The 42466-nt window shown below is 56.0% G+C and carries 44 protein-coding genes and 1 tRNA gene (1 of these 45 only partly in view); 22 read left to right on the top strand and 23 right to left on the bottom strand.

The window, feature by feature from the left end; genetic code table 11:
• Positions 1 to 293: 293 nt before the first annotated feature.
• Together msrQ and msrP are read right to left on the bottom strand one after the other, a co-directional pair.
• Positions 294 to 908: a protein-methionine-sulfoxide reductase heme-binding subunit MsrQ gene (gene msrQ / locus ACR0JB_RS15355; protein ID WP_170399980.1), complete on the bottom strand. Its 615-nt coding sequence runs from the start codon at positions 906 to 908 to the stop codon at positions 294 to 296.
• Positions 909 to 912: 4 nt separating this feature from the next.
• Positions 913 to 1815: a protein-methionine-sulfoxide reductase catalytic subunit MsrP gene (gene msrP, locus ACR0JB_RS15350; RefSeq protein ID WP_170399978.1), complete on the bottom strand. Its 903-nt coding sequence runs from the start codon at positions 1813 to 1815 to the stop codon at positions 913 to 915.
• 306 nt (positions 1816 to 2121) lie between these two features.
• On the opposite strand from msrP, the gene ACR0JB_RS15345 reads away from it, so the two are divergent.
• Positions 2122 to 3027: an alpha/beta hydrolase gene (locus ACR0JB_RS15345; RefSeq protein WP_170399976.1), complete on the top strand. Its 906-nt coding sequence runs from the start codon at positions 2122 to 2124 to the stop codon at positions 3025 to 3027.
• A 50-nt stretch (positions 3028 to 3077) separates the two neighbouring features.
• Here ACR0JB_RS15345 and clpB read toward each other — a convergent pair whose 3' ends face one another.
• Both clpB and ACR0JB_RS15335 read right to left on the bottom strand, forming a co-directional pair.
• Positions 3078 to 5696 (bottom strand): ATP-dependent chaperone ClpB, encoded by a 2619-nt coding sequence (clpB, locus tag ACR0JB_RS15340; RefSeq protein WP_170399974.1) that lies wholly within the window; start codon positions 5694 to 5696, stop codon positions 3078 to 3080.
• Positions 5697 to 5825: 129 nt separating this feature from the next.
• A complete protein-coding gene (locus tag ACR0JB_RS15335) occupies positions 5826 to 6146 on the bottom strand; it encodes a hypothetical protein (protein WP_170352007.1) in 321 nt (106 codons plus the stop codon).
• Between the two features lie 150 nt (positions 6147 to 6296).
• Between ACR0JB_RS15335 and pyrF the strand changes: the two genes are divergently transcribed.
• Entirely contained in the window at positions 6297 to 7001 is a 705-nt protein-coding gene (gene pyrF / locus ACR0JB_RS15330; RefSeq protein WP_170361982.1) for an orotidine-5'-phosphate decarboxylase, read from the top strand.
• A gap of 358 nt (positions 7002 to 7359) precedes the next feature.
• Positions 7360 to 8613, top strand: coding sequence for a DNA polymerase IV (locus tag ACR0JB_RS15325; protein WP_170399972.1), 1254 nt, complete (start codon positions 7360 to 7362; stop codon positions 8611 to 8613).
• Between the two features lie 2 nt (positions 8614 to 8615).
• On the opposite strand, the gene ACR0JB_RS15320 is transcribed toward ACR0JB_RS15325, so the two are convergent.
• Positions 8616 to 9476, bottom strand: a complete 861-nt coding sequence (locus ACR0JB_RS15320) for an N-formylglutamate amidohydrolase (RefSeq protein WP_170399970.1) — start codon at positions 9474 to 9476, stop codon at positions 8616 to 8618.
• Positions 9477 to 9624: 148 nt separating this feature from the next.
• Here ACR0JB_RS15320 and ACR0JB_RS15315 point away from each other — a divergent pair.
• The 8 genes from ACR0JB_RS15315 (at position 9625) to ACR0JB_RS15280 (ending at position 13922) form a co-directional block, all read left to right on the top strand.
• A tRNA-Val gene (locus ACR0JB_RS15315) sits at positions 9625 to 9699 on the top strand.
• 91 nt (positions 9700 to 9790) lie between these two features.
• Positions 9791 to 9916 carry a type B 50S ribosomal protein L36 gene (ykgO, locus tag ACR0JB_RS15310; protein ID WP_008755722.1) on the top strand — a complete coding sequence of 42 codons (126 nt, stop codon included), beginning with the start codon at positions 9791 to 9793 and terminating at the stop codon, positions 9914 to 9916.
• 183 nt (positions 9917 to 10099) lie between these two features.
• On the top strand, positions 10100 to 10483 hold the full coding sequence (locus ACR0JB_RS15305) for a hypothetical protein (protein WP_170399968.1): 384 nt from the start codon (positions 10100 to 10102) through the stop codon (positions 10481 to 10483).
• Positions 10476 to 10979 carry a p24 family protein gene (locus ACR0JB_RS15300; protein ID WP_170399966.1) on the top strand — a complete coding sequence of 168 codons (504 nt, stop codon included), beginning with the start codon at positions 10476 to 10478 and terminating at the stop codon, positions 10977 to 10979. The genes ACR0JB_RS15305 and ACR0JB_RS15300 overlap by 8 nt, the downstream gene beginning before the upstream one ends.
• 31 nt (positions 10980 to 11010) lie before the next feature.
• Complete coding sequence (locus ACR0JB_RS15295; protein WP_170399964.1) at positions 11011 to 11574, top strand: hypothetical protein; 564 nt, start codon at positions 11011 to 11013, stop codon at positions 11572 to 11574.
• A 142-nt stretch (positions 11575 to 11716) separates the two neighbouring features.
• Positions 11717 to 12733 (top strand): Fe(3+) ABC transporter substrate-binding protein, encoded by a 1017-nt coding sequence (locus tag ACR0JB_RS15290; protein ID WP_170399962.1) that lies wholly within the window; start codon positions 11717 to 11719, stop codon positions 12731 to 12733.
• A gap of 119 nt (positions 12734 to 12852) precedes the next feature.
• Positions 12853 to 13407, top strand: coding sequence for a helix-turn-helix transcriptional regulator (locus ACR0JB_RS15285; RefSeq protein WP_170399960.1), 555 nt, complete (start codon positions 12853 to 12855; stop codon positions 13405 to 13407).
• Positions 13404 to 13922, top strand: a complete 519-nt coding sequence (locus ACR0JB_RS15280) for a GNAT family N-acetyltransferase (RefSeq protein ID WP_170399958.1) — start codon at positions 13404 to 13406, stop codon at positions 13920 to 13922. Before ACR0JB_RS15285 ends, ACR0JB_RS15280 begins: the two co-directional genes overlap by 4 nt.
• A 14-nt stretch (positions 13923 to 13936) precedes the next feature.
• Here the strand turns inward: ACR0JB_RS15280 and ACR0JB_RS15275 are convergent, their stop codons facing one another.
• From ACR0JB_RS15275 to ACR0JB_RS15255, 5 genes are all read right to left on the bottom strand, one after another.
• Positions 13937 to 15181: a molybdopterin molybdotransferase MoeA gene (locus ACR0JB_RS15275; protein WP_170399956.1), complete on the bottom strand. Its 1245-nt coding sequence runs from the start codon at positions 15179 to 15181 to the stop codon at positions 13937 to 13939.
• A 271-nt stretch (positions 15182 to 15452) separates the two neighbouring features.
• On the bottom strand, positions 15453 to 16301 hold the full coding sequence (gene nadC / locus ACR0JB_RS15270; protein ID WP_170399954.1) for a carboxylating nicotinate-nucleotide diphosphorylase: 849 nt from the start codon (positions 16299 to 16301) through the stop codon (positions 15453 to 15455).
• Positions 16298 to 17863 carry an L-aspartate oxidase gene (locus ACR0JB_RS15265; RefSeq protein ID WP_170507809.1) on the bottom strand — a complete coding sequence of 522 codons (1566 nt, stop codon included), beginning with the start codon at positions 17861 to 17863 and terminating at the stop codon, positions 16298 to 16300. Before ACR0JB_RS15265 ends, nadC begins: the two co-directional genes overlap by 4 nt.
• Positions 17864 to 17871: 8 nt before the next feature.
• Positions 17872 to 18924 carry a quinolinate synthase NadA gene (gene nadA, locus ACR0JB_RS15260; protein WP_170352018.1) on the bottom strand — a complete coding sequence of 351 codons (1053 nt, stop codon included), beginning with the start codon at positions 18922 to 18924 and terminating at the stop codon, positions 17872 to 17874.
• A 155-nt stretch (positions 18925 to 19079) separates the two neighbouring features.
• Positions 19080 to 19988 (bottom strand): LysR family transcriptional regulator, encoded by a 909-nt coding sequence (locus tag ACR0JB_RS15255; protein WP_170379613.1) that lies wholly within the window; start codon positions 19986 to 19988, stop codon positions 19080 to 19082.
• 100 nt (positions 19989 to 20088) lie between these two features.
• Between ACR0JB_RS15255 and ACR0JB_RS15250 the strand changes: the two genes are divergently transcribed.
• From ACR0JB_RS15250 to ACR0JB_RS15230, 5 genes are all read left to right on the top strand, one after another.
• Positions 20089 to 21297, top strand: coding sequence for an oxidoreductase (locus ACR0JB_RS15250; RefSeq protein ID WP_170399950.1), 1209 nt, complete (start codon positions 20089 to 20091; stop codon positions 21295 to 21297).
• A 216-nt stretch (positions 21298 to 21513) separates the two neighbouring features.
• Positions 21514 to 21903, top strand: coding sequence for an adenosylmethionine decarboxylase (gene speD, locus ACR0JB_RS15245; RefSeq protein WP_170352021.1), 390 nt, complete (start codon positions 21514 to 21516; stop codon positions 21901 to 21903).
• A 106-nt stretch (positions 21904 to 22009) separates the two neighbouring features.
• Positions 22010 to 23203, top strand: a complete 1194-nt coding sequence (locus tag ACR0JB_RS15240) for a GNAT family N-acetyltransferase (protein WP_170399948.1) — start codon at positions 22010 to 22012, stop codon at positions 23201 to 23203.
• A gap of 29 nt (positions 23204 to 23232) precedes the next feature.
• The gene (locus ACR0JB_RS15235; protein ID WP_170399946.1) at positions 23233 to 23820 is read left to right on the top strand and encodes a hypothetical protein; all 588 of its coding nucleotides are present in this window, start codon (positions 23233 to 23235) and stop codon (positions 23818 to 23820) included.
• 77 nt (positions 23821 to 23897) lie between these two features.
• Complete coding sequence (locus tag ACR0JB_RS15230) at positions 23898 to 25448, top strand: polyamine aminopropyltransferase (protein ID WP_170399944.1); 1551 nt, start codon at positions 23898 to 23900, stop codon at positions 25446 to 25448.
• 465 nt (positions 25449 to 25913) lie between these two features.
• Here the strand turns inward: ACR0JB_RS15230 and ACR0JB_RS15225 are convergent, their stop codons facing one another.
• Both ACR0JB_RS15225 and ACR0JB_RS15220 read right to left on the bottom strand, forming a co-directional pair.
• On the bottom strand, positions 25914 to 27020 hold the full coding sequence (locus ACR0JB_RS15225) for an alkene reductase (RefSeq protein WP_480790049.1): 1107 nt from the start codon (positions 27018 to 27020) through the stop codon (positions 25914 to 25916).
• Positions 27021 to 27142: 122 nt separating this feature from the next.
• Complete coding sequence (locus ACR0JB_RS15220) at positions 27143 to 27877, bottom strand: TetR/AcrR family transcriptional regulator (protein WP_425082507.1); 735 nt, start codon at positions 27875 to 27877, stop codon at positions 27143 to 27145.
• A 482-nt stretch (positions 27878 to 28359) separates the two neighbouring features.
• On the opposite strand from ACR0JB_RS15220, the gene ACR0JB_RS15215 reads away from it, so the two are divergent.
• The gene (locus ACR0JB_RS15215; RefSeq protein WP_480790048.1) at positions 28360 to 28728 is read left to right on the top strand and encodes a hypothetical protein; all 369 of its coding nucleotides are present in this window, start codon (positions 28360 to 28362) and stop codon (positions 28726 to 28728) included.
• A gap of 329 nt (positions 28729 to 29057) precedes the next feature.
• On the opposite strand, the gene ACR0JB_RS15210 is transcribed toward ACR0JB_RS15215, so the two are convergent.
• The 3 genes from ACR0JB_RS15210 to ACR0JB_RS15200 form a co-directional block, all read right to left on the bottom strand.
• Complete coding sequence (locus ACR0JB_RS15210; RefSeq protein ID WP_170399936.1) at positions 29058 to 29828, bottom strand: lysophospholipid acyltransferase family protein; 771 nt, start codon at positions 29826 to 29828, stop codon at positions 29058 to 29060.
• 251 nt (positions 29829 to 30079) lie between these two features.
• Positions 30080 to 30451, bottom strand: coding sequence for a hypothetical protein (locus ACR0JB_RS15205; protein WP_480790047.1), 372 nt, complete (start codon positions 30449 to 30451; stop codon positions 30080 to 30082).
• A gap of 48 nt (positions 30452 to 30499) precedes the next feature.
• Positions 30500 to 30889: a DUF983 domain-containing protein gene (locus ACR0JB_RS15200; protein WP_170399932.1), complete on the bottom strand. Its 390-nt coding sequence runs from the start codon at positions 30887 to 30889 to the stop codon at positions 30500 to 30502.
• Positions 30890 to 31060: 171 nt separating this feature from the next.
• On the opposite strand from ACR0JB_RS15200, the gene ACR0JB_RS15195 reads away from it, so the two are divergent.
• Entirely contained in the window at positions 31061 to 32419 is a 1359-nt protein-coding gene (locus tag ACR0JB_RS15195; RefSeq protein WP_217354407.1) for an aminotransferase-like domain-containing protein, read from the top strand.
• Between the two features lie 76 nt (positions 32420 to 32495).
• Here the strand turns inward: ACR0JB_RS15195 and ACR0JB_RS15190 are convergent, their stop codons facing one another.
• Positions 32496 to 33107: a TetR/AcrR family transcriptional regulator gene (locus ACR0JB_RS15190; RefSeq protein WP_170399928.1), complete on the bottom strand. Its 612-nt coding sequence runs from the start codon at positions 33105 to 33107 to the stop codon at positions 32496 to 32498.
• A 106-nt stretch (positions 33108 to 33213) separates the two neighbouring features.
• Between ACR0JB_RS15190 and ACR0JB_RS15185 the strand changes: the two genes are divergently transcribed.
• From ACR0JB_RS15185 to ACR0JB_RS15175, 3 genes are all read left to right on the top strand, one after another.
• Positions 33214 to 33675, top strand: a complete 462-nt coding sequence (locus tag ACR0JB_RS15185) for a DMT family transporter (protein ID WP_170399926.1) — start codon at positions 33214 to 33216, stop codon at positions 33673 to 33675.
• A gap of 61 nt (positions 33676 to 33736) precedes the next feature.
• Complete coding sequence (locus tag ACR0JB_RS15180) at positions 33737 to 34192, top strand: nuclear transport factor 2 family protein (RefSeq protein WP_170399924.1); 456 nt, start codon at positions 33737 to 33739, stop codon at positions 34190 to 34192.
• Positions 34185 to 35063 (top strand): ergot alkaloid biosynthesis protein, encoded by an 879-nt coding sequence (locus ACR0JB_RS15175; RefSeq protein WP_170399922.1) that lies wholly within the window; start codon positions 34185 to 34187, stop codon positions 35061 to 35063. Before ACR0JB_RS15180 ends, ACR0JB_RS15175 begins: the two co-directional genes overlap by 8 nt.
• A 428-nt stretch (positions 35064 to 35491) precedes the next feature.
• On the opposite strand, the gene otnC is transcribed toward ACR0JB_RS15175, so the two are convergent.
• From otnC to ACR0JB_RS15140, 7 genes are read right to left on the bottom strand one after another with little or no spacing between them, the layout of a single operon-like run.
• Positions 35492 to 36133, bottom strand: a complete 642-nt coding sequence (otnC, locus tag ACR0JB_RS15170) for a 3-oxo-tetronate 4-phosphate decarboxylase (RefSeq protein WP_480644821.1) — start codon at positions 36131 to 36133, stop codon at positions 35492 to 35494.
• Positions 36130 to 37407, bottom strand: coding sequence for a 3-oxo-tetronate kinase (gene otnK / locus ACR0JB_RS15165; RefSeq protein ID WP_480644823.1), 1278 nt, complete (start codon positions 37405 to 37407; stop codon positions 36130 to 36132). The genes otnC and otnK overlap by 4 nt, the downstream gene beginning before the upstream one ends.
• On the bottom strand, positions 37404 to 38201 hold the full coding sequence (locus ACR0JB_RS15160) for an N-acyl homoserine lactonase family protein (protein ID WP_480790046.1): 798 nt from the start codon (positions 38199 to 38201) through the stop codon (positions 37404 to 37406). The genes otnK and ACR0JB_RS15160 overlap by 4 nt, the downstream gene beginning before the upstream one ends.
• Positions 38198 to 38485 carry a putative quinol monooxygenase gene (locus ACR0JB_RS15155; RefSeq protein ID WP_480790045.1) on the bottom strand — a complete coding sequence of 96 codons (288 nt, stop codon included), beginning with the start codon at positions 38483 to 38485 and terminating at the stop codon, positions 38198 to 38200. Before ACR0JB_RS15155 ends, ACR0JB_RS15160 begins: the two co-directional genes overlap by 4 nt.
• A complete protein-coding gene (locus tag ACR0JB_RS15150; RefSeq protein ID WP_480790044.1) occupies positions 38485 to 39996 on the bottom strand; it encodes a tripartite tricarboxylate transporter permease in 1512 nt (503 codons plus the stop codon). The genes ACR0JB_RS15155 and ACR0JB_RS15150 overlap by 1 nt, the downstream gene beginning before the upstream one ends.
• Positions 39997 to 40000: 4 nt before the next feature.
• Positions 40001 to 40750: a hypothetical protein gene (locus tag ACR0JB_RS15145; protein WP_480790043.1), complete on the bottom strand. Its 750-nt coding sequence runs from the start codon at positions 40748 to 40750 to the stop codon at positions 40001 to 40003.
• A gap of 57 nt (positions 40751 to 40807) precedes the next feature.
• On the bottom strand, positions 40808 to 41815 hold the full coding sequence (locus tag ACR0JB_RS15140) for a Bug family tripartite tricarboxylate transporter substrate binding protein (protein ID WP_480644831.1): 1008 nt from the start codon (positions 41813 to 41815) through the stop codon (positions 40808 to 40810).
• A 135-nt stretch (positions 41816 to 41950) separates the two neighbouring features.
• On the opposite strand from ACR0JB_RS15140, the gene ACR0JB_RS15135 reads away from it, so the two are divergent.
• Positions 41951 to 42466: the 5' end (the start) of an isocitrate/isopropylmalate dehydrogenase family protein gene (locus ACR0JB_RS15135; RefSeq protein WP_480790042.1), read on the top strand. 573 nt of this gene lie beyond the right edge of the window; the window shows 516 of its 1089 coding nt (coding positions 1–516); its start codon is at positions 41951 to 41953; its stop codon lies beyond the right edge, outside the window.

Below are 42466 nucleotides of genomic sequence, written 5' to 3'. Positions count from 1 at the left end.
AGCGCGCCCGCCTAACAAATCCCTCAAGATGCCCCCAGTCTCTCCTGAGCGTCTCCGCCGTCTCCAGCGTCCCAACACCGCCTCAGCAGCGCCGGTGAAGGGGGTTCTAAGGTTTACCCAAACAACCCGCAAGTGGAAAATTCGACAAACTCGCAAAAAACCGCAGATTTAAATTTTACCCATATAAATCATACTCTTAAATAACGACACACTCCACGAAACCCGCAACACGCAGTGCATCCCACCTCGAATCTCAGCTTTTGAACAGGGTTACCCATAGACTCAGCGCCGAGTCAGATGGAATCGGCCTGACGCGACCGAGTCAGCACACCGGATATAGGCAAACGCAGTAGCAACAGGCCGACGATTGCAGACAGATAGACCAGCGGTTCAATCTGGAAGCCCTTGGCCAACATGACATAGTGCAGCCCACCCAGAATCGCCGCGGGAAACACCAGGCGCTGCAAGCTGCGCCATCGCGGACCCAATTTCCGCACCGACAGATTGTTCGACGTCACCGCCAACGGCAGCATCAAGACAAAAGCGGCCATGCCGACCGTTATATAAGGGCGCTTAACGATATCCGCCCAAATCTGGCTGGGCACCTGCACATCCAACACTAGCCACACCAACAGATGCAGCGTGACATACGCAAAGGTCAGAACCCCAAGGGCGCGGCGGAACTTCAGCAGGTTCAGGCCGATGAATCGCCGCAGTGGAGAAATCGCCAGTACACCAATCAGAAGCTGTAACGCCAACTCTCCGTAACGATGCTCCAACGCCTCTATCGGGTTTACGCCCAATCCGCCTGTCAGCCCCTGGTAAAACAACCAGGGCGCTGGAAGCGCCCCAATTAGGTAGACCGCCCAAGCCGGAATACGGCGTAATATATGATTCACCTGCTGCATAGACTTAATAGTATTGCGAAAGATCCATGCCTTCGTACAGCCCAGCGACCTCGTTCTCATAGCCGTTGAACATCAGGGTTGGGATACGCTTGGCAAAGAGACCGCCGCCGATTTCACGTTCCGAGGCTTGCGACCAGCGCGGATGGTTCACGTTCGGGTTCACGTTACTATAGAAGCCATACTCACGTGGCGCCGACATGTTCCAGCTGGTGGGTGGCTCTTCTTCTGTCAGAGTGATCCGCACGATCGACTTGATCGACTTGAAGCCGTATTTCCACGGCACCACCAAACGCAGCGGCGCACCATTCTGGTTTGGGATCGGCCGATCATAAATACCCGTCGCCATGATGGTCAGCGGATGCATCGCCTCATCCAAGCGCAGACCCTCGCGGTAAGGCCACTCCAGAATCGGGTAGCGCACGCCCGGCATCTCATCGGGGATCAAGGCGGTTTCAAAGGCCACGTATTTGGCCCCTTCCTGAACACCTGCCATGTTCAGAAGATCAGCCAGTTCGAACCCGTTCCACGGGATCACCATCGACCAGGCCTCGACACAACGGAAACGATAGATGCGTTCTTCGACCGTCATCTCGGACATGATATCCTTAAAGTCATAGTCGCCCGGATTGTCGACCAGACCGTCGATCTTAACACTCCATGGTTCGGTGGTCAGCGCACCGGCATATTTGACAGGATCATCCTTGCCAGTCCCGAATTCATAAAAGTTGTTATAAGACGTGATCTCTTCCCAGGTGTTCGGCTCCAGCGCTTCTTGCGCCGTCGCGCCGCGCGCCATCCCCGCCAGTCCGACACCTGCCAGCCCGGCCATAACCTGACGCCGGTTCAAAAACGCCGCCCTTGGGGTGACGTCCGCATGTGTCAATGTATTGGTCCAGCGATGCGCCATGTATGTCTCCGTTGTCAAAACACCTCGAGTATGAGGTAGATCGCTGATAGCACAGTGCCAAGGTAATGAGCGTCACGATTGAGCGACGAGATTGTAACGTAGTCGCCTGTAGGCGTGGACTTCAGAACGTTCCCAACCAAGCTAAACTTTGCAATTCAGGCCCGGAACGTGCAGGCTTTGCAATGGATCAACAGACGTAGTGCGGTGTTTTTGGGGAAACCGTCAAAGCATACCTGCATCCATTAGATCCCTTGCGCCTGCTGACATTGCGATATCAATGGTATGAACCACAGAAAAAACAAACCTATGCCCGCCCCCGCCGCAATCAGTGCCAAGGCTGCATCTTATGCCGAACAAGCCGCAATTCGGGATTTAACGCAGCCTCTTCCCGAAATGCGGGCTATGTTGCGAGAGGATTACGCAGACAGTTGTACCGCAGCCGTAGAAATGTCCGGCGTTGCACTGTCCGATGAAACAATTGGCGGTGTGCGTTGCATGGTTATCACTCCTGCCGAACCGCGCCCTGGCCGCAGGTTGGTCTATCTGTTCGGCGGCGGCTTTACCCTTGGCAGCCCGTTTGAGGATTTGCCAATCTCAGCCTGGCTGGCAGCGAAGACCGGCGCGGTTGTGATTGCACCGGACTATCCCCTGGCCCCCGAAGCGCCATACCCGGCGGCCCTTGATGCCTGCACCGCAGTCATCTCGTCTGTACTGGCCGAAACGCCTGGGGCTTGCCTGTGCGGTGAATCTGCCGGGGGAAATCTTGCATTGGCAGCAGTCCATAGATCGCGCGCAAATGGCGCTCCGTTGCCAAAGGCACTGGCCCTGCTTTCACCTTTTGTCGACCTGCAGAACAACGGGGACAGCGGACTGGCAGATCGCGACCCGTTTCTAAATCAGTCTGAAATCGACTTTTTCCGTGACTGTTATGTTGGCAAAGACGTCGACCTGACAGCCCCCGACGTATCTCCGATTTACGGCCTCTTCGACGCAGATTTTCCACCCGTCTTTCTGACTTCGGGAACCCGCGATCATTTGTTGAGCGGTTGCGTGCGTCTGGATCGCCTGCTGCGACAGGCCGGCGCCGACTGCACCCTGCGTGTATGGGAGGGCATGTGGCACGTGTTCGAGTTTTACCCGGAGATACCCGAAGCCGATGCCTCGCTGACGGAAATCGCTGTTTTTCTGAATGGGCATTTTGCCAAGGTGTAAAAAAAAAAGACCCGCCAGTTTGGCGGGTCTTTCTGGTTTCCAATCTCAGATCAATGCACCACGGCATCGTCCGGGCGGGGTCGATCTGACGTGCCCAGCCTGTCACCGATGATCAGACCTTCGGCTCCGGTGGTCACCGGGACAGTCTCGCCGTCCTTGATCTCACCGGCCAGCAGGGCTTCGGCCAATGGGTTCTGAAGCGCGCGCTGAATCACGCGTTTCAGCGGACGCGCACCAAAGACCGGATCATAGCCTTCGTTCGCCAGCCATTCCTTGGCACCATCGTCCAGTGCCAGCTCGATCTTGCGGGCGGCCAGACGTTTCTGCAGGCGTGCCATCTGGATATCAACGATGCCATCCATATCGGCCCGCTTGAGCCGGTCAAAGATGATCGTTTCGTCCAGACGATTCAGGAATTCCGGCCGGAAATGCGCCCGGACCGCATCCATCACGTCGCGTTTGGCCTGCGCACTGTCCGCACCTTCGGGCAACTGGCTGAGCGCCTGAGAGCCGAGGTTCGACGTCAGAATGATCAGCGTCTGCTTGAAGTCCACGGTGCGGCCCTGACCATCGGTCAGCACACCATCGTCCAGAACCTGCAGCAGCACATTGAACACATCCGGATGCGCCTTTTCGACCTCGTCAAACAGCACGACCTGATAGGGCCGACGCCGCACGGCTTCGGTCAGCACACCGCCTTCATCATAACCGACATAGCCCGGAGGGGCACCGATCAGACGGGCAACCGCGTGTTTCTCCATGAACTCGGACATGTCGATGCGCACCATCGCGTTGTCGTCATCGAACAGGAAGTTCGCCACGGCCTTGGTCAATTCGGTCTTACCCACGCCAGTCGGTCCGAGGAACAGGAACGAACCCAGCGGGCGACCCTCATCATTCAGGCCAGCACGCGCACGGCGCACGGCGTTGGCCACGGCAGTCACCGCCGCATCCTGACCGATCACGCGGGAATGCAGATCGTCTTCCATCCGCAGCAGCTTCTCGCGCTCACCTTCCAGCATTTTCGAAGTCGGGATACCCGTCCAGCGTTCGACCACCGAAGCGATCTGTTCCGGACGCACCGTTTCCTCGGCCATCATGGCGTTGCTTTCGGCGTTTTCGGCCTCGGTCAGCTTTTTCTCAAGCTCGGGGATGACGCCGTAGGACAGTTCACCCGCCTTGGCGAGGTTGCCTTCGCGCTTAGCGATCTCCAGATCGGCCCGCGCCTTGTCGAGCTGCTCCTTCAGATCACGCGCACCTGCCAGCTTATCGCGTTCGGCCTGCCACTGGGCGGTCATCTCCGCGGATTTCTCCTGCAGGTCGGCCAGATCCTTTTGCAAGGTTTCCAGACGATCCTTGGAGGCTGCGTCATCCTCAAGCTTCAGCGCTTCTTCCTCGATCTGCATCTGCAGGATCTGACGATCAAGTTGATCGAGTTCTTCTGGCTTGGAGTCTACCTCCATCCGCAGACGCGACGCCGCCTCATCGACCAAATCGATAGCTTTGTCAGGCAGGAACCGGTCGGTGATATAGCGATGCGACAGGGTCGCCGCCGATACCAGTGCCGAGTCCGAGATGCGCACACCGTGGTGCAGCTCGTACTTCTCTTTAATACCGCGCAGGATGCTGATCGTGTCCTCGACCGTCGGCTCCTGCACCATCACTGGCTGGAACCGGCGCGCAAGGGCCGCGTCTTTTTCGACGTATTTGCGGTACTCGTCCAGCGTGGTTGCACCGATACAATGCAGCTCACCTCGTGCAAGCGCGGGCTTGATCAGGTTGGCGGCATCCATCGCACCGTCGGATTTACCGGCACCGACCAATGTGTGCATCTCGTCGATGAACAGGATAATCTCACCGGCGGCCTCGGTGACCTCGGTCAGAACCGCCTTGAGGCGTTCTTCGAATTCACCGCGGTACTTCGCACCGGCGATCAGCGCGCCCATGTCCAGCGCCAGCAGTTTCTTGTCCTTCAGCGATTCCGGCACATCACCATTGATAATGCGCAGGGCCATACCTTCAGCAATCGCGGTCTTACCAACGCCGGGTTCCCCGATCAGAACCGGATTGTTCTTGGTACGACGCGACAGAACCTGCATCGAGCGACGGATTTCCTCATCCCGTCCGATGATCGGGTCGATCTTGCCCTCGGCCGCAGCCTCGGTCAGATCGCGCGCGTATTTTTTGAGCGCGTCATAGCCCTCCTCTGCCGACGCGCTGTCAGCGGTGCGACCCTTGCGGATATCATTGATTGCCTCGTTCAGTTTCTGCGCAGACACAGCGCCGGCATCCAAAGCGTCCTTGGCTTTGGATTTCACCATGCACAGTGCCATCAACACGCGTTCGACCGGCACAAAGCTGTCGCCCGCTTTGGTGGCAATCTTGGCGGCCTCGTCCAACACCTTGGCGGTCTGGCCGTCCATGTAAATCTGGCTTGCGTCGCCGCTGACCTTCGGGATTTTGGCCATCGCAGCATCCAGCGCCTCGACCACGCGGTTCGGCGCGCCACCTGCACGTGTGATCAGGTTGCTGGCCAGACCCTGATCGTCATCCATCAATGCTTTCAAAATATGTGTGGGCTCCAACCTCTGGTGCCCCTCGCGCAGCGCAATCGTCTGCGCCGCCTGCACGAACCCCCGTGCCCGCTCGGTGAACTTGTTCAAGTCCATAGCATTCTCCTTTATCTCAAGCGCCCTGAATGTGATGCGCCCGCTTGGCGGCACGCGTCGGTCTGGGCCTCACATTCAATCTGGGAAATATCTTTGACGGTTCAAGAGGCTAAGCCGCAGAATCCGCACTTAACGGCGCGGTACGGAATAGACTGTATACCCTCCGGTTTTTGCGACTTGCCGTGCATTATACATGTCGACCAATGATTGCGCCGCATCGCTGCCTGAGGGGCAGGACACAAGATCAGCCGCGTCATCCAGAAAATCGACGGTAAAGGCCGTTTCGCCGGTTAACTGGCAATCATCGTCGGTCGAACGATAGCCGCGCACAAGGCGCAGGTCCTGATTGGTCGGGGATCTGATGACCGTATCTGCGGCCTCTGGCTGCAACGGCATTTGCTGACAGCCAACCAAAGACAAAACAAACCCCACACCCGCAAACTGTTTCATGAGTCCCCCATCTTAAATGTTCTTTGTAGTGGGAGGACCATAGCACACTCAGTCATGAGGAATGCGACTTCGATCAAACATCGGTCCTGCATGGACACAAGGCGCGGAACCCGTTAGGACGCAGACGTTTGCCAAAAAGGAGCTTGCCCCATGTCCGATGACCGCCTGATCGTTGCCCTTGATGTTCCAAACGCCTTGCAAGGTCTGGCCATGGCCGAGCGGCTGGGCGATGCCGTATCTTTCTACAAGATCGGGCTGGGTATGCTGACCGGGGGCGGGCTGGCCCTGGCTAATGAGCTGAAACAGGATCACGGCAAGCGCATTTTTCTGGACATGAAGCTGTTCGACATCGGCAACACAGTGGAAAACGCTGTGCGCGGGTTGGCGCAGTTCGATCTGGATTTCCTGACCGTGCATGGTGATCCCCATGTGGTACGCGCCGCGAAAGAGGGTGCCTCAGGCAAGGACCTTAAAATCCTCGCCGTGACCATCCTGACCTCACTGAACCGCGACGATCTGGATGCCAGCCTGCTGAAAGAGGGCAACGTGCAGGAACTGGTGGTCGAACGTGCGGCACGCGCGCTAGAGGCCGGGGCCGATGGCGTCATCGCCAGCCCGCAAGAGGCCGCGCTAATCCGCGCCCTGCCCCAGGCCGAAGGTCGTCTGATCGTTACTCCAGGTGTCCGACCAGCAGGCGCAGCATTGGGCGATCAGAAACGTGTGGCCACCCCGGCCAGTGCAATCAGCGACGGTGCCGATCACATCGTTGTTGGCCGCCCGATCTATCAGGCACAGGACCCAAAAGCCGCAGCCCAGGCGGTTCTTGCTGAGTTAAATTCCTTGACACATCACTGACAAGTGCCACCAAATCAGCGAATTTCCGCGCAGAAATGGCTTGCAACCAGTTGACCTAACGTCACTTTCCGGCCCAACCGTGCCAAATCGCCGCTGTGCCCCAAAACACACATGAAAAATACGAGTTTCTCATGTGTGACCTCGGTCCTATCGAAATTGGCGGTTTTGCGCGATTCTAGGGGTGTGATACTCCCCGCGGACCCTCTCTTCCTGAGGTCCGTCACCTCCCCCCGCCACTTCGCGGGGGGTCTTCTTTCGGACATGACCCTGTTTTCAGTAATCGCTGGCATTTCGTGCCACAGCTGGGGCTGGTATAAAGAAACCACTAATTGAATCGCATGAAAGGCGGGAAGATTTCATGCCCGGTCTCTGCCGAGATTGCCTGACCAAATTGACCGACGAACGGCGCTGCACTGCCTGCGGCAGCCCGCGAATCAAGGCGCATCCCGAGCTGTTTGATCTGTCCATCGCACATATGGATTGCGATGCCTTCTATGCTTCGGTCGAAAAGCGGGACAATCCCGAGTTGGCCGACAAGCCGGTAATCATCGGCGGCGGTAAACGCGGCGTGGTGTCGACCGCTTGTTATGTGGCGCGCATTCGCGGGGTGCGGTCGGCCATGCCGATGTTCAAAGCCTTGCAACTGTGCCCCGAGGCGGTGGTGATCAAGCCGCGCATGTCGGTCTATGCCGAAGTGTCGCGCGAGATTCGCAAGATGATGGACGAACTGACCCCGGTGGTCGAACCGCTGTCGCTGGACGAGGCGTTCATGGACCTGTCCGGCACGCAGCGCCTGCATGGCGCGCCGCCTGCCGTTATGCTGGCGCGGCTGGTTGGGCGGATGAAGGATGAGTTGGGTGTGACCGGCTCTATCGGGCTGTCGCACAACAAGTTTCTGGCCAAGGTCGCCTCGGACCTCGACAAGCCGCGCGGATTCTCGGTGATCGGAAAAGCGGAAACGGCTGAGTTCCTGTACGACAAACCCGTGCGGCTGATCTGGGGCATCGGCCCTGCCGCGCAGGAATCGCTGGATCGCGCGGGTATCCGCAGTTTTTCCGACCTGCTGCGCTGGAACCAAGAGGCGCTGACCGCACGTTTCGGATCAATGGGTTACCGGCTTTGGCATCTAGCGCGCGGGCAGGACAAACGACGCGTCTCAGCCCATGAGCCGATGAAATCCATCAGCAACGAAACGACGTTTTTCGAAGATACCGCCAGTCTGGATATTCTGGATGGGCACATCTGGCGCCTTTCCGAAAAGGTGGCGGACAGGGCAAAGGCCAAAGGTTTGGCCGGGCGTGTTGTCACCCTGAAACTCAAACGAGCCAATCACAAGATCATCACCCGGCGCGTATCCCTGCGCGATGCCACCCAGATTGCCGATCGCCTTTATCGCACGGCCCGTGGCCTTTTCGACCAGGTTGGCGATCAGGGGCCTTATCGATTGCTGGGCGTTGGCTTGTCTGATTTGTGCCCCGAAGCGCAGGCCGATATATCGGGCGATTTGCTGGATCCCGGAGCCACTCAGCGATCGCAGGCCGAACGTGCCACCGACGAGATTCGGCGCCGTTTTGGCAATGATGCAATTGTGAAAGGCCGCGCGCTGCGCTGAGCTTACTCGGCCGCCAGGCGAACTGGATCATCGCCAATGCTGGCGATTTCCTGAATGATGTCGCGCAGAATCTCTTGAAACAGGGCAAAATTCTCATTCGGCACGATGTTGGCCTCGTCCATGTAAAGCGCCCGGTCAACTTCAATCTGCACCGCATGTTGCTGACGGGCGGGGCGGCCATAGGTCTGGGTCACATACGCCCCGGCAAAGGGCGCGTTGCGTGCCACGTTCAGCCCGGCGGACACAAAGGCCGCTTCGATCCGATCCACAACCTCGATTGAGGCTGACGCGCCAAACCTATCCCCCAGCACCACATCTGGCCGCTTGGATTTCGCGTTGCTGGCCATGGCGACCGCCTCATGCGGCATCGAGTGGCAATCGATCAATATCGCCTGGCCGAAGACGTCGAGCGATTCGGCCAACAAGGATTTGAGACGTGCATGATAGGGCCGCCAGCAGGTGTCGATGCGCAGGCGCGCCTCATCCATCGTCAGCTTGCCGCGATAGATCGCACGCCCATTGGCCACCACGCGGGGAATCACCCCCAACCCGGATGCCACCCGGGGGTTATGCCCGGAACGTCGCGCCCCTTGGACCAGTGCCGGATCCAGCTCCTCGGCACTGCGGTTCAGATCCAGATACGCCCGCGGCAACACTGCCGAGATCAACGGCGCGCCAAAGTCAGCCGCCGCAGAAAACAGCTGATCTACAAAGGCATCTTCCGAGGATCGAATCACATTTTCACTTAGAACCGTGCGGTTCAACAGCGTTTGAGGGTAACTCCGACCACTATGAGGAGAAGAAAACACCACGCATGACGTGCGTCTGGCGGGCATGTCCAATACATAGGGGGCGTTCGGCATGGTGACTCCTTGTTCGCATTGAACATAGACCGGAAAATAGTTCTGCCAAACCCCTTGAACCCCTTTGCGACTCCTTTTATAGACCCCGCTACCGGCGCGGGGTTCCGCGCCCCATTTCGTTATGGGGTAGGACAACGCAACGGGACGTGGGCGGTTAGCTCAGCGGTAGAGCACTTCGTTGACATCGAAGGGGTCACAAGTTCGATCCTTGTACCGCCCACCATGATTTCACTGTTCCGGGCTTCCGGGGCACCCGACTAACCCAGGCGCTGGCCACGTCCTTGATGAAGGCGCCGCAGATTGGAGACAGACCAATGAAGGTCAAGAACTCGCTCCGCTCGCTCAAGAACCGGCACCGTGATTGCCGTATTGTGCGTCGCAAAGGCCGCGTCTACGTGATCAACAAGACGCAGCGCAAGTTCAAAGCTCGTCAGGGCTAAGAACTGCACATAACCACTTAAAGAAACCGCGCCTTCGAGCGCGGTTTTTTGTTTTCCAACTATGCGTTTTTCGCCTGCGCTTAGCCTCATGAAGGACCGGGCAAGTTTGATTTTGATATTTCGCGTTGTGATAGAGCGTTCTCGTGTTAACGTTCTCCGGATTTTCGATGACGGGAGGTCAACTTGGCCAACGACGTTCAGAACACAACTCTCGGTACGACACTGACGGATATGGTTGCAGACATCGGCAAAAGTGTTGCCCAAGCCGCACAGCAGTTGAACGAAGATCAGTTGGCTGCTCTCAAAAGCTACCCCCCTGAATTGCTCGAGTTTGGAATTCCGCCAGTCTTTTATCATATGCAAGATGTCGACGTAGAATTGAAAGTCGTCATGGAGATGAGCAGCTCGGTCGAGGATGGCGGGCGCGGTGCAATCGCAGCGTTCTTCTTTGGGCCAAAACTCACACAAACCGATACGATCGACACTAAAAGCGCATCAACCATGCGGATGCGGTTTGCCCCTGGCCCAGTAAGCGATTCCCGCGTGGACGAGACACCCGATGGCTAAGAAAGAAAAACACCAGCCACTTGAGGTCCGAGTTACAGAACTGCCCGAGGCTTTTACGACCCTTCTTCAATCTCTTGCTGATCGCCTGACGGCGATGGAAACGCGCGAGGAAGAACTGCGGCAGACAATCTCGGATCTGCAAGAGCGGGTCGATAGATTGGAAGAGGGCGGCGAAATGATGGTCGGAGCTGGTATGCCGCCTGTTACGAATCCCATGTACGGCGCAACGGCATCAATGGATGCAGAGGATGAAGACACGCAATTGGTGGATCTGCAGGAGTTTTCCCAAGCCATTGGTGAGCAGATTTTGGCCGGATCCGAAGGCAGCAGCGACTTTACAATCGACAACGTAACGGTCGACGCCGCGGTGGGGCTTGGCCAGATAGGCGACCGCGCCCAGGTGGCGACCAATGCCAAGAAACAAGCCCTCAGCCAGAATTCATCCAGAATCACGTTCTCAGTGCGGCGGCGCTCGAACACTCAAATCATAAAATGATACCTTGGACTTTTAGAAAAGGAGTTTGGAAATGAGTATCGGGCAGGAGTTGTTAAACGTCCCTTTTGCGGAAATGGTTCAGAAGCTGGCCCTTTCTGTTGCTGAATCACAAAGCGAGTTGGATCGCCACTCGACTGATATGGCCAAATACATGGCCGATCAAAAAATTCTGCTTCCCGATCTCTCCAACCCCGAAGGCCCCGCCAAGGAATTCAGCCTCGTGTCGATGGGATTCCTCCCCGCATTCTATGCGGTGCAGGAGGCCGAGATAGAGGTCAAAATGGCGATCTCGATGACCAAACAGACCGAAAAATCAGGTAGCGCTTCAGTGAAAGGCGGCTGGGGGCCCGTGGCGGCCCAGGTCAACGCCAGCTATTCCTCGCGCTATGCCTATAGCCAGGAAGGTGCAAGCAGGCTGACCATAAAACTTGCCCCGGCCGATCCGCCGGTCCTGCTGCAAAAATACATGGAAGCTGTAACTCAGGCCATGCTGACCAAGGAACCGGTACTCAGCGACGATCCCGAACCTGAGCCGGCGCCGTCACCCGCACCACCGCAACCGGAAGGAAGACAGAACAAACAGCGTCGATCCTGACAGCAGCGTGCGCAGCAAGAACGGCGAGCGACGTTTTGACCAACTAAATTTGTCAGATTTCCTTGCATCCCCCTCAGAATCGTTTAATTGACCAAATCAGTCGGGTTAATACCCGCCACGATTTTCAATGTTGGGACAAATGATGCTGAAATCCTCTACCTGCGTTGCCGCCGCTCTGACGGCTTTGGTTGCTACCTCTGCCGCCGCCGAAGGTGAACTGAACCTGTACTCTTCACGCCACTACGACACCGACGAACGTCTCTATTCTGATTTCGAAGAGGCGACCGGCATCACCATCAACCGTATCGAAGGCAAGGCCGACGAACTCATTGCACGGATGGAAGCTGAGGGCGCCAACTCGCCCGCGGACATCCTGTTGACTGTAGACACCTCGCGTCTGGCGCGGGCCAAAGACGCGGGCATTTTGCAATCGATCGACAGCGCTGTTCTCGAAGAACGTATCCCCGCCAATCTGCAAGACAATGACAACCAATGGTTCGGCTTTTCGCAGCGAGGCCGCATTATCTTTTTCGACAAGGAAAACGTAGCCAACCCGCCGGCCACCTACGCCGATCTGGCGAAACCTGAATACAAGGGTCTGGTCTGCATCCGCTCGTCCAGCAACACATATAACCAGACGCTTCTGGCATCGATCATCACCCACGAAGGACCTGAGGCCGCCAAGGCCTGGGCCGAAGGCATCGTCGCCAACATGGCGCGCGATCCGCAGGGCGGCGACACCGACCAGCTGCGTGGCATTGTTTCGGGCGAATGTGATATCGCCGTGTCGAACACCTATTACTTTGCCCGCGCCATCCGCAAGGATGTCAAAGGCGTTTCGTCGGAAATCGACTCAATCGGCTGGGCGTTCCCTAACAACGACAGCACTGGCGCGCACATGAACCTGTCCGGAGCCGGTGTTGCCGCGAATGCACCGAACAAGGACAACGCGATCCTGTTCCTGGAATACCTTGCCAGCGACTCGGCCCAGCAATACTTCTCGGCCGGCAATGACGAGTTCCCGGCGGTGAACGGCGTCGCACTTGCGGACTCGGTCAAGTCACTGGGTGAGTTCAAGGCAGATGAAGTGAACCTGTCCGAGGTCGCAAAGAACCTTCCTGAAGCGCAAAAAATCTTTAACGAGGCTGGCTGGAAATAACCCAGCGCACGAGACCTTAACACTTTGAAGGGCGCAGAAACTTCTGCGCCCTTTTTTATTGCGTATTACATATTTTTGGAGAATAATCTCTATAATGAACGATTTTCTCACATATGAACATGCTGGATGATCTCTCGAACCGCCTCGCCAACCGTCTGAACGAACTGCGCCGGAGCCATGGGTGGTCACTGGACCAACTGGCCGAACACAGCGGCATCAGCCGCGCCACGCTTTCGCGGATGGAAAAGGGCGATGTCAGCCCGACCGCTGAAACGCTGGGGCGCCTCTGCGCAGCTTATGGCCTGCCGATGTCGCGTCTGCTGATGATGGTCGAAGACAGTTTCGACCCTCGCGTACCGTTCGAACGGCAACCCGAATGGCGCGACCCGGAAACCGGATTTACCCGTCGCTCGGTATCTCCGCCCGCCTCTGGGCTTAGCGGAGAGGTGCTGGAAGGTCACCTGCCCCCCGATGCGATAATCACGTACGATGCGCCACCAAAGCCTGGGCAAGAACATCACCTGATCATGTTGGACGGCGCGCTGAAACTGACCGTAGACGGCGTTGCCCATGATTTGAATGGCGGCGATTGCCTGCGCTATCACCTTGCGGGTCCCACGCGGTTTGAAACAACGCCCGCGCGTGGGGCACGATACCTATTGGTGCTGATATGATTACACGCATCGACGTTTGCAGCTTTGACACCGCCTTGGACGACCTGACCGATATCCTGCACGCTTGTGTACAGGACGGGGCCAGTATCGGGTTCATCCTGCCCTTTTCATCGGATCAGGCCCGATCCTATTGGCAAGACCGGGTGCGGCCCAACGTACAGACCGGCTCGCTGGACCTGTTCGTCTTTCGTGAAAACGAACGCATTGTGGGCACGGTGCAATTGATCCCCGCGACGATGCCCAACCAGCCACACCGGGCCGATGTGGCCAAACTGCTGGTTCACCCCAGCGCCAGACGCCGGGGTTTGGGGCGGGTCTTGATGGCGGCGCTTCAGGACCGGGCTATCCAGCTGGGCCGTACCTTGCTGGTGCTTGACACACGCAGTACAGACCCGTCACGCATCCTGTATCAAAGCCTAGGCTTTCAGATCGCCGGAGAGATCCCGGACTATTGCCGCAATCCGCTTGAGGACCGGCTAGAGCCTACGACCTATATGTACAAAAACCTAAGTTGATCCGGGCATCTGTTTCAAAAACGAAGAAACGGCAACTTATGACCCTGTGGCAGCGTTTCGGTTTCCGCAGGGATGACTGCAAGACCATCCGCCTGGGCCAGCATCGCAACCCGACCGCTGTATGAGGGTGCCATCAAACGCAGCCGTGGAACGCCGTCGGAAGTCGTGCCGTCGATCATGACCGGACGGTATTCCTGACGCCCTGCGTGGCGCTGCAGCGGTTCGGCCAGCACCGCCTGTTCCGGGGTTGGCGGCGTAGGACGCAGACCAGCCCGACGCGCCATCATGTGCGACCCGATGATCTGCCATGTCACAAAGGCCGAAACCGGATTGCCCGGCAGCCCGACATAAAGCGCGTCGCCGCGCCGACCGAACATGATCGGCTTACCAGGTTTCATGGCCACCTTCATCACGTCAATCTGGCCGCCAATGGCTTCAAACAGGCGCGGCATGTGATCTTCATCTCCCACCGAAACACCACCCGTTGTGACGATGAGATCGGTATCATCGCAGGCCTGCCGCAACACCTGCTCCAGCCGCTCGGGGTCATCTGCGACCGGGCCTATATCCATCAGATCAATCCACGGCTTTTTCAGCAAAGCCCGCAGCATATAGCGGTTCGAGTTGTAAATCTGGCCCGGGCCCAGCGGTTCACCGGGTTGTTGCAGCTCATTGCCGGTGGAAAAAAGGGTGACCTTCAGCTTCCGGAATACATTCACATCGCCATACCCGGCCGAAGCCAGTGCTGCAGCTTCGCGCGCGGTGATCTCGCATCCTTGCGACAGGATCGGGGCACCGGCCTTCAAGTCCTCCCCCGCGCGGCGGATATGTTGGCCAGGTTTGGGACGGCGGGTAAATCGGATACCTCCGGTAGTGGCCTCGCAATCCTCCTGCATCAGCACGGCGTCGAAATCGGCGGGCACCAGCGCACCGGTAAAAATGCGCAAGGCCGCACCCGCTGGCGCAACATGGGCACCGCTGTCCCCGGCGGCGACACGTCCTGCCACCGGCAGGGTGAACACGGGACCCTTGCCCAGATCAGCCGTGCGGACGGCATAGCCATCCATGGCGGAATTGTCGAAGGCGGGCATGTCCACCTTGCTGGTGCAATCCTCAGCCAACACCCGACCCGTCGCATCGATCAGGGAGACGGTTTCGGCCTTGGCAATCGGATCGGCAACGGCCAGTCCGCGAGCCAATGCCTCTGTCACCGTCCGATACATCCGAGCGTGCTGGTCGCAACCACATCCATCAGCCATTTGAGCCCTCCAACCGGTCAAACACCTCTTCCAACCCAGCGCGTTCAACGCGAGCCTCTTCTTAGTTGGAGCTTGGGCCGTCGACAGCCATCACACCCCCAAACTGTCCATGAGCACGGCAATCAGGATTGCACAGCCCGGCCAGCGATATGCCCCCAATGAACAACACTGGCGCAGAGCCGTCATTGACATAGGTCACGATCACTATTCGCGGGCGGTCAGAGGGAATGGCACCGGAGCGGCCTCCATCCGCGAGAGGGTTTGAGTTGGTTCAGAAATCCAGCCCGATATCGATGGTGCGATAGGAATGAGTCAGCGCCCCGGATGAAATGTAATCCACGCCGGTTGCCGCCACGGCGGCCACGGTGTCGCGGCTTATATTGCCCGATGCCTCGGTCACGATCCGGCCGTCGACCAGTGCCACCGCCTGTTTCAATGTCTCGGGTGGCATGTTGTCCAGCAACACGACATCGGCCCCGCCGACCTCCAGCACTTCGGCCAGTTGGTCCAGCGTGTCCACTTCGATCTCGACCTTCATCATGTGCGAGGCGCGGGCCTTGGTAGCCTCAAGCACGGCGCGTACCCCACCGGCAGCGGCGATGTGGTTGTCCTTGATCAGGATCGCATCGGACAGGGAAAAGCGGTGATTGAACCCGCCACCATGCAGAACCGCTTGTTTTTCGACAATACGCAGGCCGGGCGTGGTCTTGCGGGTGCAGGTGATGCGAGCATTGGCGCCTTTGGTCTCGGCCACCAGCGCCGCCGTCGCGGTCGCCACCCCGGCCATGCGCCCGGCATAGTTCAGCGCCACCCGCTCACCCGACAGGATCGAAGCGGCGCTGCCCTCAATTTCCATCAACGTATCACCTTTTGTGCAGCGTTGGCCGTCGGCGATGTGGGTGGTGACATGCAGTGTCGGGTCGACCAGACGGAACGCCAGCGCCGCCACCTGCATACCCGAGACCACCGCATCCTCGCGCGCGTTCAGCCGGGCAGAATAGGTGGCATCTGCAGGGATTACGGTCAGGGTGGTAACGTCGCCATTGGCACCCAAATCCTCCATCAGCGCGGACCGTACCATCGGTTCAAGGATCAAGTCGGGCAAAGCCGGGTAATTCATACTGTGTCCTTTGCAATACGGTCCCGCAGGGCAAGCGCCTCGCTCAGCGTCAGGGCCGAGCGCTGGCCGGGTCCGGGGGTAAGATCAGGGAAATCGGAACGGAAATGGGCACCGCGACTTTCTTCGCGCAGCAGCGCGGCAGCCGCGATCAGGGTGGCGGTGGCGGTCATGTTCAGAAACAGGTCAGAAACCGCATGCCGGGATTCCAACGCACCGATTTTCGTCAACGCTTGGCGCAGACCGGTACCATCGCGCACCACACCCACATGTTCGGTCATGGTTTCGCGCAGGGCGGCCACGTCCCGTTCATTGATCGGCTCACCACCGGCGGCAAAACAAATGTCCACCTCAGCCGCGTCCTGCGCACTCACAACGGTTGCAATGTCGCGCGCGCAAGAGCGGGCAAACACCAGCGCCTCAAGCAACCCGTTCGACGCCAGCCGGTTCGCCCCATGCAACCCAGTCGAGGCTGCCTCGCCACACACCCACAACCCTGTTAATGAGCTACGCCCGGCCAGATCGGTCTCAACCCCGCCCATGTGATAATGCGCCGAAGCGGTCACGGGGATGGGGTCGATCGCAGGATCGACACCGTTGCGCAAACAGGCCTCGGTGACCGAGGGGAATTGCCTAGCCATCTCGGCCCCGATGGCCTGGCGCGTGTCCAATGCCGGGCGTTTGCCCGCCTGCGCCTGCAGGTAAACGGCGCGCGCAACCGTGTCGCGGGGGGCCAGTTCAGCGTCAGGGTGGATGTCGGGCATAAACCGGTGGCCGGCGCTGTCGATCAGGATGGCACCGTCGCCCCGAAGCGCCTCGGTTGCCAATGGCGTCGGGTCTTCGCCCACGTCGATGGCGGTGGGGTGGAACTGCACGAATTCGGCATCTGCAATGCGCGCGCCTGCGCGAGCAGCCATGCCGATCCCCTGCCCGCGGATACGTGCAGGATTGGTGGTTTGGGCATAAAGGCCCGAGGATCCCCCCGTGGCCAGAACATGCGCTGATCCGCGCAGCAATATCGGCGGCGCATCGGCGGCATCGGCGCGGGTCAGGTAAACGCCGGTCACTTGTGTACCGTCGCTTTCCAGCCCAACGGCCTGCGCGCCCTCGATCACTTGAATCGACGGCGTTCGGCGCACCTCCTCGATCAGAGCACGCATGATCTCGGTTCCGGCCTGATCGCCCTTGACGCGGACCACGCGGGCTGCGGAATGCGCGGCCTCGCGCGATTGCACGAACCCACCATCGGCGGTGCGATCAAACCCGGTGCCCAAGTCGGACAGATCATAAATATGTTCCGGTGCGGCATTGGTGACGAACTCGGCCACCTCGCGCAGGACCGACCCGGCCCCGGCGCGCATGGTGTCGTCCGCGTGCGCTTCGGGGCTGTCCGTCCGCGCCATGGCAGCGGCAACGCCGCCTTGTGCCCAGGCCGAGCTTGCACCCGATCCAAGTGGTTCAGGCGAAATCATCACCACAGGGCAAGGGGCCAGCTTCAGGGCCGCATAGACTGCCGCCAGCCCGGCGCCGATGATGACCACACGCGGCGTCTCAACGCTCTGCATGTCGCGGATCAAATACCCAGCTGGCGTGACAAGTCGATCATGCGTTGCACCGACAGGCGGGCCTTGTCCGCCACTTCGGCGTCAACCTCGACCTGCCCTGTCATGGTATCAAGCGCGAACAGCACCTTCTCCAGCGTGATCTTCTTCATGTAGGGGCACATGTTGCAGGGGCCGACAAACTCAACCTCGGGCAGTGAATCCGCAATATTCGACGCCATCGAGCATTCGGTAATCAGCAGCGCCTTTTCCGGCTTTTCGTCCGAGACGTATTTGATGATACCGCTGGTGGAGCCCGAGAAATCTGCCTCGGCCACAACGTCCGGTGGGCATTCAGGGTGCGCAATCAGGCGGGTGCCCGGATTCCATTCCCGGAAATCGCGCAGATCTTGCGGGCTGTATTGTTCATGCACGATGCATGACCCTTCCCACCAGACCACATTTTTCTGCGGCACATCGCGTGCCACGTTCTGCGCCAGATACTGATCCGGCGTCATGATGACCGTGTGACTGTCTTGCGCCGCAACAATCTGGGCGGCATTCGACGAAGTACAACAAATATCTGACGCCGCTTTGACCTCGGCCGTGGTGTTCACATAAGACACAACCGGCGCACCTGGATACCGGCGGCGCATTTCCTCGATCCCTTCGGCGGTGATCGATTCCGCCAGCGAGCATCCCGCCTCCATATCCGGCATCAGGACCGTCTTGTCCGGGCTAAGGATCTTGGATGTCTCGGCCATGAAATGCACACCGCATTGCACAATCACATCCGCCTCGACCTCAGTCGCTTTGATCGCCAGTTGCAGGCTGTCGCCACCGAAATCCGAAATGCCATGGTAAATTTCGGGCGTCATGTAGTTATGGCCCAGAATGACCGCGTTGCGCTCGACCTTCAGGTCGTTGATCGCCTTGACATAGGGTGCATAGATCGCCCAATCGACGGGCGAAACCACGCGGGACATGCGGTCATAGATATCGCTCATGCTTGCGGCAAGCTCGGGCGATGGGGTCAGATCATATTTTTCGGAGAGATGCGCACGCTGCGCCGGTAGGTCGAACACGGGACTGTTTTTCTGCCTGATGGATTCGTGACGCACTTAATATGGGGTTTATCGTGGATTTACCACCACTCTTAAAAGAAGAATGTTCCAATATTCCCAGTTCTGGCGGAACTATCTTATCAATTCAGGCGCAACAGACCTTCTCGGCCCGCACCTCAAGCATCTCGGCGGCTGGTCTTGCCCGAGAAATGGTCGGCCACAAAGTCGATCAAGGCCCGCACGCGCTGCGGTAAAAACGGCATTTCCGGGCGTAAAATAAAGATCCCACCACCGGCATTCGGTTCAGCATGATCGGGCAAAACCGAGGTCAAGCGACCAGTGCGCAAGTCATTCGAGACAAGAAACTCCGGCAGCCAAGCAATGCCGCGCCCGGCGCAGCACGCTGCATGGAGCGCTTCGAGGCTGTTACATGAAAACCCCGGCCCAAGACGCGATATGGGACCCGCTGCTCCTGTGAATCCCCAATCCGACAGGTGTTTTTCCGGCCCCAGGCGTAGACATTTATGCGCGGTCAATTCCTGTGGTTGCTGCGGTTCGCCATGCCGCTCAAGATAGGTGGGCGCTGCACATGGTATCCGCCGATTGTTCATCAGTTTCCGCGACACAAGCGATGAGTCCGGCAAAACGCCGCTGCGGATCGCGATATCAAAACCTTCTCCGACCAGATCAACAACCTTGTCCGTCAACAGCATGTCAATCTCGACCTCGGGGTTGAGATCCATGAATTCAATGACCAGAGGGATCACGTGTCGCTGACCAAAAGCCGCCGAGCTTGTCAGGCGGATCGTTCCATGCAGGCTGTCGGCACCATCGGCAATGTCCTCTTCCAGTGCCGTCAGGCGGGCGAGAATCTCGCGCGCTTCCTCTACATATCGCTGTCCCGCCTTGGTCAAGGTCATGCGCCGAGTCGAGCGTATGAGAAGCGGCACCCGCAACCTCTGCTCTAGCTGATACACCCGCTTGCCCACGGCCGACGGGGTGTATCCCAATGCGCGGGCCGCAGCCGAGAAACTGCCGTGATCAACCACGGCCAGAAGAATTTCCAGTTCAGCCTTTTGTGCCATTTGATCCAAAAAATATCAAAAACTAATCCCATTCACTACATTATCAAAAGAGATTGTCCAAATTATCTAAGGTGGAGATCAAAAACCATGGAGAACCACCTTGCCCGCCACCTCGAACATCTCTCTCTTCACGCCGCTTACACTGCCGAACGGGCGTGTTTTGAAGCACAGGATCATCAAATCGGCCATGTCGGATTCACTGGCCGACGGTCGGGGCAACCCAACCGCTGCACAGATGCGTCTGTATGAACGTTGGGCAACAGGGGGTGTGGCCGCGTCAATTATCGGCGAGGTGCAAGGCGATCCTCATTTCCCCGAAAAGCCGGGTAATTTAGTGCTTGATGAACAAGCTGACTTGGCGGCCTTCAGCGATCTAGCCCGGCGCGGGTCGGCCGACGGCGCGCAGCTTTGGCTGCAACTCGGCCATGCCGGGGCGTTGGCCCATTTACCGATCAGCCAGCCCAGAGGCCCAAGTGCGATAGACTTCCCAGACTTTCGCAGCGAAGCCATGTCTTTGCCCGAAATCAGAGCAATCCCGGATCAATTTGCACGCACTGCCCATCTTGCAGCCAAACTTGGTTTTGGGGGCGTCCAGATCCATGCCGCGCATGGGTTTCTTCTGAGCCAGTTTCTCTCTCCCCTCTTCAACCGCCGGACGGATGCCTATGGCGGCGCAATCCACGCGCGGATGCGCCTGCTGATCGAAACGGTCGAGGCCGTTCGTGCCGCGGTGCCCCGCAATTTTACAGTTGCCGTCAAACTCAACGCCACCGATCAGCTGGACGGCGGTCTTTCAGAACAAGACGCGCTGAAGGTGGTTGCAGGGCTTGAAGGCAAAGGTGTTGATCTATTGGACATCAGCGGCGGAACTTATTTCCCGGGCGCTCCGTCCAGTTCTGATCGTACGTCCAAAGGCCCCTATTTCCTCGACTTCGTTCGTGCGGCGCGCGGTCTAACCGCGATCCCGCTTATGGCCACCGGAGGATTCAAGCGCCGTGACGAGGCAGAAGCTGCGATTATGGCGGGGGATGTGGATGCGGTGGGTATTGCACGAGGCTTTGTTCTTGATCCCGCTTTGCCCCGGACGTGGCAGGCGCGACAACACGAGGTCCCCTTCCCCCGCTTCACCACCCTTCCACCCGGAGGGATGACCGCGTGGTATACCATGCGCATGACGGATATCGGGTCGGATCGGGAAGGATCGGTGGATCGCGGTATTGCCCAGGCCATCACCGAATATGAAAACCGCGACGCACAGCGCGCAAGGATCTGGCAGAACCGGTTTAATTCCAGGTCAAAGCAAACCTGAGACAGCCGATCAGCAGGTTATGTGAAATTGCCCCCAAAAGCACCAAAACCGAACCAGTCGCGGTCTTGATTAAATTTTAGCGCAAATCCCTCATGAGTTGTGTTTTTTTGCCACAGCCCAGCAACCCAATTCAGATAAACCTGAGTTGAGATTGACTACCAAGATCAAAGGGATAGTCAGGATAAAGAATTTTTGGATTTGAGGTTTCGATTTCATATGGATGGGTTCTCATCTTCTCTGGGCCTACACCTTATAGCAGATTTTTTCGATGCAAGCGCACTATACGATCCTTCCCCAGCAGAAGAGACCCTGAGACGCGCGGCAATTGCTGCCAATGCTCAGGTTCTTGGGATCAACATGCGCGATTTCGGACAACGGGCAGGTTTCACAGGCATGGCACTTTTGGCCGAGTCGCACATCTCGGTCCACACCTGGCCCGAACACGGATATGCCGCCATCGATATCTTTATGTGCGGTGACGCAGAACCACAGCGCAGCTTAGAGGTTTTGAAGTCCTATTTCCGCCCCCAGCGCGTCGATGTGCAATCCATCAAGCGCGGTCTGATCGGACAGAGCAGACACCGGCTTGCGGCGGCGGGCTGCTAAAGGTCGGATGAAGGAACTGCGCAGATGCCCGGTCACGATAAGTCTCATACTATGCGCGATAATCGTTTATGCGCTGTGGGGTCCGGTTCGGCATTCCGGACCCATTGTGACGCTGCCCGATCATCTGTTGTTTTCGATCCGACATGGCAACCTGAACCATCTGACGCTCAATTGCCTGCTGATCCTTGTTGGCGGCAACCTCAGCGAACCGCACTTGGGCAGCGCCCGAACCGCAGGGCTTGTTATCCTTTGCGCCGTTGCCGGAACGACAACAGAATTCGCATTGGCCGGACCCGGCTTTGTGGGGCTGTCCAGTGTCGCCTATGGCTTGGTTTCCTATGGAGTGATTGCCACAAGCACACCGGGGCGACGCAGTTGGATGCTGGCGCTGATTGTCTTTGTCCTTATCGCCGAGCTGTTGTTTCTGCGCCCTCAGATTGCCGTTTTCACCCACAGCACATCCGCCTTGATCGGAGGAGGACTCGCCATGTTTAGCGCCCTGTTCGGCTCAAAAGGGCCAACCCTTAAACCCATGGAATGGCGGCATGTATCCCCGGCTGTCCAAATCATCGCCCAAACCGACGAAGATGATGCCGACGAAGCCGAAAACAAGTTCGTGCATGAAGGAACGGACAACATGTTCGTCCTGCAGGACCGCGGCGAGGTGCTGGGGCTGATCGGTTATTGCCTCGACGAAGACGCGCCGGACATCGCCTGGCTGTCCTGGACTTATCTGGATCAGGCGCATGCGGGCAAGGGGCTGGGAAGCCAGATGCTGAACGACCTGCTTGGCAAACTGGCCCAGATGCATGTCCGCAAGATTTTCATCGAAACCAGCGACTATGAAGAGTTTGGCAAAAAGCTCTATGCCGCGGCGCATAAACTGTATGAGGAATTCGGAGCCGAAGTCGAACTGACGGTACCCGGGTATCACGGCCCACGCGAAGCCAAGATCATCTATGGATTGGACAATCCCGAAGCGCCCGACATACAGGCGGCAGAGCCATCGCCAACCACTGGCCTGAGCTTCACCGACATTCACAAAGCCGCCGAAACGGACGACGTTGCCAGCCTGCGCTGGTGCGAAACCAGCAGCGGGCTGAGCGGGCTGGATCAACAGCTTTCGTTGGCGCGCGCGCAAAGTTATCGCATGGCCGTTCTGGCCATCCCGTCCGACCTGTCCAACGCCAACGCAACAGAACTGCAGGCCAATGGCCTGAAAAAATGCGGCGAGCTTAAAGAGTTCTACGGCAAAGACCTGCATCAGGTCTGGTGGAGCAGCAACCTTGGCGAAACCTGAATCACAGTCTCAAATCAATAGGAGAAGTTATGTTTGGAAACATTAAGACGATAGCCATTGTTGGCGTTGTGGGCTTTGTGGCCTATTCGATGTTTTTTAGCTCGAAGTCCGAGCAAACCGCCGATCTCGGGCAGGTTCTGGACCGGACCGAATTCGCGATCAACCAGTATCAGGAATACCTGGAAGCCAACAGCATCGCCGAAGCATCTGACGAGCAGGTGGATGAGTTCACCGGATACCTGGCTCAGGTCATGAACTCGGACCCGCGCTTTTATGACGAACCGCTTGGCATGGAGGTTCTGTCTGACGCCAAATTCTCGGGTTTTGTCGATCCGAACGCAAATGGCACGCGCGACTCGAGCGAGGGTGAGATTTTCACAATCGAGATTGACGAGGCCAACAACCGCCTGATCGCCACCGACACCACCGGCCAATCCGCGGGCTTGCGGTTCTCGGGGGCGGGATTCCTGGCGGGGGCTCTGATCGGCAACCTGATCAGCCGCCAACGCTCGGCCGGCATTACCGCGTCCAGCTTCAACAACCGGTCAGTGACACCGCGCAACAGCTACTCGGCCCCGCGCAGCGCCCGCTCGGGCGGTTTGCGCGCCGGTAAATAAGACGCCGCGACTACACCAAACCCCACTCAGACCCGGCGCGTTATCAGTGCCGGGTCTTCCCGTTTTCGGATTTTGAAATGACTGATACTCTGACACCGCGTTACACGGCGCTGCCCCGGCGGCAGGCAATGGTTCTTCTTGGCGCAATCCTTGTTGTTGCCCTTTGTGGCATTGTCTACGAATTGATCATCGGTACGGTGTCCAGCTATCTGCTGGGAAACTCGGTCTATCAGTTCTCACTTACGATCGGGTTTTTCATGTTTGCCATGGGCGTGGGGTCCTATGTGTCCCGTTTTTTCCACGGCAACCTGATCCAGACGTTCATTTGGGTTGAACTGATCCTGGCGCTGATCGGTGGTCTGTGCAGCGTGTCGCTGTTCATGCTTTTTCCTTATGCGCCCTGGTTTTACACGGTGGGTATGTTCACCTTCATCTCGGCCATCGGATTTCTGGTCGGGTTGGAAATACCGCTGCTGATGCGCGTATTGTCGGAAAGCAGTACAACGCGGGAATCCATCGCTGATGTGCTGTCACTAGACTATATCGGTGCGCTTGGGGGATCGGTTCTGTTTCCCATTCTGTTGCTGCCGTCGCTTGGGCTGATTTCATCCTCTTTCGCTATCGGTCTGACCAATGCCATGGTTGGCCTGCTCAGCGTCCTGTGTCTGCGCGACCAGTTGGATGCGCCCAAACGGATGCTGGCCTGTGCCATTGGTACCATAGTTTTGTTGTTCGCCCTGACCCTGGTGGCCGGGCGCATCACTGCATTTGCGCAGGATCATCTGTATTTTGATCGCATCGTCTGGCGCAAACAGTCCCAGTATCAGTCGTTGGTCGTTACCAATACTTGGCAAAAAAACGACGTGCGCCTGTACATTGATGGCCATCTGCAATTCGCTGAAACCGACGAATATCGCTATCACGAAGCGTTGGTCCACCCCGCCTTGTCCTGGGGGGATAGCACCCCAAAGTCGGTTCTGGTGCTTGGCGGTGGCGACGGTCTGGCCGTACGTGAAATCCTGAAACACCCCAGCGTTGAGCGTATCGATCTGGTCGATCTTGACCCAGCGATGACCGACCTGGGGCGCAATCTGGCCCCCGTCGCACGTCTGAATGACAACAGCATGGAGGCGTCCATACTAAACGTTCACAACACCGACGCTTTCAACTATGTCAAATCCACCGATCAGATCTATGACCGGATCATCATCGACTTTCCCGATCCTCATAGTGAGGCGCTGTCAAAACTGTATTCGGTCGAGTTCTACGCCATGGTTCAGGGCATTCTGTCCCAAAACGGCGTTCTGGTGACACAAAGCAGCTCACCTTTCTTTTCCCCCCATACCTATTGGACGATATCGGAAACCCTGTCCGAGATGTTCCCGCAGGTGGTGAACTATCAGATGTCGATCCCTTCTTTCGGGGTTTGGGGTTACAACCTTGCGACCAATGAACCCGCGTCTACGCTGGGGGATCTGCCCAAGGGTCTGAGGTTCATAACGCCTGAGGTTTTTCTGGCCGCGCAGGTGTTTCCCAGCGACATGTTGCCCAGACGCGAGCTTGCAGTGAATTCCATCTTTGACCCCGGCATCTACCAGGAATACGCCCGCGACGTTTCCGGCTATTGAGCCTGGACGCCAGTTGAATGTCGTCCACCTCTCAGATCAGGTCTAACAAGCGGACACTATCGAAAAAGGTCTGCATCGTCAGAGATGCTGTAGGGGCGCTCATAATGCTGCATCCCCGCCATTGATTTTACTCACAAAAATTGAAAACCTTCGCCCATAATATTGCGCGCCATTTGCGCATAAGTTTGCACGATTTGCCCATAGCATTGCGCGGTTCAAGAAACGCGCTCAATTGATAGTAGTCACCGCACATCTTCTTCAACTAAAACCGGGTGCTTTTCAATCAAGAGTGCATTCTGATTGGAAATATTCAACCCTGATCATAGGGAAGCAGTTCATTCGCAGGCTAGTGATAGATCCTCGCTTCAAGAATGGGCATTTCCGTAACTGCTAGGTGAGCGCGTTCAAACCGACGCGCTCACTTTGCTTGGTTTTGCTTGTCACTTCGGATTTAAGAGCGATGTATCACTCTGCGGCAACCGCTTCCTCTTCCAGTGCCGGGTAATCGGTGTATCCTTTTTCGTTACCGCCGTAGAGGGTAGTTGCATCTAGCTCATTCAGCGAGGCGTCTTTTTCCAGCCGACTGACAAGATCCGGGTTGGAAATGAACGGTCGGCCAAAAGCCACCAGATCGACGGCACCGGTCTCAACCGATTCAATCGCCATTTCGCGATCATAAGCGTTGTTGCCCATTTTCGCACCGTCAAACAATTCATAGAGCGCCTTTAGATCGCCACCTTCAGGAATATCGCGCGGGCCGCCGGTCTGTCCTTCCACGAGATGGAGATAGGCCAACCCATAGCTATTCAACAATTTGATCGCATGGGAGAACGTCGCCTGCGGGTCGCTGTCGGAGATGTTGTTGGCGTCCGAGAACGGGCTGAGGCGAACACCAACGCGGTCGGCGCCCCACACGTCGACAACCACGTCCATGACTTCCTTCAGGAATCGCGCTCTGTTCTCGACAGGACCGCCGTATTCGTCTTCACGCCTGTTGGACTCGTCCCGCAGGAACTGATCGATCAGATATCCATTGGCTGCGTGGACCTCGACACCGTCGAAACCAGCCTCTTTGGCGTTTTCCGCGGCCCTCCGGTAGTCGGAAACAATGTTCGCAATTTCTTCGATGGCCAGAGCCCGCGGTTCAGATGTTTCAACAAACTGCTCACCATCAAACGTCTTGGCCTTAGCTCCAATTGCGGATGGTGCAACAGGGGCGCCACCATCCTGCTGCAAGCTGTAATGCGAAATCCGGCCCACATGCCAAAGCTGGATTACAATCTTCCCGTCCTTGGCATGGACGGCCTCAGTCACTTTTTTCCAGCCGTCGATCTGCGTTTCGGAATAAATGCCGGGCGTCCAGGCATAGCCCTTGCCTTGGGGCGAGATTTGCGAAGCCTCCGTGATGATCAGACCTGCACCCGCCCGCTGGGCGTAGTACTTGGCCTGCAATTCATGGACACTGTCATCCTCGGCTCTTGCCCGGTTGCGGGTCAATGGCGCCATGACAATGCGGTTTTTCAGCTCGATTGCACCAGCTTTGATGCCGGAGAACAGTTTTTCATCAGCCATTGCTGCTTCCTTCTTTGGTAAACTTCGTTCAGATATTATTGGACCAATCAGTCCAATATTAGGGTCACTGTCTTTTGATTGAGTTTGTTTCAGGTTTCATTTCCTTATGGTGGCGGGAGGCCTTATGGCGAAATCACCAGCCGGGCTTGTTTCAGGGTTTGCGATATCTGCTCAGCGGGAACGCCCGCCTTGCGCAAGGCTAGTGTTCCGATTGCAAGGGACGCAAAGGCGCGTGCCTTGTCGAGGGCCTGTCCCGGATCCGAAGGCTCAAGCGCTCTCGCAATAATCTCGTCAATATTCTCCAAATGCTGCCGCCCGAGAGCCGCCACTTCATCATCATGAGGAGCAAGTTCCGTCAGGCAGTTGATAAGCATGCAGCCATCACGACCGCCTTGCGGGTTCGCCAAAGCTTCCATTATCGCACCAACAGGGTCATCTCCGCCCGCGTCAGCAACGTCACGCAGCGCTTTCAAACCACGCCTTGAATAGTGGCTGAGGGCTTTGTGAAACAAAGCCTGCTTGTTGCCGAACGCTCCATAGAAGCTGGACCGACTCAAACCCATGGCCTTGGTCAGATCATCCACGGACGCGGTCTCGTAGCCCTTGTGCCAGAATACACACAAGGCTTTTTCCAATGCCTCAGCTTCGTCAAAGGCACGAGGTCTACCTGGACCTGCGGACGATTTGCTGTCGCCATTTGGGAGAGTTTTTTTGCTCATGCGCATGATTTGGAATGATTGGTCCAGAAATTCAAGGTGGCGGTAGGAAATTTTTGGAATGGTCAGTCCGTATTGTGACCAGAGAAAGGAATCTAGGTCGGTAGAAATACAAAACCTCCCCATCCCGGTGGGTGTCACGCTAATCTTAGGATCTGGACTGTTTGTCTTTTTGCGGGAGCGTCAGACGAGGAGGATCGTGATCGTAGAAAAGGGAGCCCGCGCTCGGTACTAGTTTCCAACACTGGACTGAGTGACTGGCGGCTTTGTCCAACGCGCTGATCTTGATCACTCACAAACCAGAGATTGGTTCGGTAGATTCATGGCCAATGCCATCATCTTGTGAGGATTACTACTCCAATGAGTAACAAAGCCAGGAATTCAGAACTGGTTTTACGAGCATCAGAACGGCGGGTTATCGTAAGCAAACCAACAATAATTTCAGCGCGCTAGGTAAAAAAACGAGGTTAGCTGAAGTTTAATTTGCCCAATGTGAACTTCTTAACTTTGGTTAGAACGGTTTTTTGGCAGTATCGTTTCATGAGTTGTTAGTGAGTTCAGTGAGTGAGTAGATGTATTTGCATAAATTCGAGGGGCATTGTTGCGCGGTCAATGACATCCGGATGGATGATTTTGCGCGTAAGTATCCGTTGCTGGACGATGTAGGCGTGCACGCACAATGGCAGAAGGGCTCCTGGCAGATCACGCGGATAGCTGACATCTGGACACGAACCGGGAAGGTACTTTCTTTACCTTACAAAGGAGCCAACGCCTATCCATCTTTCCAGTTTGCTCAGGATGGAACCCCGCTTCCTTTGATGGAAAAAGTGTTGAAAGCCCTGCCACGTGAAATGACCCCGTGGCAATGCGCGTTCTGGTTAACCTCACCCAAACTGGAACTCGGAGGGGAAAGCCCGGCAAATCGCATTCAGATCGGCGATGATTGCATAGTCGGTATCGCAGGCGATGCTGGTGGTCTGAAGGCAGCTTAGTGTTAGCTTTTGGTCACTCATACGTCGTACAGCATCTGGCAAATTCGTGTCTCCCCTGCTTTTTCTGCCTCCGGCAAGAATAGCGAGATCAGGGCACTTAAATGTCCATTCTCTTCTGAGAATTCAGAGACAATACCAAGCAGCCCATCCATAAATACGAATGGCCAAGAGCATACTGAAATACGGGTACTAACTAGGTCTTCGAATATCGATACCCGTTGGAGAAAATCCCACCGACAAGTACAACTGCTCTGCAAATCTGTTATCTGCCGCTACGCGTAGCGGAAATTCAACAAACTCGGTTTCTGCATATTTCTGTCAAACAGACTTCACCGCTCAAACACAGCCATCATCTGCCTGCGCAATCGCGCCAGATCCTCATCCACACTAGCGGTAGGATCGCACGCGAATGTTGGCAATGCCTCCACACGGATCGTCCCGCTGCGCGGTAAATGTTTGCCGCGTGGAAGTAGACTATCGCTGTCATGGATGACAATAGGGGTGATCGTGCGACCGGTTTCTCGGGCGACTAAGACAGCACCCGCTTTAAAGTCCCCGAGCGATTCCGTTTTGGATCGGGTGCCTTCTGGGAATAGCACGATGGAACAGCGGGCAGGCATTTCTCTGACAGCCTTTATCAGCGTATCCATGGCCGTTGAGCCGGAGTCTCGGTTGATAGGGACGAGACCCGCTCCATCAAAACCAGTGCGCAGGAGTTTGCTGTTCCAGAACTCTGACTTCGCCGCGAAAGTGAACCATTTGGTGTCAGGCACAACGTGCATGAGACTGAAGCCATCGAGATGGCTACGGTGGTTGACCACGATGATGCTGTTGGTGTCGGCGGCGAGGGCATTCTTTTCCTCAGGACGCATCTCGACGCGGATGCTGAGGAGCCACAGCAGGCGTGAACATGACCGTTTCACCAGGCGCCAATACCAACCCCGAAACCCTCTGCGCCGAACGCAAAGAAGAGGGACAAAGGCCACGAAGAGGAAATAAAACAGGCCGATAAGAACCAGTATAGCGCGCTTGATTAGGCGTATTGGCAAAGGGTCAATGGCGCGAGTGGCGCGGTCTTGACCGTCAGGTGAAAGGGGCATGACGTCCTCTGATAGGGCCTGTGGCAGGTGTGTAAGCCGTGAATAAAGGCCTCCGGAGGTCCTCCGGCAGCGCTTTGACATGCGCCACTTGAGAAGGAAGACAGCCACCGCACACCTCTCTATCTGTCGAAGTCAGTGCCAGATCAATGAGAAAAGACGACGTTGGGGAATGTATCTTGGTGTTTTTGAGCGACTTGAGTACCAACTGGCCAGCCTTGGCCTGGAAAACCGGCAAGAGATCTTATTGCTTGCTATCCGCAAAGCAACGACAGTCGGTAAGCTCTCAGTGGTAGGAAAAATTGCTCCCTAAGGGTAACAGGGTTGTAAATGATGGCTCGCTTACTCGAGTGGAAGTTCGATACATCGTCGATAGACACCATCCGGTTTGGAATGCCCTCAAACAAGTGTTTCTTTGATTTAAGGCGATAAGCTGCAAATATCGGCACCGGCAATAGTCCGGCATCGTCGATCTGGCGCACCGTTCGCAGCCTGTCGTAATCATCTTCATCGTTCAGCCAGGCCACATTGACAGGGTTTCTCGCAGGAATTAGGGGTGCGGCTGTTGTGAGATCCGCAATCGTCTTTCCTGTCGCCTCAAGTGAATAGAAATTCAAATCCATCAAGGAAACCATCCTTTGAAAGGGCTGAGAATTCATTGGGAGGGCGGTTGGCTAGAACCCGTGCATTCGTTTGGCCCATTGGTATCCAACAATCAGGCCCTTCATGACCGGCAGCAGTGCCAAGGCACCGACTACTGCGATGACCGACATGCTCAAAGCCAAGACCCAGGGTTCTGGCCTCCATGTCACCCATGCGATGTGCAACGCGAACCCCATAAGGTGGCCAACGATCAAGATCGTAAGATAAGCCGGACCATCATCCGCCCGCTGATGACTCAGATCCAAGCCGCAATTCGAGCACTCATCGTTCACTTTGATGTAACTATGAAGCAGTTTTCCTTCCCCGCATCTGGGGCACTTGAGGCGCATCCCATTCATGATCGCGGGTTTGATAGGGCGCTCTTTGCTGTCGTCGTGGGCGTCAATTGCAAGTTCGGACATCTTCGATCTCCTTCGGTTGCGCCTCAGATAGTTCATCTTCTGACAAATTGCAATCAATAACCAATCAATGTTATAGTAGATGCGACAATATATTGAAACTCACTTTAAATAATGGTAAAAGTGACAGAAACAATCTCCTGCATTGAATGGATCTAAGCCTTGAAGTCATGGATGCCGAATCTGCGTGACGACGGAAAGCCGCTCTACGTCCAGATCGCGGAAGCAATCAGACATGATGTAGAAACGGGTGTTCTTGATGCAGGTGACAGGCTTCCGCCTCAACGCAGCGTCGCCAAGCTAGTTGGTTTGGATTTCACAACTGTGTCACGCGGATACTCTGAAGCCGCAAAGCGAGGGTACATCGATACCTTTGTTGGGCGAGGGTCGTTTATCCGAAAGCATGAAGAAACATCAGAAAAAGCAGACCCGCGTCGCGCGCTGGAAGAAGACCCGAACATGAACATGCCCCCGGAGCCAGACGATCCGGCTCTTGTGGCTCGCATGGAGCAAGGCCTCACGCATGTTGCCGCGAACCTTATTCCCCTGCTTCGCTATCAGTCCATAACCGGCAGCCGGCAGGACCGGGAAACCGCGGCGCGCTGGATGAACATCAATGGTATCGACGTTACCGCAGACCATTTGGCAATCACTCCTGGCGCACATGCCAGCCTACTGTCGATCCTGACGCTGCTCACCAAGCCTGGAGACACCGTGATCTGTGAGCGTGTGACCTATCCCGGTATTCGCGCCATAGGCGCTCAACTTGGCATCCGGCTTATTGGCGTGAGATCAGACGACAGCGGTATTCTCCCTGAGGAGTTGGATGCGGCCATTCGAGAATATGCGCCCACTGCTCTGTATCTGAATCCAACGTTGCAAAACCCCCTGACGCTTACAATTCCAATGGAGAGGCGTGAGCAGATCGCATCCGTATTGCGAAAGCATGGCGTGCCTTTGATTGAAGACGACGCTTGTCGCTTTGTGTCTTCGGATGCGCCGCCATCTATCTCACAGCAGATTCCCGAATTGGGGTGGTACATCGCGGGTCTTTCGAAATGCCTTGGCGCTGGTTTGAGGCTGGCACTCACGGTGGTTCCATCAGGTCTGTCGAGAACACACTTCACTCGGGCCTTGCAGGCATCGAATGTCATGGCGTCACCGATCACAACAGCTCTGATGGCGCGATGGATCGAAGATGGTACAGCCGCGGCGGTACAAAAGTTCGTCCGCAAGGAGGCGAGCCGCAGACAGAACTTGGCGGCCAAGATCATGCAGGACCAAGACTTCATAGGCGGCACCGAAGCTTTCAATATCTGGCTCAAGCTGCCCGAAGGATCCAGCCGAGCTGATGTGATGAGTCACATGGCCAATCGCCAAATCGGGGTGATGCCGAGCAATGCCTTTACGGTGACAGGAGCGCCCGATGAAGCGGTCAGGGTATGTCTGGGAGGACCAATTTCATCTAGCCAACTGACTGAAGATCTCGAAGCATTAAACTATGCGATCACCCACCAAAATTGGGTGCCCTAAGCTGATAGGCGGTGCCGAAAAACTGAAACGACCTTCGTCTCAGTTCTTCAATTTGCTTTACGGTTATTGTTTATTTTTATACACTTAGCACCAGATTGGTAAATCGTTGAATGTCTGCTGATCTGACAGGTCGATGCTGAACAATGACGTGCCAGTAGAGCGGCGCGATAAACATATCCAGGATCATTTGCCGATCTGTGTCTTTTGTCAGCTCACCACGCTCAATAGCTCTGTCCAACATGACCATAGCTTGGGCTCGGCGATCTCGCGTCACACTCTCAAGTAATTCTGCCAATTCATCAGAACGGGCGTGCTCAGCATGCAGGTCGGGTAGAATCCGCCTCACAAGCGGATGACGCAGAGTTGCAGCCATCCTGCGCATAAGCCTGGCAACGTCCTTCTCAAAGGATCCTGTGTCCGGAATTGGAGTGATATTTGTAGCCGCTGATTTCACCGCTTCGGTCACCAGTTCAAACTTGGATTTGCTCCTTCGATAGAGCGCCGCCTTTCCGACACCTGCGCGAGCCGCAATGCGCTCCATTCGTAGAGCCGAGTAACCCGTTTCCGCCCATTCCTCGAACAAGGCGCGCTGGATTGCTTCCGTCACCGTGTCTTGCAAAACGGCGGCCCCGGCTGGCTTCCGGCGCGGCCGATCGAGATTTTTTACGTCGGAACTCTTGCGTTCCATTGTGATTCTCCCATATAAAGGACGAAACGGTATCGTTCCGACGAAGCTTGAGGCAAACTCCTAGATACTGCAACACATTTTTGGCACTTGCGGAAAGGGCGCGAAGATGGACCCAAAAATCGCACTTCCGTGGTTTGCGCCTCTGCTTTGCGGGGCCTTGATACCCATCCATGCCGGAATGAACGCAGAGCTCAGCCGCGCGGCTGGTCACCCGCTCTGGGCAACCCTGTTGTCATTTGGAATTTCATTCGTTTGCCTGATGGCCGGGGTCGCTTGGCTCCGTCCGACATTGCCAAGTTTCTCTTCTCTATATGCGGCTCCTCCCTGGGCGTGGGTAGGAGGTGTGATCGGTGTCATTTATGTGATGGCGACCATGGTTCTGATCCCACGCTTTGGGGCCGCCGCTTTTATTGCCGCTGTTGTCGCAGGACAAATGACGATGGCACTCATCCTGGACCAGAACGGGCTTCTTGGAAACGCTCCTCGACCAGCAGACTTCTATCGCATCATTGGTGCTGTGCTGTCGATTTCGGGTGTCCTTATCATGCAGTTTGGAAAAGCGACATAAGCCAAGCCATCACTTACAGAACAAGCCTCCTGTAAAGGGAACAACAAAAGGTAATGAGATCATGTCTGACACGAATAACATACCCAGCTTTGGCGCGATGCTGCGCGATGCCCTCGGAGATGCAATCATCGCAGAAGCAGGCGAAAACTTCCTGGACATGTGTGACGAAGGCATCGTTTTCGAGTTCCCGTTTTCGCCAGAAGGCTCGGTGCGAGAACTCCGCGGCCGAGACACGATTGCCGCCTATCTGCCAATAGCTGGGGGCCTCATCAGCTTTGAATCCATGAGCCCGGCAGTCACCCATGTTGCCAAAGACGGAGAAATCTTTGTTTTGGAGTTCTCTTGCAAAGGTAAAGGCGAGGCCGGGCGCTACGACCAGAATTACATCTCGGTCATCGAGGTCCAAAACAGACGTATCACGCGCTATCGCGACTACTGGAACCCTCTGGTTCTGCTGAACGCTGTCGGCGGTGTCGAAGTTCTTAAATCCAAACTGGGAGGCTTTACTGATGACTAGTTCCATTCTTGTCACTGGCGGCACCGGAAAAACGGGAATCCGCGTCGTTAAACAGCTACGTGCAAAAGGGCTGGCCCCCAGCGTGGGAACGCGCAGCCCTCAGAACAAAAACGACGTGCGCTTCGACTGGAGCGATCCGTCTACGTTCACGGATGCTTTCGAAGGCGTCAGGGCTGTTTACCTCGTAGCACCCACAGACACCGTGGATTCACTGGGAGCAATGCAGCCCGGGCTTGAGGCGGCACTTGCCACGGGCGTCCAACGCTTCGTGCTACTCAGCGCCTCTTCTTTGGAAGAAGGCGGACCCATGATGGGCGCAGTCCACGCTTGGCTGCGCTCCAACGCTCCAGAATGGGCCGTTTTGCGTCCAACCTGGTTCATGCAGAACTTCTCAGAGCTTCATCACCGTGATCCTATTCGCGATGAGTCTGCCATCTACACAGCGACAGATGACGGCCGAGTTAGCTTTATCGATGCTGGCGATATAGCAGCCTGTACAATGGTGCTGCTGGTCACTCCGTCAGTCAAAAACACTGACTATATACTCACTGGCCCAGAAGCGATTTCTTATGATGTCGTTGCCGAAACACTGAGCAATCAATTGGGGCGGAAGATCACCCATCATCGCCTAACCGTCGATGAACTGGCAAAGCGCCATCAAAGCCTCGGATTGCCGGAAGAATACGCAAGAACTCTGGCGGCCATGGACGGTGTAATTGCGGGCGGGTCAGAGGATCGTGTCACTGACAGTTTGCTGAAGCTGACTGGATCACGACCAACCTCTATCGATCAGTTCGTTCAGCAAAACATGGACGCATGGACGCAGAGAAAAGACATAAAGATGCGAGTGGCTGAGACAGCGAACATGTGAGATGAGTGTATCGTTAGCTGACTTTGCCTTGGCCTCGGGGACGGCAGCAATGTTGCGCATGTCGAAGATTACAAAGCACGGCGATGAATGTCCGCTTTGGGCTGGAAGCGACAGCCCTCAAGCTTCACGGGGGCCACGACCATGGCATGGGACCAACCAAAATCTGCACTGTGCGAAATTAGCTTTGAATTCGAAGTTCAATGGGTGACTATTGCGCCCAAGGTTTTGGGCCAAAGATGCAAATCTTTAGACAAAATGCAAAGCTTTGGGCGCACTTACAGAGACTGTAGGTCTGCGCATAACGCTGCGTTCCAGTCATTGATTTCATTCATGAAATTCAAGTGTGCCCGCCCATAACTTTGCGCGACGTTTGCGCATAATTTCGCACGATTTTCCCAAAAGTTTGCACACTCCGCCAGGGTGACCGATTACATCCTTCCGAAAGTCTCTTTGAGTTCTGCGACTTTTTCAGCCTCCAGTAGACGGGTTGGCAGGCCTCGCAAAGCCACTAGCAGCTTGGCCGTCTCTTCCAACTCTTCTGCTGCACAGACAGACGAGAAGAGGTCCTTTCCTGAAACGACTGGGCCGTGATTAGCCAACAGAACCGCACTATACTTGCCGCCCAATTCGCGGATCAAATCACCAGATTTCGGGTCACCCGGCTTGACGTATGGAACCAGTTTGACCGTACCGACGCGCATCACTACGTATGGTGTAAGCGGTGGAATACAGTCGTCTGGATCGGTGTCTTCCAGGCAGGACAGAGCAGTGGCCCAGGTCGAATGCAGATGAACCACGGCGCCCGCTTCTGGTCTCGTCTCATAGAAGGCTTGATGCAGAAAAACCTCTTTGGTCGGCTTGTCTCCCGAGACGTGGTTGCCATCCAAATCAATCTTGGCGATGCGCTCGGGGTCGATATCGCCCAAGGTGGAATTCGTTGGCGTCATGAGGATTCCGTCATGTAAACGCGCGGAGACATTGCCCGCAGTGCCAACGGAAAAGCCGCGCGTAAACAGTGAGGCACACAGCTCCGACATCTGCTGTCGTAATGCCTGCTCTTCAGAACTCATCTGCCGGCCTCCATCATTCTGAGGGCTTTCGCAAAGAAGTCCGGAGCGCCAAAGTTTCCAGACTTAAGAGCCAGCGCAATGGGTTCAGTTTTTCCAACGCTCAGAACTGGAACGCCCGGGTCAATTTCTGGCCCAATTGACATGGCAGGTGACCCGAGTGCCTCAGAGACAGCCTTGGCAACAGCTCCCGACGTCTCTCCTCCGGCCACGACAAGGCGCTTGTACCCCGTTTCGGCAAGTGCTCGTGCTGTATCTGCAAAGAGATTGTCCAGCCTGTCCGCTACAGCTTCCTGACCGAATTGACTTTGGATCGCGCGCACCTCTTCCGGGCTTCCTGATGAAAACGCGAGAGGGGCCTCACCTGAATGCGCTTTAAAGAAATCCAGAAGCGTTTGCGTGGTCACATCCCCGGACATGACACCCGGAACATCAATGGCGAAGGTTGGATGGGATTTCGCATGAACATCGATCTGCCCGCGGGTCGCACCTGAACAAGAACCCGCAAGGATCGCGGCAGGCCCTGCGATACCAGTGAACGCACTGCCAGCACTTTTGGATGAAGTCTCTCTCAGGAAGTTTCTGGGTAGCCCCAGCGCTATCCCGGATCCCCCTGTAATGAGCTTGGCATCCTTTAGAGCCTCGCCCCAGGCCAACAAATCTTCATCCGAAATCGCATCGCCAATCACAAATCGTTCGTCGGCTTTCTGCAAAGCATCAGCAATCGCCTTTGAACTTTGCTTCACAGTGTCAATTGGCACCAACCCAACCGCTTCTTCAGTCTGATACTGCAACCATCGCCTGATATTGGCATCCGTCATCGGAGTAAGAGGGTGATTTTCCATCCCAGACTCGTGCAATAGCTTGCCGAGCACAAAAAGATGGCCGTGATAGATGGTACGCCCCGTGGTGGGAAAGGCCGGACAGAAAACCACCTTCTGCGCGTCCAGTTCGTTGGCAAGCGCTTCCGCGACCGGGCCGATGTTTCCTTCATTAGTGGAATCGAATGTCGAGCAGTATTTAAAAATGAACTGCTGGCATCCTTGATCCTTAAGCCACCGCAGAGCTTGCAAGCTGTCCGCTACGGCTTCCTCAATAGGTGCGGTGCGGCTCTTAAGTGAGATCACACCCGCTTCGATCTCTTTGTCGGCTGGGGTAGTTGGAATACCCGGAAACTGAGCCGTTCGTAATCCACCTTCCGGCTCAACACCTTTCGCCAAGGTGTTTGCGACATCACTTGCACCAGTAAAATCGTCCGCTATGACGCCGATTTTCATAGTTCAATGTCCCGCGTCGGCCCTGGATCCAGCCTATGGATATGCGGTGCCGCGCCCACGGGAAATACCTCACGCACAAGTGGATCATGGCCGGGCACGATAAGCCTAGAATGCGAAGCCAACCTCTCAAGTGTCTCGAAACCATCCATCATGTCTTGCAGGTCGACGACGATAGGAAAGGCTTTGCGTGCCATGAAATTCTCGTAATAGTGCGAGGCGTCAGACGCGAGTACCATCCACCCGGCCGCCGTTCTTACGCGAACGCATTGCAACCCGCGCGAATGCCCTCCGATGCAGTGCACAGTTACCCCATCTGCAATCTCGGCTTCTCCATCGTAGAACACCACCTTGCCTGAATAGAGACGCTTTACGACCTCGCAGACATGGCCAGCCGTGAAAGGCGCACGCAGGTGATCCTGGCACATGCATGGACCTGTGGCGAAGGCCATTTCCGCCGACTGCATGTGCAATTTCGCGTTAGGGAACAAATGCAGCCCCCCTGCATGGTCATAATGAAGGTGGGTCACGATGACCTCAGTCACCGCTTCTGGCATAATGTCTAAAGGGCTTAGAGCCTCGCGAGGGTCCATCGCGATGGGACGACCACGTGCGGCGGCCTCAACGGAGTCATAGCCGGTATCGACTAGAATGACTTTGTTACCGCGTTTGAGCACCCAAACGAAATAATCCATCGCGTGAGGAGCGTCATGATTATCATCGACAATGAAGCTATCGGCTCGCGTCCGGGCGTTGCGATCCGCGTATTTCACTGCATGGATTTCCCAATCGTTCATCGGATGACCTCGGAGTATTGGTGAACCACCTTGGTGGCGATCATATCAGCCACTGCCGTATCAAAGGACTGAAAATGCGCGCTTTCTAGGTGGGCAGAGAACGCCACGCTGTCATCATAAACCTCATAGAGAAAAACTGTCTCGGGATCGTCGCCGAGGCAAACGTCAAACTGATGGCATCCGGGTTCTTCACGCAAAGAAGTTGAAGCGTTTTCGACCATCAGCGGCAAGAAAGCGCCTCTCTTACCGGGTTTGAGAGTGAAAGTGACAGTGACTACAAACATCAGACAGAAAGTCCTTTCAAACGTGAGAAAGCGCGCTTTGCGACGGGCAGTTGGCTGAGGATCAGACCAATGTTGAGCACCAGCAGAATGGCCGCACCGGGTCGTGAAAAGAAGACCGAAAGATTCCCGTCCGACAAAAACAGCGACCGGCGGAAGGTTTCGTCAAACAGGCTGCCCAGAATAACCCCGATCACCAACGGCGCGATTGGGTATTTCATCAGGTTCATGAAATAGGCAACGGCACCGACGCCGAGCATCAGGTAGAGGTCATTGATGCCCCCACCAACGCTGAAAGACCCAATTGTTGTCAGAACCATAACGACGGGCAAAAAGATGGTCTGCGGGATGGCAAGGATTTTGATAAATACCCGAGCGGTGAAAAGCCCCATAAGAAACATTGTCAGGGATGCCAGAACCAGGATCGCAACCACGCGCAGAATGATCTCGGGATCAATCGTCGGACCCGGAATCACGTTGTTGATCTTGAAAGCCCCCATCAAAGCGGCGGCTGGTGGTGAGCCAGGAATGCCCAACACCAAAAGTGGGATTAGCGCGCCGCCAATACAGGCGTTATTTGCAGTCTCAGAGCACAGCAGACCTTCCAAAGAGCCTTTTCCAAACTTGTCGCCCTCGGCAGATACGGTCTTGCCGACACCGTAGCTGACCCAACCGGCGACATCTTCGCCGACGCCGGGAAGCGCACCGACGCCGGTTCCGATCACTCCAGAACGGCCAATAGTAGGCAGGTAGCGTCGAATAGAGCGAAGGTTCGGAAGGATTCGGCCCTTTAGGGCTAGAACATTCCCAGCCTCAACGTGCCTCAAACCGTCGATAATTTGGGGGATGGCAAAGGCACCCATCAATACTGGCACAACCTGAAATCCACTCATCAGGTAAGACCAGCCGAAGGTATAGCGCGGTTCAGACAACAGAGGGTCAAGCCCCACCATGGACATCGCAAGCCCGATCAAACCGGCGATCCATCCCTTAATCACCAGGTCTTCGCTCATCAAAGTGCCAGAAAGCAGAATGCCGAACAGGGCCAGCAATGCTTTCTCCGGGCTTGCGATATTCTTTGAAACCAAAAGCAGCGCCCAGACAAAAATCAAAAGCGTGATGGTTCCGATAACTGTGCCAATGAAACTGGCCGTCGTGGTCAGCCCTAGTGCTTCGCCCCCTCGACCCGCTTTGGCCAGAGGGTAGCCATCCATGGCCGTCGCCGCGCTGGCTGCCGTGCCCGGAATGTTCAGCAAAATAGACGGGTAAGAGCCGCCGTAAATCGCGCCGACATAGGCCCCGAGCAAAGCGATAAGCGAATAGTCCAATGGGATTTTGTTGCCGAAGAAACCCGTCAGGATCGTCACTGCTAGGGTTGCCGTAAGGCCTGGCAATGCGCCGAACGTGATGCCCAGGAACACGGAAGCGATCAAATAGAGATAGGTCAGCGGGTCTACTGCCAAGCCCACGAAGGCGGCCCCAAATCCAGCCAGTTGCGAAAGGATAAAGTCCATCCGGTCAATCTTTCCAAATCGGACGAAGCGTCACGTAGTAGTGGTATTCGATTTGCTTGAAGATCAGCCCGCCGCGCGCGGGCACGTTCTGCCGGAAAACAAAGGCCATCGCGCAAACAAGGATGAGCGGGGCAAGTATTGCCACCAATGGAACGAACCGCAAAACGCGTTCAGAAGCCGCTTTGGTCAACACCACTAGTGTTAACGCGACCCACAAGGCCAGTGTGAACCAATCATCACCGTGTGCATTCCAATCCGCCTGAGCAGGAAACACGGCGAACGCAAACAAACCGGCGATGACAACTGCGACACAGGCCACCAAAGCACGCCGCGCATGACCTCCGTAGTAGCCGTAAGTCAAAGCTGTAATCAGCAACCCAGAACACAGAATGAAGTCCACTCTGGGGACTAGTCCAACGACATATGCAAGAAGGATCAGGCCGATTGTTGATGCTCGATAGGCTTCCGACCTATCCCATCCGATCCCCAAAGCACTGAGCGCGTTTTGGGCTCCACCTGAGCGGATCGAAATAGCTAGCAAGACGAAGGACAACACAAGCAATCCACCGAAGATGAACAGCGGTACAATTGCAGCCGAGTTGTACCAGTCCGACCCACTGACACCTGCGCGGTTTTCACCCCAAAGGGGGATGTCCGACGTCTTCCAAAGGAAAAAGGTGGAAATTGCTATCAGACCAATCGATGCCCAGAAATCGCGCGCCCGCATGATCAGTGTATCGTCAGGTTTGTCCATTGCCTGCCTCTTGTCGGAAAGGGCGCGATTATGCGCGCCCTTTCAAATGTGATCGGATTATGGCTTCTCGATACCCAGCGACGCCGGATCGACGGTTGCGGCACCCAAATCTTGTAAGGTGTAGGCAAAGGTAGCTTCGAGGTTCGCAAACAGCTCTTGAGCTTCTTCGCCGTGTTGACCACCGACATCATAATTGTTTGCAGAGGCCCATTCAGCGACGGTGTCGGAGGCAATCGCTTGCTCGAAGGCATCACCAAGCGCGGCCTTTACGTCGTCCCCGGCTGAACTGTGAACTGCAAACCCGATGGCCTGCTTGAGTGGTAAATACTGATCGAGACCGTCATAGATGCCAAAGGCAGAAGGCACTGTTGCCCCTGCAATCTGCGCATCTTCGGGCGTCAACATCGCAAGCGGTTTAAGTTGACCGCCTTCGATCAACGGGGCCTGTTCAGCTAGAGAAGTCACAACCAACGCAACTTCACCCGCTATCGCTGCTTCCTGCCCTGGCGCTGAGCCTTTGTATGGAACAAACTTGAATTCTGCACCGGACCCTTTTTCGATGGCCAGAAGGTTCAAGTGGTGGATCGAACCTGCGCCGGAAGCTGCCGCTGGAATGGTGCCAGGAGCAGCTTTCGCAGCGTCAACCAGTTCTTCCAGAGTATTGTAAGGGCTGTCCGCCGGAACCGAGATCAGATCAGGTGATCCGCCAACAATGAACGGATACCAAAAATCAAATTTCTTATCCCAACCACCTTGCACAGCAGCGGTGACGTTCGATTCAGACAGACCAACTAATGTATAACCATCGTCTGGTTGGTTCATGACATAGACCATCCCGTTGGAGCCTGCGACACCACCTGTTTGATTGATCACATTGATCGAGACCGGAAGGTGTTTTTCCATCTCGGCCATAATCATTCGGTTGATCGTATCCGTACCTCCTCCGGCCCCCCAGACCACAGCTGTGGTGATATCACGATAGGGATAATCCTGCGCAACAGCTGCCCCTGCAATCCCGGTCGCCATCGCGGCTGCGGCCGCCAACCGCCCTAGCTTTAGTTTCATTTCCAAGTCCTCCCAAACAACTTTGCGTTTATTATTGCATTTATTTGCGTATACATTAAAGAATGCGTTGTCAACGGACTGTAGTGAAAGCTGCTATCGCGCTATGAATGCGAAACGGGAAGGATGCGGGCTAAGATGAAGAAAAATTATGATGTGGCAGTGTTCCACGGGGACGGAATCGGCCCGGAAATTATGGCCCCTACGCTTGAAATACTGCACCAGCTTTCGCGCAGCAGTCCTTCATACGAACTGGTGTTTACAGACGCTCCGGCGGGCGCAGGCCACTACGCCAAAACTGGAGAATCGTTTCCGGCTGGGTCACTCGAAACTGCACGCAACGCCGACGCGATTCTGCTATCTGCAATGGGTTTGCCGGACGTTCGCTACCCTGACGGAACCGAGATTTCACCGCAGATCGATCTGCGAAAGCAACTGGGACTTTTCGCCGGTGTACGGCCAGTTAAGGTAAGCAGCGGACAAATGACCCCCTTGGCGCTGCCCACCGGAAAAGAGATCGACTTTGTCTTGATACGCGAGAGCACAGAAGGACTGTTCTTCACCCAAGGCACTGGCGAAGTTACCGAACACGAAGCACGTGAAACTCTGCTGATCACTCGTGAGGTGTCCGAAAAACTGTTCCGTTTCGCGTTT

It is taken from the genome of Ruegeria sp. BI7 (assembly GCF_056537925.1).
The sequence above is the reverse complement of the archived record's forward strand: the minus strand, read 5'-3'. Positions and strand labels throughout refer to the sequence as shown.

Coding starts and splice junctions, on each gene's coding strand:
- msrQ (WP_170399980.1), bottom strand. CDS start 908: ATGCAGCAGGTGAATCATATATTACGCCGTATTCCGGCTTGGGCGGTC.
- msrP (WP_170399978.1), bottom strand. CDS start 1,815: ATGGCGCATCGCTGGACCAATACATTGACACATGCGGACGTCACCCCA.
- ACR0JB_RS15345 (WP_170399976.1), top strand. CDS start 2,122: ATGCCCGCCCCCGCCGCAATCAGTGCCAAGGCTGCATCTTATGCCGAA.
- clpB (WP_170399974.1), bottom strand. CDS start 5,696: ATGGACTTGAACAAGTTCACCGAGCGGGCACGGGGGTTCGTGCAGGCG.
- ACR0JB_RS15335 (WP_170352007.1), bottom strand. CDS start 6,146: ATGAAACAGTTTGCGGGTGTGGGGTTTGTTTTGTCTTTGGTTGGCTGT.
- pyrF (WP_170361982.1), top strand. CDS start 6,297: ATGTCCGATGACCGCCTGATCGTTGCCCTTGATGTTCCAAACGCCTTG.
- ACR0JB_RS15325 (WP_170399972.1), top strand. CDS start 7,360: ATGCCCGGTCTCTGCCGAGATTGCCTGACCAAATTGACCGACGAACGG.
- ACR0JB_RS15320 (WP_170399970.1), bottom strand. CDS start 9,476: ATGCCGAACGCCCCCTATGTATTGGACATGCCCGCCAGACGCACGTCA.
- ykgO (WP_008755722.1), top strand. CDS start 9,791: ATGAAGGTCAAGAACTCGCTCCGCTCGCTCAAGAACCGGCACCGTGAT.
- ACR0JB_RS15300 (WP_170399966.1), top strand. CDS start 10,476: ATGGCTAAGAAAGAAAAACACCAGCCACTTGAGGTCCGAGTTACAGAA.
- ACR0JB_RS15295 (WP_170399964.1), top strand. CDS start 11,011: ATGAGTATCGGGCAGGAGTTGTTAAACGTCCCTTTTGCGGAAATGGTT.
- ACR0JB_RS15290 (WP_170399962.1), top strand. CDS start 11,717: ATGCTGAAATCCTCTACCTGCGTTGCCGCCGCTCTGACGGCTTTGGTT.
- ACR0JB_RS15285 (WP_170399960.1), top strand. CDS start 12,853: ATGCTGGATGATCTCTCGAACCGCCTCGCCAACCGTCTGAACGAACTG.
- ACR0JB_RS15280 (WP_170399958.1), top strand. CDS start 13,404: ATGATTACACGCATCGACGTTTGCAGCTTTGACACCGCCTTGGACGAC.
- ACR0JB_RS15275 (WP_170399956.1), bottom strand. CDS start 15,181: ATGGCTGATGGATGTGGTTGCGACCAGCACGCTCGGATGTATCGGACG.
- nadC (WP_170399954.1), bottom strand. CDS start 16,301: ATGAATTACCCGGCTTTGCCCGACTTGATCCTTGAACCGATGGTACGG.
- ACR0JB_RS15265 (WP_170507809.1), bottom strand. CDS start 17,863: ATGCAGAGCGTTGAGACGCCGCGTGTGGTCATCATCGGCGCCGGGCTG.
- ACR0JB_RS15255 (WP_170379613.1), bottom strand. CDS start 19,988: ATGGCACAAAAGGCTGAACTGGAAATTCTTCTGGCCGTGGTTGATCAC.
- speD (WP_170352021.1), top strand. CDS start 21,514: ATGGATGGGTTCTCATCTTCTCTGGGCCTACACCTTATAGCAGATTTT.
- ACR0JB_RS15235 (WP_170399946.1), top strand. CDS start 23,233: ATGTTTGGAAACATTAAGACGATAGCCATTGTTGGCGTTGTGGGCTTT.
- ACR0JB_RS15230 (WP_170399944.1), top strand. CDS start 23,898: ATGACTGATACTCTGACACCGCGTTACACGGCGCTGCCCCGGCGGCAG.
- ACR0JB_RS15225 (WP_480790049.1), bottom strand. CDS start 27,020: ATGGCTGATGAAAAACTGTTCTCCGGCATCAAAGCTGGTGCAATCGAG.
- ACR0JB_RS15215 (WP_480790048.1), top strand. CDS start 28,360: ATGGATGATTTTGCGCGTAAGTATCCGTTGCTGGACGATGTAGGCGTG.
- ACR0JB_RS15210 (WP_170399936.1), bottom strand. CDS start 29,828: ATGCCCCTTTCACCTGACGGTCAAGACCGCGCCACTCGCGCCATTGAC.
- ACR0JB_RS15200 (WP_170399932.1), bottom strand. CDS start 30,889: ATGTCCGAACTTGCAATTGACGCCCACGACGACAGCAAAGAGCGCCCT.
- ACR0JB_RS15195 (WP_217354407.1), top strand. CDS start 31,061: ATGCCGAATCTGCGTGACGACGGAAAGCCGCTCTACGTCCAGATCGCG.
- ACR0JB_RS15190 (WP_170399928.1), bottom strand. CDS start 33,107: ATGGAACGCAAGAGTTCCGACGTAAAAAATCTCGATCGGCCGCGCCGG.
- ACR0JB_RS15185 (WP_170399926.1), top strand. CDS start 33,214: ATGGACCCAAAAATCGCACTTCCGTGGTTTGCGCCTCTGCTTTGCGGG.
- ACR0JB_RS15180 (WP_170399924.1), top strand. CDS start 33,737: ATGTCTGACACGAATAACATACCCAGCTTTGGCGCGATGCTGCGCGAT.
- ACR0JB_RS15175 (WP_170399922.1), top strand. CDS start 34,185: ATGACTAGTTCCATTCTTGTCACTGGCGGCACCGGAAAAACGGGAATC.
- otnC (WP_480644821.1), bottom strand. CDS start 36,133: ATGAGTTCTGAAGAGCAGGCATTACGACAGCAGATGTCGGAGCTGTGT.
- otnK (WP_480644823.1), bottom strand. CDS start 37,407: ATGAAAATCGGCGTCATAGCGGACGATTTTACTGGTGCAAGTGATGTC.
- ACR0JB_RS15160 (WP_480790046.1), bottom strand. CDS start 38,201: ATGAACGATTGGGAAATCCATGCAGTGAAATACGCGGATCGCAACGCC.
- ACR0JB_RS15155 (WP_480790045.1), bottom strand. CDS start 38,485: ATGTTTGTAGTCACTGTCACTTTCACTCTCAAACCCGGTAAGAGAGGC.
- ACR0JB_RS15150 (WP_480790044.1), bottom strand. CDS start 39,996: ATGGACTTTATCCTTTCGCAACTGGCTGGATTTGGGGCCGCCTTCGTG.
- ACR0JB_RS15145 (WP_480790043.1), bottom strand. CDS start 40,750: ATGGACAAACCTGACGATACACTGATCATGCGGGCGCGCGATTTCTGG.
- ACR0JB_RS15140 (WP_480644831.1), bottom strand. CDS start 41,815: ATGAAACTAAAGCTAGGGCGGTTGGCGGCCGCAGCCGCGATGGCGACC.